60 protein-coding genes and 1 tRNA gene (1 of these 61 running past the window's edge) are annotated in these 57,485 nt (G+C 40.6%); 24 read left to right on the forward strand and 37 right to left on the reverse strand.

Features of this window, described 5'->3' with window-relative positions; translation table 11 throughout:
- Positions 1-428: 428 nt before the first annotated feature.
- Complete coding sequence (locus tag WC222_06840; GenBank protein MFA6916095.1) at positions 429-767, forward strand: hypothetical protein; 339 nt, start codon at positions 429-431, stop codon at positions 765-767.
- Here WC222_06840 and WC222_06845 read toward each other — a convergent pair.
- Both WC222_06845 and WC222_06850 read right to left on the reverse strand, forming a co-directional pair.
- The gene (locus WC222_06845) at positions 757-3,066 is read right to left on the reverse strand and encodes a hypothetical protein (GenBank protein MFA6916096.1); all 2,310 of its coding nucleotides are present in this window, start codon (positions 3,064-3,066) and stop codon (positions 757-759) included. The genes WC222_06840 and WC222_06845 overlap by 11 nt on opposite strands.
- A 109-nt stretch (positions 3,067-3,175) precedes the next feature.
- Positions 3,176-4,114 (reverse strand): hypothetical protein, encoded by a 939-nt coding sequence (locus tag WC222_06850; GenBank protein MFA6916097.1) that lies wholly within the window; start codon positions 4,112-4,114, stop codon positions 3,176-3,178.
- Between the two features lie 184 nt (positions 4,115-4,298).
- On the opposite strand from WC222_06850, the gene WC222_06855 reads away from it, so the two are divergent.
- Both WC222_06855 and WC222_06860 read left to right on the forward strand, forming a co-directional pair.
- A complete protein-coding gene (locus WC222_06855; protein ID MFA6916098.1) occupies positions 4,299-5,792 on the forward strand; it encodes a serine hydrolase in 1,494 nt (497 codons plus the stop codon).
- Positions 5,793-5,797: 5 nt separating this feature from the next.
- A complete protein-coding gene (locus WC222_06860; GenBank protein ID MFA6916099.1) occupies positions 5,798-6,139 on the forward strand; it encodes a hypothetical protein in 342 nt (113 codons plus the stop codon).
- 221 nt (positions 6,140-6,360) lie between these two features.
- On the opposite strand, the gene WC222_06865 is transcribed toward WC222_06860, so the two are convergent.
- The 9 genes from WC222_06865 to WC222_06905 form a co-directional block, all read right to left on the reverse strand.
- Positions 6,361-6,963 carry a hypothetical protein gene (locus tag WC222_06865; protein ID MFA6916100.1) on the reverse strand — a complete coding sequence of 201 codons (603 nt, stop codon included), beginning with the start codon at positions 6,961-6,963 and terminating at the stop codon, positions 6,361-6,363.
- A 28-nt stretch (positions 6,964-6,991) separates the two neighbouring features.
- Positions 6,992-7,621, reverse strand: a complete 630-nt coding sequence (locus tag WC222_06870; protein MFA6916101.1) for a hypothetical protein — start codon at positions 7,619-7,621, stop codon at positions 6,992-6,994.
- 69 nt (positions 7,622-7,690) lie between these two features.
- Positions 7,691-8,548: a heme o synthase gene (cyoE, locus tag WC222_06875; GenBank protein MFA6916102.1), complete on the reverse strand. Its 858-nt coding sequence runs from the start codon at positions 8,546-8,548 to the stop codon at positions 7,691-7,693.
- Between the two features lies 1 nt (position 8,549).
- Positions 8,550-8,918 carry a cytochrome o ubiquinol oxidase subunit IV gene (gene cyoD / locus WC222_06880; GenBank protein MFA6916103.1) on the reverse strand — a complete coding sequence of 123 codons (369 nt, stop codon included), beginning with the start codon at positions 8,916-8,918 and terminating at the stop codon, positions 8,550-8,552.
- A gap of 2 nt (positions 8,919-8,920) precedes the next feature.
- Positions 8,921-9,526 carry a cytochrome o ubiquinol oxidase subunit III gene (cyoC, locus tag WC222_06885; GenBank protein ID MFA6916104.1) on the reverse strand — a complete coding sequence of 202 codons (606 nt, stop codon included), beginning with the start codon at positions 9,524-9,526 and terminating at the stop codon, positions 8,921-8,923.
- Positions 9,523-11,493, reverse strand: a complete 1,971-nt coding sequence (gene cyoB, locus WC222_06890) for a cytochrome o ubiquinol oxidase subunit I (protein MFA6916105.1) — start codon at positions 11,491-11,493, stop codon at positions 9,523-9,525. The genes cyoC and cyoB overlap by 4 nt, the downstream gene beginning before the upstream one ends.
- Before the next feature lie 4 nt (positions 11,494-11,497).
- On the reverse strand, positions 11,498-12,403 hold the full coding sequence (cyoA, locus tag WC222_06895) for a ubiquinol oxidase subunit II (protein MFA6916106.1): 906 nt from the start codon (positions 12,401-12,403) through the stop codon (positions 11,498-11,500).
- Positions 12,404-12,512: 109 nt separating this feature from the next.
- Positions 12,513-13,001: an SgcJ/EcaC family oxidoreductase gene (locus WC222_06900; GenBank protein ID MFA6916107.1), complete on the reverse strand. Its 489-nt coding sequence runs from the start codon at positions 12,999-13,001 to the stop codon at positions 12,513-12,515.
- A 4-nt stretch (positions 13,002-13,005) separates the two neighbouring features.
- Positions 13,006-13,917: an alpha/beta hydrolase gene (locus tag WC222_06905; protein MFA6916108.1), complete on the reverse strand. Its 912-nt coding sequence runs from the start codon at positions 13,915-13,917 to the stop codon at positions 13,006-13,008.
- Between the two features lie 68 nt (positions 13,918-13,985).
- Between WC222_06905 and WC222_06910 the strand changes: the two genes are divergently transcribed.
- Positions 13,986-14,447, forward strand: a complete 462-nt coding sequence (locus tag WC222_06910) for a nuclear transport factor 2 family protein (protein ID MFA6916109.1) — start codon at positions 13,986-13,988, stop codon at positions 14,445-14,447.
- Positions 14,448-14,486: 39 nt separating this feature from the next.
- Here WC222_06910 and WC222_06915 read toward each other — a convergent pair whose 3' ends face one another.
- Positions 14,487-16,139, reverse strand: coding sequence for a sulfatase-like hydrolase/transferase (locus WC222_06915; GenBank protein MFA6916110.1), 1,653 nt, complete (start codon positions 16,137-16,139; stop codon positions 14,487-14,489).
- A gap of 125 nt (positions 16,140-16,264) precedes the next feature.
- Between WC222_06915 and WC222_06920 the strand changes: the two genes are divergently transcribed.
- From WC222_06920 to WC222_06930, 3 genes are all read left to right on the forward strand, one after another.
- Positions 16,265-17,074 (forward strand): hypothetical protein, encoded by an 810-nt coding sequence (locus WC222_06920; protein MFA6916111.1) that lies wholly within the window; start codon positions 16,265-16,267, stop codon positions 17,072-17,074.
- A 24-nt stretch (positions 17,075-17,098) separates the two neighbouring features.
- The gene (locus WC222_06925) at positions 17,099-18,061 is read left to right on the forward strand and encodes an amidohydrolase family protein (GenBank protein MFA6916112.1); all 963 of its coding nucleotides are present in this window, start codon (positions 17,099-17,101) and stop codon (positions 18,059-18,061) included.
- Positions 18,062-18,230: 169 nt separating this feature from the next.
- Entirely contained in the window at positions 18,231-19,841 is a 1,611-nt protein-coding gene (locus tag WC222_06930) for an amidohydrolase family protein (GenBank protein ID MFA6916113.1), read from the forward strand.
- On the opposite strand, the gene WC222_06935 is transcribed toward WC222_06930, so the two are convergent.
- A complete protein-coding gene (locus WC222_06935; protein MFA6916114.1) occupies positions 19,831-20,922 on the reverse strand; it encodes a linear amide C-N hydrolase in 1,092 nt (363 codons plus the stop codon). The two genes, WC222_06930 and WC222_06935, sit on opposite strands and share 11 nt — an antisense overlap.
- Positions 20,923-20,981: 59 nt before the next feature.
- On the reverse strand, positions 20,982-21,353 hold the full coding sequence (locus tag WC222_06940) for an ArsC/Spx/MgsR family protein (protein ID MFA6916115.1): 372 nt from the start codon (positions 21,351-21,353) through the stop codon (positions 20,982-20,984).
- 68 nt (positions 21,354-21,421) lie between these two features.
- Here WC222_06940 and WC222_06945 point away from each other — a divergent pair, with 68 nt between their 5' ends.
- The 4 genes from WC222_06945 (at position 21,422) to WC222_06960 (ending at position 24,029) form a co-directional block, all read left to right on the forward strand.
- Positions 21,422-21,568, forward strand: a complete 147-nt coding sequence (locus tag WC222_06945; GenBank protein MFA6916116.1) for an SDR family oxidoreductase — start codon at positions 21,422-21,424, stop codon at positions 21,566-21,568.
- 330 nt (positions 21,569-21,898) lie between these two features.
- Positions 21,899-22,660: a transporter substrate-binding domain-containing protein gene (locus WC222_06950; protein ID MFA6916117.1), complete on the forward strand. Its 762-nt coding sequence runs from the start codon at positions 21,899-21,901 to the stop codon at positions 22,658-22,660.
- Positions 22,661-22,663: 3 nt separating this feature from the next.
- Positions 22,664-23,341, forward strand: a complete 678-nt coding sequence (locus WC222_06955) for an amino acid ABC transporter permease (protein ID MFA6916118.1) — start codon at positions 22,664-22,666, stop codon at positions 23,339-23,341.
- On the forward strand, positions 23,328-24,029 hold the full coding sequence (locus WC222_06960; GenBank protein MFA6916119.1) for an ATP-binding cassette domain-containing protein: 702 nt from the start codon (positions 23,328-23,330) through the stop codon (positions 24,027-24,029). Before WC222_06955 ends, WC222_06960 begins: the two co-directional genes overlap by 14 nt.
- On the opposite strand, the gene WC222_06965 is transcribed toward WC222_06960, so the two are convergent.
- The 9 genes from WC222_06965 to WC222_07005 all read right to left on the reverse strand — a co-directional run bounded on the left by WC222_06965 (position 24,026) and on the right by WC222_07005 (position 34,257).
- On the reverse strand, positions 24,026-24,790 hold the full coding sequence (locus WC222_06965) for a PhnD/SsuA/transferrin family substrate-binding protein (protein MFA6916120.1): 765 nt from the start codon (positions 24,788-24,790) through the stop codon (positions 24,026-24,028). The genes WC222_06960 and WC222_06965 overlap by 4 nt on opposite strands.
- Before the next feature lie 139 nt (positions 24,791-24,929).
- Positions 24,930-25,691: a hypothetical protein gene (locus tag WC222_06970; protein MFA6916121.1), complete on the reverse strand. Its 762-nt coding sequence runs from the start codon at positions 25,689-25,691 to the stop codon at positions 24,930-24,932.
- Positions 25,692-25,775: 84 nt separating this feature from the next.
- Positions 25,776-26,159, reverse strand: coding sequence for a hypothetical protein (locus WC222_06975; GenBank protein MFA6916122.1), 384 nt, complete (start codon positions 26,157-26,159; stop codon positions 25,776-25,778).
- Between the two features lie 117 nt (positions 26,160-26,276).
- Complete coding sequence (gene dacB, locus WC222_06980; protein ID MFA6916123.1) at positions 26,277-27,836, reverse strand: D-alanyl-D-alanine carboxypeptidase/D-alanyl-D-alanine-endopeptidase; 1,560 nt, start codon at positions 27,834-27,836, stop codon at positions 26,277-26,279.
- Between the two features lie 98 nt (positions 27,837-27,934).
- Positions 27,935-28,939 carry a cupin domain-containing protein gene (locus WC222_06985; GenBank protein MFA6916124.1) on the reverse strand — a complete coding sequence of 335 codons (1,005 nt, stop codon included), beginning with the start codon at positions 28,937-28,939 and terminating at the stop codon, positions 27,935-27,937.
- A 111-nt stretch (positions 28,940-29,050) separates the two neighbouring features.
- Positions 29,051-30,484 (reverse strand): mercuric reductase, encoded by a 1,434-nt coding sequence (locus WC222_06990; GenBank protein ID MFA6916125.1) that lies wholly within the window; start codon positions 30,482-30,484, stop codon positions 29,051-29,053.
- A gap of 153 nt (positions 30,485-30,637) precedes the next feature.
- Positions 30,638-30,973 (reverse strand): ASCH domain-containing protein, encoded by a 336-nt coding sequence (locus WC222_06995; GenBank protein ID MFA6916126.1) that lies wholly within the window; start codon positions 30,971-30,973, stop codon positions 30,638-30,640.
- Between the two features lie 127 nt (positions 30,974-31,100).
- Complete coding sequence (locus WC222_07000) at positions 31,101-33,269, reverse strand: autotransporter domain-containing protein (GenBank protein MFA6916127.1); 2,169 nt, start codon at positions 33,267-33,269, stop codon at positions 31,101-31,103.
- A gap of 238 nt (positions 33,270-33,507) precedes the next feature.
- Complete coding sequence (locus WC222_07005) at positions 33,508-34,257, reverse strand: SDR family oxidoreductase (GenBank protein MFA6916128.1); 750 nt, start codon at positions 34,255-34,257, stop codon at positions 33,508-33,510.
- Positions 34,258-34,521: 264 nt separating this feature from the next.
- On the opposite strand from WC222_07005, the gene WC222_07010 reads away from it, so the two are divergent.
- From WC222_07010 to WC222_07020, 3 genes are read left to right on the forward strand one after another with little or no spacing between them, the layout of a single operon-like run.
- Positions 34,522-35,169, forward strand: coding sequence for an SAP domain-containing protein (locus WC222_07010; protein ID MFA6916129.1), 648 nt, complete (start codon positions 34,522-34,524; stop codon positions 35,167-35,169).
- A 3-nt stretch (positions 35,170-35,172) separates the two neighbouring features.
- Positions 35,173-35,721, forward strand: coding sequence for a non-canonical purine NTP pyrophosphatase (locus WC222_07015; protein MFA6916130.1), 549 nt, complete (start codon positions 35,173-35,175; stop codon positions 35,719-35,721).
- A 45-nt stretch (positions 35,722-35,766) separates the two neighbouring features.
- Positions 35,767-36,645 carry a glycosyltransferase family 25 protein gene (locus tag WC222_07020; GenBank protein ID MFA6916131.1) on the forward strand — a complete coding sequence of 293 codons (879 nt, stop codon included), beginning with the start codon at positions 35,767-35,769 and terminating at the stop codon, positions 36,643-36,645.
- Between the two features lie 35 nt (positions 36,646-36,680).
- On the opposite strand, the gene WC222_07025 is transcribed toward WC222_07020, so the two are convergent.
- The 6 genes from WC222_07025 to WC222_07050 all read right to left on the reverse strand — a co-directional run bounded on the left by WC222_07025 (position 36,681) and on the right by WC222_07050 (position 40,245).
- The gene (locus WC222_07025; protein ID MFA6916132.1) at positions 36,681-37,043 is read right to left on the reverse strand and encodes a hypothetical protein; all 363 of its coding nucleotides are present in this window, start codon (positions 37,041-37,043) and stop codon (positions 36,681-36,683) included.
- A gap of 113 nt (positions 37,044-37,156) precedes the next feature.
- A complete protein-coding gene (locus WC222_07030; GenBank protein MFA6916133.1) occupies positions 37,157-37,366 on the reverse strand; it encodes an alkylphosphonate utilization protein in 210 nt (69 codons plus the stop codon).
- A 68-nt stretch (positions 37,367-37,434) separates the two neighbouring features.
- Positions 37,435-38,319, reverse strand: coding sequence for a hypothetical protein (locus WC222_07035; protein MFA6916134.1), 885 nt, complete (start codon positions 38,317-38,319; stop codon positions 37,435-37,437).
- A 162-nt stretch (positions 38,320-38,481) separates the two neighbouring features.
- Entirely contained in the window at positions 38,482-38,883 is a 402-nt protein-coding gene (locus tag WC222_07040) for a hypothetical protein (protein ID MFA6916135.1), read from the reverse strand.
- Between the two features lie 107 nt (positions 38,884-38,990).
- The gene (locus WC222_07045) at positions 38,991-39,290 is read right to left on the reverse strand and encodes a hypothetical protein (protein ID MFA6916136.1); all 300 of its coding nucleotides are present in this window, start codon (positions 39,288-39,290) and stop codon (positions 38,991-38,993) included.
- A 478-nt stretch (positions 39,291-39,768) separates the two neighbouring features.
- A complete protein-coding gene (locus tag WC222_07050) occupies positions 39,769-40,245 on the reverse strand; it encodes a DUF6790 family protein (protein ID MFA6916137.1) in 477 nt (158 codons plus the stop codon).
- Positions 40,246-40,363: 118 nt separating this feature from the next.
- Here WC222_07050 and WC222_07055 point away from each other — a divergent pair, with 118 nt between their 5' ends.
- From WC222_07055 to WC222_07070, 4 genes are all read left to right on the forward strand, one after another.
- Entirely contained in the window at positions 40,364-41,047 is a 684-nt protein-coding gene (locus tag WC222_07055) for a potassium channel family protein (protein MFA6916138.1), read from the forward strand.
- A gap of 312 nt (positions 41,048-41,359) precedes the next feature.
- Positions 41,360-43,387, forward strand: a complete 2,028-nt coding sequence (locus WC222_07060) for a cellulase family glycosylhydrolase (GenBank protein MFA6916139.1) — start codon at positions 41,360-41,362, stop codon at positions 43,385-43,387.
- 383 nt (positions 43,388-43,770) lie between these two features.
- Positions 43,771-45,012: a hypothetical protein gene (locus tag WC222_07065; GenBank protein MFA6916140.1), complete on the forward strand. Its 1,242-nt coding sequence runs from the start codon at positions 43,771-43,773 to the stop codon at positions 45,010-45,012.
- A 186-nt stretch (positions 45,013-45,198) separates the two neighbouring features.
- Positions 45,199-45,996 (forward strand): outer membrane beta-barrel protein, encoded by a 798-nt coding sequence (locus tag WC222_07070; GenBank protein MFA6916141.1) that lies wholly within the window; start codon positions 45,199-45,201, stop codon positions 45,994-45,996.
- Positions 45,997-46,147: 151 nt separating this feature from the next.
- Here WC222_07070 and WC222_07075 read toward each other — a convergent pair whose 3' ends face one another.
- The 3 genes from WC222_07075 to WC222_07085 form a co-directional block, all read right to left on the reverse strand.
- Positions 46,148-46,606 carry a rhodanese-like domain-containing protein gene (locus tag WC222_07075; protein MFA6916142.1) on the reverse strand — a complete coding sequence of 153 codons (459 nt, stop codon included), beginning with the start codon at positions 46,604-46,606 and terminating at the stop codon, positions 46,148-46,150.
- 14 nt (positions 46,607-46,620) lie between these two features.
- Positions 46,621-47,571 (reverse strand): hypothetical protein, encoded by a 951-nt coding sequence (locus WC222_07080; GenBank protein MFA6916143.1) that lies wholly within the window; start codon positions 47,569-47,571, stop codon positions 46,621-46,623.
- Positions 47,572-48,377: 806 nt separating this feature from the next.
- The gene (locus tag WC222_07085; protein MFA6916144.1) at positions 48,378-48,893 is read right to left on the reverse strand and encodes an NUDIX hydrolase; all 516 of its coding nucleotides are present in this window, start codon (positions 48,891-48,893) and stop codon (positions 48,378-48,380) included.
- Positions 48,894-48,999: 106 nt separating this feature from the next.
- On the opposite strand from WC222_07085, the gene WC222_07090 reads away from it, so the two are divergent.
- The 5 genes from WC222_07090 to WC222_07110 all read left to right on the forward strand — a co-directional run bounded on the left by WC222_07090 (position 49,000) and on the right by WC222_07110 (position 53,067).
- Positions 49,000-50,268 carry an AAA family ATPase gene (locus WC222_07090; protein MFA6916145.1) on the forward strand — a complete coding sequence of 423 codons (1,269 nt, stop codon included), beginning with the start codon at positions 49,000-49,002 and terminating at the stop codon, positions 50,266-50,268.
- Entirely contained in the window at positions 50,265-50,888 is a 624-nt protein-coding gene (locus tag WC222_07095; GenBank protein ID MFA6916146.1) for an RloB family protein, read from the forward strand. The genes WC222_07090 and WC222_07095 overlap by 4 nt, the downstream gene beginning before the upstream one ends.
- Before the next feature lie 2 nt (positions 50,889-50,890).
- Complete coding sequence (locus WC222_07100) at positions 50,891-51,331, forward strand: hypothetical protein (GenBank protein MFA6916147.1); 441 nt, start codon at positions 50,891-50,893, stop codon at positions 51,329-51,331.
- Between the two features lie 118 nt (positions 51,332-51,449).
- Positions 51,450-52,646 (forward strand): acetamidase/formamidase family protein, encoded by a 1,197-nt coding sequence (locus WC222_07105; protein ID MFA6916148.1) that lies wholly within the window; start codon positions 51,450-51,452, stop codon positions 52,644-52,646.
- 13 nt (positions 52,647-52,659) lie between these two features.
- Positions 52,660-53,067 (forward strand): hypothetical protein, encoded by a 408-nt coding sequence (locus tag WC222_07110; GenBank protein ID MFA6916149.1) that lies wholly within the window; start codon positions 52,660-52,662, stop codon positions 53,065-53,067.
- A 463-nt stretch (positions 53,068-53,530) separates the two neighbouring features.
- Here the strand turns inward: WC222_07110 and WC222_07115 are convergent.
- Together WC222_07115 and WC222_07120 are read right to left on the reverse strand one after the other, a co-directional pair.
- A tRNA-Leu gene (locus WC222_07115) sits at positions 53,531-53,613 on the reverse strand.
- Between the two features lie 57 nt (positions 53,614-53,670).
- Entirely contained in the window at positions 53,671-54,474 is an 804-nt protein-coding gene (locus WC222_07120; protein ID MFA6916150.1) for a D-Ala-D-Ala carboxypeptidase family metallohydrolase, read from the reverse strand.
- 110 nt (positions 54,475-54,584) lie between these two features.
- Here WC222_07120 and WC222_07125 point away from each other — a divergent pair, with 110 nt between their 5' ends.
- On the forward strand, positions 54,585-55,256 hold the full coding sequence (locus WC222_07125; protein ID MFA6916151.1) for an HAD family phosphatase: 672 nt from the start codon (positions 54,585-54,587) through the stop codon (positions 55,254-55,256).
- 9 nt (positions 55,257-55,265) lie between these two features.
- Here WC222_07125 and truA read toward each other — a convergent pair whose 3' ends face one another.
- The 3 genes in view from truA to lpxG are tightly spaced (each overlapping or abutting the next) and all read right to left on the reverse strand, a layout consistent with a single transcriptional unit that may run on beyond the window.
- On the reverse strand, positions 55,266-56,024 hold the full coding sequence (gene truA, locus WC222_07130; GenBank protein MFA6916152.1) for a tRNA pseudouridine(38-40) synthase TruA: 759 nt from the start codon (positions 56,022-56,024) through the stop codon (positions 55,266-55,268).
- Positions 56,021-56,683: a 2-C-methyl-D-erythritol 4-phosphate cytidylyltransferase gene (ispD, locus tag WC222_07135; GenBank protein ID MFA6916153.1), complete on the reverse strand. Its 663-nt coding sequence runs from the start codon at positions 56,681-56,683 to the stop codon at positions 56,021-56,023. The genes truA and ispD overlap by 4 nt, the downstream gene beginning before the upstream one ends.
- Positions 56,680-57,485, reverse strand: partial view of a UDP-2,3-diacylglucosamine diphosphatase LpxG gene (gene lpxG / locus WC222_07140; protein MFA6916154.1) — the 3' portion only. It continues 166 nt past the right edge of the window; only the last 806 of its 972 coding nucleotides appear in the window; its start codon lies off the right edge, out of view — the gene reads right to left on this strand; its stop codon occupies positions 56,680-56,682. The genes ispD and lpxG overlap by 4 nt, the downstream gene beginning before the upstream one ends.

The following is a 57,485-nucleotide window of genomic DNA, read 5'->3' on the forward strand; positions in this document are numbered from 1 at the left end:
CTGAGGCAGTTAGATGTTGCCCAAGACTATTAGCTATTCATCAAGAAAACGTTTTCCAAACAATCGCTGTGTAAGTCTCTTCATTCAGATGCCCGACGAAGGAGGGGTATCTGAACTGTTACATTTTTTGTAAGTCTGCTGGAAGGGACAGAAGAAGGGATTGAAGATCCTACCCAAAAAGGGAAAGGACGCTTTTTCTCAAAATTGTCTGAAGAGGAGATGGAGTGCTTATTTTCATCTGAATTCATTAAAGTGGAAAAAGAAAAAATTCTTAGTTCAAAACTGAATCAGTCATTTGTACTGATGGTTTTAAAGAATCAAGCATAAGATACTCCCATCCTTCCTTCACCCCATCATTGGTTTTAAACTTTATCCAATAAATAGAATCGAATAGAATATTACTAAAGATCACCGAGGGGTAATGTGTTATGAGAACAGTGACAGTTTACGTGAAGCATTATCTAACGGATCAAGGCAGGGACTTTTTTAAGCAGGTATGGTATCCTAAAGTCCTTTCAAGTGTGCAAAATCAGGACGGCTTCATTTCGTTGTCTTATGAAGAGAATATTGAAAGCCCGGATTGTATGGATCTGACACTCAAGTTCAAAGACGAAAATACTTTGAATGCTTGGATTGATGTGCCGGATCACGATGACTTAATTAAGGAACTGGATGAGTATCGTAGCAGGGGCTACTGGAAAGCGGTGTATACTACCGACGATGCTGCAGACCCTGCTAAACTAAACTGGGAACTTATCACTGTTTAACTTGCTTATCAACGAAAGGAGAGACGTAATTGTAAAGGCCTTCTCCTTTTAACAACTCGATGTATTCCGGTTTGAAATCTCTGCAGTTTACGATAAGCGCCTGTTCGGCCAGTGTATAATTAGATCTTTGAGAGGCATTTTCGTTGTATTCATACGCATTATCAGGAGTAGGATCGGGAACTTTTGCAAATCTTCGCAGCCATCTTGTAAAAACTTCAAAATCTAGAATAAAAGTACTGGTTACCGTGTCATCGGGGTTTTTAACTTTATGTAGTGACCATTCCATGAAATCTTTTGTTTTCAGTAAAGAGCCTTCAGGGTCGCTTGAAATGATAAATTCAATAGCTTTAGAGACTCTAGGATCATTGATAGGAATTTCCAAATCTTTTTTTTGCTGCTTGTAGAATTTTAAGAGTTTCAAAATAACAGCCCCTACCTCAATATGAGGATCTTTTCTTTCAGAAAGGATGAGAAGGATCTCTGCTAGAAGGATAGTCGAAAAGTTCTCAAAGTACTTTTTTGGTTTAATTTTTGTCAGGTTATCGCAAAAATTGATTAAGCTTTTATTTAAGACATACTTAAAGGCATCTTTTAATAAAATTCCCATATTTTCGTTTGAAAAATCTGTTCCTTCCGGAAAGATCTGCGAAAGATAAATGATTGCCGGATCATTATAGTCAGGAGGTGGTGAATCTGCGACTATTTTATTTAAGAGGGTTTTCTTTGAATTTTCTCCGATACTTGCAGGATCTTTCTTATAGGATTCCCACTCATTTACAGATTTTAGGGATGTTTGTCTGCTCAATTTAGCTAAAATGGCATTTACTTTTGGTACCGGCTTTGGTTTCTCTACAGGTTGCGTGACCTGTTCGGGAAGGGGTTGTTGCATAGGAGTCTGTCTAGGAGTATCTTTGGGAGATAATAGGTACAATATTTTTCTCGCATCTTCGCTCTGATCCTCTCTAAGCTTATTTTTCCATTTATTGTTTTTGCAGGCATTTGTCAGCTCATCATAGATCTTATTTACAGAGTGGGGAGGAAGGGGGCTTGCTATAAAAGGGAGCATCAGCATTTTAAAAGTGTGATAATTAAACTTATCTTCTGCATGTAAGGGGACAGGTTCAAAGTTCTCTATGAGCTGCCCATTTTGAATGACTTTTTTCACAAAACCGGCGATGGCTTGGTATTTTGTGGCATTTCTGTCGATCTTAAGAATGATCAGTATGGTGTCTATGATAGTTTGAGAATTATATGGAAGAGGCGCTTTTTGATAGTCTCTTTCAGGTACGTACCATCTTTTATTTTCATGGAGGGCTAATAATTTCAGTATGTTGGCATAATCTGCTTGTTCAAGCTCATTCTGCGTCTCCTTACGCAAATAGTTATTGAGGATAGAAATATATAAGGGGGTATTGAAGGAGTCTTCCTTTTCTAACCAATCAATTAGTTCGCTTTGAATAAGATGATTAACATTGTTAAATATATCTAGAATGACCTTTTCGTAGAGGATATTGTTTAAATCGATGTTTTTCCAGCCAATAGTATACTGTAAGAGGCGAACAACGGTATTGACTTTACCACATTCAGGTTCCCTTAAGGAACCCAATTTGATTTCAGCAAAAATCAGTCTGGTTTGGATGCGATTACATTTCTCCCCATTCTTATAGCGAGTCAAGGCTAACAGTTTATCTTTAGGTTCTTCTAACTCCATTGTAAAAGGAATCCTATTTACTAATGAAGGAGCGGAGCTAGGTGTTGAGCTGACTGTTTCACTTATACTCAGATTTGACTGCTCCTCTTTAGAATGTGCATCACTCGTAACAGGTGGAGTAAGACTTCTGGAAATAATAGGGCTATCTGCTTGTGTATGAATTACAGGAGGTGCTTTTAAATGGCTTGAGATTTCATGGATTATTTCTGAGGTCGTTTTGAAAATGTTAAAATGGATGAGATTATGGAGGCGGTCATTAAGGGCACAGACTGCCTTTAGAAAGAACCAATTAAGGGCACTTTTTACTTCCTTCCTATCTCCCATTACCTTAAGAGTGTTCGAAGGTGTATCGTCATTTTTTCTCAATTCCTTGAGGTCTATCTTGAACTGATTTCCGAGATAGGTGATTTGACGTAAGATCAGCGGGGAATACTCCGGATGAAGTTGGGGGGATTTCACTATTTCATGGAATACAACACATTCACCTGTACTGTTATTTACATAAATATAGCCTTTCTTCTCAGATATTTGTGAGAGTAAAGAAGCAAATTGTTCAGCGGAGCATCGAATTCCTGAGACCAAACTCATGGTATACCTTAGATTGGAGTATGTTATATGAAAAAGGGTGACAATTTATTTTTAAATTGTCACCCTCACTTTAGAAAGGCATTCTTAATTCTATGTCTTTTTTAAGCCACTATTTTTTTAACGAACCAATCTTTTTTATGAGGAGCGATGAGTCTATTGCTTCATCTTTGCTTTCCACTTCAAAGGTCACGGAGACGTCTGAGAGATTGACCAGTTTAATACTGTCATTAGCGTTCAAGGCATAAATCATGCTGCCTCTGTATTGTACGCGGTTATTATCTTCTAGGGGATAAGAACCTTTTGTGATGCTACCGGGAAGTGATTTTTCGCCATTTAATAATAGTCCGAAACTATATTCCTGTCCTCCAAGTGGGCTTACGAAATAGCTGATTTCGTAAATTCCGTCCTCTTCGATGAATATTGCACCGCTAGAAGCATCGTAGCTTAATTTTTCTTCAACTGTCGAGCTGCCAAAAATGAAAGTAGCTTTTGACGATAGCTCTTCAGAGGATGTGCTATAGTAGTAGCCGTAAGCAGATTCTACAGATTTTCCGGCTTCGCCTTGTGGGCCTTGAGGACCTTGCGTGCCAGATTCACCTTGAGAACCTTGAGGACCGGCTTCGCCTTGTGGGCCGGTTTCACCTTGTGGCCCTTGAGGACCAGCTTCACCTTGCGGGCCTTGAGGACCGGCTTCGCCTTGTGGGCCAGCTTCACCCTGTGGTCCTTGAGGACCGGCTTCGCCTTGTGGACCTTGAGGACCTTGTTCGCCAGGATTACCTTGCGGGCCTTGCGGTCCAGCTAGGGTTCCTAACTGATTGGAGATGCCGCTAGAATCTTCTGAACTGTTTGAACCAGGTGCCGGAGGGCCTTCAGGTCCGCGGGGTCCTCTTGGTCCTTGTGGACCTGGAGGGCCTGGACGCTTAATGGATCGTTTCATCACTTGTACTAGAGGGATGTCGTTGAGGATGGAATCATCAGTTGGACCGGCCGCGGAGACGAGGCTATAGGATCCAATGAGGACAGTCATGAGATACAGTGTTTTGTTCATAGGTACTCTTGTGTTGTGAAGCATTTCTAAAGCAATTTAAACTATGTATGAGTAAAGAATTAATATTCACTAGAAAAATAGATCACTATAGAGAACCTATCGGAGGATTTAAATTAAATATATTAATAAAGTGAACTTGTTGTGTATACAACAGAAATATTTAAATTTATAAGGGATCATTCCAATGGGACTAACAAGATTTTGTTTACTAGCTATCTCACTTTCACTCTTTGGCGCCACTTTGTTGCACGGCGATGAACTCTCCGATTTAGATCACTACATAGAAAAAGTGCGTATGGAGAAACAAGTTCCGGGGATTGCCGTAGCTATTGTGAAAGGAGATAAAGTAATTTTTGCAAAAGGTTACGGAATAAGGAAACTTGGTTTTGAAGGTAATGTAGATGAGGACACGATTTTTCAATTAGCATCTGTATCAAAAACTTTTACCGCTGCAGGGATTGGAGTTCAGGTAGATAAGGGTAAGTTAACGTGGGATGAAGAGGTAATACGGCATCTTTCCCCATTTGCTTTAAAGGAAGCCTATGCCTCTCGGTATGCTAATGCGCGTGATCTATTATCCCACCGTACCGGGTTGCCTGCTTTTGGAGGGGACCTATTGGGAAAATTAGGTTATTCGTCAGAAGAAATCTTGTATAGGGTACGATTTATTGAACCTGCGACAAGCTTTAGAAACATATCTTTTTATTCCAACGTGGGTTTCTTTATTGCGGGGGAGTTATTAGCTAAATTAGCTGAAAAACCTTATCAAGAAGCGATTAAAAGTACACTGTTGGTACCTCTTAAGTTAGAAAGAACGGGATTTGCAGATCGATTGCAAGATTCCAATACAGCCTATTCCCATGCAATCATCCATGATAAGGTGCAGGTTGTACCTTGGGATAACATTAGAGGATTTGATGCAGCAGGGGGGATAACTTCTACTGCGCGTGATATGGGAAGATGGATTGCAGTGCATTTGAATGGGGGTAAAGTGGGTGAAAGTCGGATTTTGAAGGCCGATACCGTAAAAGAGATCTTATCTCCTTCTATGGTAACAGAAGTGTCTTTTACCGATCTCCCCCCCATTAATGATGATTCCGGTTTGACCTATGGCTTAGGGTGGAACAACTATCACTATAAGGGCAAAATGATTGTTGAGAAGGGGGGTGCTTTAGATGGTGTCAGGACAGTCGTCACGTTAATTCCGGAGGAGAAGTTAGGTATTGTAGTTTTAGCCAATCTAAACCTTACTGTCGCTCCTGAAGCTATTAGAGGTAAGTTTTTAGAAACTTATTTAGGCAAAAGCAGTCAAGACCTTGAAAAGGAGATGAAGGCTAGGGAGGAAATGATCCAGCAGCTAGTAAGCGGCCCCGCCAAAAAAGGAAAACAGTTACCCATCGGTCATTCACTGGATTTGTACACGGGCCAATACTCCAATGAACTATATGGAAATTTCACCGTAGTAAATCAGGATGGAAAACTTTCCATAGATGCCGGTCCGGCAAAATGGAAGGGAAAATTGACTTCCTGGAGCAATGATACTTTTGTAATTACTTGGCCCTTGATCAATTCAGGTCATGAGCAGCTAACATTTACATTTGGTCCTGAAGGTTATGCTACACAAATTTATTTTGAGAATTTGGGTACATTTCAACGTGTAGAAAGTAATAAAGATTAGAGTATATGTCTAGGATTACAGAAAGAATTATAGCTTCATGCGAACATACAGCCAACCGGTTACTTGAGGGGGAATATGTTCCTTTGCTCACAGAACTTGCTGGAGTTTACAATATCTCGACAGGAGTTGTTTACTATACTGATGCCACTATAGAAAGGGTAGGGTTGCTTTGGAATTACTATAAGAGTAGTTCTGACGATGAAATGTATTACAGGCGTCATTTTAGATTTAATGAAATAGATATATCCGACAATGGCAGAAAGATTGTAAGGGGGATAAAACAGGTTTTACCTTCCTGTACTATGATTGCATTAACTTATTTGTATAAAACACATCTTAAGGATTAAAGAAAGTGGGCATGAACATTAGACTTCTTTCGAAATTCGCTTTGATTGAGAAAGTTGACGATTTTTGAGCAGATTTTTCGTCAAATTTTGAGAGAATATGTAATCATATGGTCGAAAAATTTGCCGATAAAGATGCTAAAAATGGCAATTTTAACATTCAAATGGAGTTTCGAAAGAAGTCTATTACGCATAATAAATCCAACTAGCCTTTAAAGTTGTTCTTACTCAGCTATAAGAGAAACGTTTACAGGGGTAAATAGATACCGATTCTCGTATACTCTATCGTTAGGCCTGCTCAAACACCATTTATCTGAACTTTTTGTAAGTGATACGAGGATACGATCCCCTATAACAAAAGGAATCCTGCTCGTTGTTTTCCAAATAGAATTATCTGAGAGGTAAACGTAGTATTCTTTTTCCCAGAACCAAGAATTTTCTAGAGGTACTTTTTCAATGTTGATCACTTGGGGATATACTGCCGGAGAATTTATGTTCAGATAGAATGTTAACATATCAAATTTTGTCTTAAAATCTGGTGTGTACAAAATGAGTTTTCTACCTGAAAAGTAGGTGAATAGCTCATTTCCGATAGCAAGCATTTTTTCAATTTCACCATAATTGCACCATTGATAATTCAAACGTGCAGTTGCCTGCGTATCATCGCTCAAAGTGAGATGGACGACGATACCTTTCATTTCATAGGAGTAATCCACAGACTTTACATAGCGACGGTACTGGTTTCCATCCACGGAAATGGTATCTGCACAAAGGTTCAAAGCGAAAGTAATGAGTAGCACAAGTAATAAAGTTATTTTGTTCAACATGATGCTTCTTTATATTTAAAGTGAATTTTTATTCTTTCGGCGTTAATACAACATTTATAGGGGTAAATAAAAACGGGCCCTCATATACACTTTTTCTGCTCAAACACCATTCATCATTATTTTTTGTAAGTGAAACTAGGATATGGTCTCCAATATTAAATGGAATTTTGCTGGTTGTTTTCCAAATGGAGTTATCGGAGAGAAAAAGGTAATATTCTTTTTTATAGAACCAAGATCCTTCAAGCCGTCTTTCTTCAATCTTGATCACTTGCGGAAATGAGTGGGATGTATAGATCTTCTGATAGAAAGATAATAGATCATAGGGTGAGTCACAAAGTTGAGAGTCTACTAATATTCTTCTTCCAAAGTTGGAGCGTAGGAAGATTTCAGTTCCTATAGCAAGCAACTTTTCCACCTTATCCAAATCATCAGACCTTTCATAATAAAAGCGAGCTATCCATTGGGTATCATCGCTCAAAGTGAGATGGACTACGATACCTTTCATTTCATAGGAGTAATCCACAGACTTTACATAACGACGGTACTGGTTTCCATCGATAGTGATGCCGTCAGATTGTATGTTTGTGCGGTTTTCAGCATGTATATTTGCTGTGAGTGTAAAAAGAAAAGCCAATAATAAAAGTAATTTATTCAACATAACTAACCATTAATTTTTTAATAAATATAATGGTTAGTTTGTATGATGGCAAGTTAATCGTTGGAGTTTTTAACTATACGTATCAAAAGGCATAGTAATAAATAGTCCCATAATCACCACTAAGGAATAGACAAACATATTGTATGCCCAGCGGGTATTTTGGTTATCCTTATTATCAAATCCTGTAATACATAGACCCATCCAACTTAATCCTAGCAACGATGCAAAAATTCCGTAAACATACCCGGTATATCCTGCAAGAGATAGGGAAACGGCAGAAACGATAAATGCTATGATATAGATGAGCATCTGCACTTTGGTCGCATACATTCCTTTCACTAGGGGTAAAACAGGAATTTGGGCTGCGGAGTAATCTTTTAATCGATAAATAGATATCGCAAAAAAGTGGGGCATTTGCCATAGCAACATGATCGTAAACAAAATTAAGGCACCTAAATCCAGTGTATTGCTTGCTGCTGCATAGCCAACGACAGGGGGGACTGCACCGGCAATACTGCCGACAATAGTTCCGTAGAAAGAACGGTATTTCAAAATGGCATACAACACCAAGTACACTATAAAGCCGGTAAGCGTGACTAAAACAGTTAACACATTGGTATAGTAACCTAATACAAAGATACCGATAATCCCTAATATAGCACCGAAGATAAGGGCATTTAGATTGGGGATGGCTCCTGTTGCTAAAGGGCGATTTTTTGTGCGGGCCATCTTTGCATCCATGGCCCGGTCTATGTAGTTATTGAAAACCCCGGCAGAGGCTATGACCAGGCCCAGTCCGATAAGGGTATACATAAACAATAGATAGTCTAAATGACCTTTGGAGGCTAGAGCAAATCCACCTGCAGTCGTCACAATATTGCCAAGGATGATGCCCGGTTTTGTCAGCATATAATAAGTTTTAAGCATTCTACTTTCCTTCTTGGGTCGGCATTTTCATATTTTCATCCATGTTGTAGTTTAAGTGATACATGATCCAGAACGTGCCGATGACAAGTATGAACATGATTAGAAGCATGAAGAGGAAAGAATATAGGTTCCATTGCGGAGAGGCTTCTTTTCCGATATGGAAGAAAAAGATCATCTGAACAATGAATTGAACGACAGCTAACCCTATGATCGCAAGGACAAGGTTCCAGCCTTCAAAAACATGCTCTGAAGCAAGATAAAATGCGGTCAATGTCAATAGTAGGGATAGGACAAATCCGAAGATATAGTCTTTTAATGTACCGTGGGGTCCAATTTTATTGAGGTCAATAGTTTCTGGGGGATGTCTCACTGCTATTTTACTCCCATTAAATACACAAAAGTAAAGATGAATATCCAAATAAGATCTAAGAAGTGCCAAAACAAGCTTAAGCAAGTCATTCGTCTAAAGGTAGGGTACGTTAGCCCTTTTCTCAGGACTTGATAGATCATGACCAAGATCCATAGCAACCCAAAGGTAATATGCAGTCCGTGGGTGCTGACCAGAGTAAAGAATGAGGATAGAAACGCGCTTTGCTGCCAGCTATGTCCTTCCTCTATCATATGGGTAAATTCCGTTAGTTCCATCGCTAAGAAGGAAGCCCCAAGGATAAAGGTCACAGCGAGCCAAATGACAACATGGTTGGCGTTTTTCTTATAGAGGGAAAGCATGGCCAAGCCGCAAGTAAGGCTGCTCGTTAAGAGGATCAAGGTTTCTACTAAGGCATAAGGTAGGCTAAAGATCTCTTTTGCTGTAGGGCCATCTGCAACACCTGTATGCAGTACGCCGTAAGTGGCAAAAAGCATCGAAAATAAAATACAGTCTGTCATTAGGTAAAGCCAGAAACCTAATTCGACTTTACGGTAGGTCTCAAGCTGCAGTTCAGTAGTGTTATGTGCATCTGCTTTTCTGACGGTCATGCGGGTCTATTCCTTTTAGAAAATTCGATCTTCTTAATTTTCTCTACGGGGATGAATGTGTCGGTGTGGTCGTCTGTAAGACGGATTATTGCGCAGATAAGGATGGCTAAGAAGCTTACAATCACTAGCCACCAGATATGCCAAATAAATGCGAAACCGAAAAATAATGCTCCTACCCCCATGTACATACCTATAGCCGTGCTTTTAGGCATATGGATTTCATGTATTTCCTGATGCTCAGCAGGATAGTTGCCGCTCTGTTTCATTTGCCAAAAAGCATCACGTTCGTGCACTTCGGGGATCACAGCGAAGTTATAAAAGGCAGGAGGGGAAGGTATAGACCATTCCAATGTTCTGCCATTCCAGGGGTCACCCGTAAAATCTCTATTCGTTTTACGTTGAACAATACTTACAATAAGCTGCAAGTTCTGCAAGATGACACCGATAATAATCAATACGACGCCTAGTGTAACGACAAGGTAGAATGGCTGCCATCCCGGATTGTCGTAGTGATCTATACGGCGGGTGGCGCCCATCATCCCCAAGATATATAGAGGCATGAAAGCTACCAGGAAGCCAATAAACCAAAACCAAAAGGCGTAAACACCTATTCTTTCATTCAGCTTGAACCCGAGTAATTTAGGGAACCAGTAGGAGTAGCCTGCAAAAAAGCCGAATAAGACTCCTCCGATGACCATAGAATGGAAGTGGGCGATCAAAAATAGGCTGTTATGAACTTGGAAATCTGCTGGAGGAATGGACATCAGGACGCCGGTCATGCCCCCGGTAGAGAAAACAAAGATGAAAGCTAAAAACCAAAGCATAGGTGTTCTGAAATGTATGCGCCCCCGATACATGGTAAAGAGCCAGTTGAAGATTTTAACACCTGTAGGGATGGCGATCAGCATTGTCATGATGCCGAAGAATGCATTGACATTGGCGCCCGCACCCATCGTAAAAAAGTGGTGCAGCCAAACGATAAAGGAAAGGAATGTGATGGCTATCAAAGCCCATACCATAGAGACATAGCCAAAAAGGCTTTTCTCTGAAAATGTGGAGACTACTTCTGAAAATATGCCAAAGGCGGGAAGCATAAGGATATAGACCTCCGGATGTCCCCAAGCCCAAATCAAATTGACGTACAGCATCGGATTGCCGCCTGCCTCTGAAGTAAAGAAATGCATGCCAAAAGTCCGATCTAACGCTAACATAGCTAAGGTAACAGTTAGAATAGGAAATGCGAAGATAACGAGGACCATGCTGTTTAAAGCACTCCAGGTGAACATAGGCATTTTCATTAACGTCATTCCGGGGGCGCGCATCTTTAGAATGGTCACAATAAAATTGATGCCTGACATCAAGCTACCTATGCCTGCAATTTGGACACTCCAAATCCAATAATCTACTCCCACATCGGGACTGTACTTCAAGCCTGACAAAGGGGGATAGCTCAGCCAACCACTGCCGGTGAAATTTCCTATCATCAAAGAAACATTCACTAAGATAGCTCCCACACAAAATAGCCAGAAGCTTAGGGCATTCAAAAAGGGAAAAGCAACGTCCCGGGCTCCTATCTGAAGAGGGATTATGATATTGAGCAACCCAAAGACTACACCCATTCCCACAAAAAATATCATTGTAGTGCCGTGGGCGCTAAAGATCTGCTGAAAGTGCGATGAAGATAAAAAGCCATATGAATCACCCACGGACAGTGCGAGTTGGGCACGCATCATTATCGCATCGACAACACCCTTAAATAGCATCAGAAGGGATACAATAAGATACATCCTTCCGATTCTTTTGGGATCTAAGGAAGTAAGCCATTTAAACCATAGTCCTCGCCATCCGTTGTAATAAAACAACATGGCGGTAATGATGATAGCGGCAATAATTATTCCCACACTGACGCTAGCTTCAATTCCATCGTGCTGGAATGCTTGAAGAGATAATTTTCCGAAGGGTTCCATTTAGTTACTCTGCATCTTTGGCTTGTTTAGACGCTGTGGTTTGGGGTTGATCCCCTGAGTGCATGGGAAGCATGACAATCCATTCAAAGAGGTCTGGTTTGTCTAACACAAAAGAAGCGACCGGATTGTTTTTGGAAGGTTCTGCAAGATTCTTGTAGGAATCGACATTAAGTTTTTCGGTAGATTTTTTCACGTCTGCAACCCATTTGTTGAAGTCTTCCTCAGAGCTTGCTTGAGCTTTGAAAGTCATTCCTGCAAAGCCCACACCGCTGATGTTTGCTGAATAGCCGCTGAAGAGGCCTTGTTCATCTGCAATCAGATGTAGCTTGGTTGTCATCCCAGGCATAGCATAGACCTGCCCTCCCAGCTGCGGAATCCAAAAAGAGTTCATGGGGGCATCAGCGGAAATCTCAAAATTGATAGGGGTTTTTTCAGGAAACTGAATGAAATTTACAGTGGCAACATTTTGTTCGGGATAGATAAAAAGCCATTTCCATTGCAAGGCGACGACTTGGATACGCAGCGGTTTTGTCTCGCTTTGTAGCGGGCGGTAGGGATCTAGTTCATGGCTGCTTTCATAGGCATAGACTGAAAGAATGGCAATGATGATAAAGGGAAAGCCCCACCAAACTGTTTCAGCAAGAATGCTATGATTCCAATTAGGATCATATTCAGCTTTGGTATTTCCGGCGCGATACTTCCAGGCTACATATACAGTTAAGATGAATACCGGGATAACGACGATAAGCATGAGGGCTGTTGCTATAAGCATCAGCTTTTTTTCTTTGAGTGCGATGATACCTTTGGGGTTCAACATCGCTATATAATCGCTAAAGATAAAAGGAAGGACGCAAAAGGCTATTGCTATCAAAAATAGAGCGAGAAGGAAGAAGAAATATTTTTTGCTCATCTTTAATTAGTCTTTGCTTACAGTTTAAAATATTTTCTTGTTTTTACCTCACTCGATTTTAGCTGTCTACTCTAAAGTGATTAGGATTAAATAGTCTTTGCTTAGGGGATTAGTTAAAGGGGAGTAACGTGTTTTGGGAGGAAGTGATTTCCCATTTACCGTTGTTATTGACAAATACATGGGAGAAGATTCCTTCCCGTTTTTGCCCCGGTGCGTGAGGGGTATTACGACTACGGAAACCTTCTACTCTCCAGTGAACGATTGCGATAACAAAGCCGGGTTTGACTTCACGCAATTGAGTAGAAAGGACTTCAAAGACAGACCCTTTTAAAAATGTTTGCAGTATACGTTGGTGTCTTTCCTCAATTTCCGCTTTGCCAATAAAATGCATGCCGTAGATGTTTACAAAGTCTGCTTCCTCGGTATAGTTATCGGCGAATCCTACTCCTTCATGATGATTCCACGCATCGACGTAACTGTTGATCACATCGTGTATGGCATGGCTTTGCGTTTCTTCCAAACCGGTTAAGGATTGGACAAGGACTAATAGAAGTAGGGAAAGTTTATAAATAGTACGCATAGGAATGTTTTGTTTCATTGGTTTATATTCTATTGGCTTCTAAAAATAGTATGACTAGTTCTGCAAAGTGTTTGTAGTCCTGTGAAAGGAAATCATGTCCTGCACCGGGAAAAAATGCTGCCCAAGCAAAGGGAATTCTATTAGCTACTGTCTGGACGTTTTCCGGACTATCCAAGACGTCCATGAGTCCGCCTGCGACAAGAGTGGGGGATTTAATGGTAGGCAATTTATCATAATATTCTTCGCTCTCATCCCAAAGCTGCAATGCACGTACCTGTCGTATGATAGTTTCAGCTTTAACATTGATATCTTCCGGTACCCTTCCGTCAATGACGGCTTTGGTGATACGCTCCACGAAGGATTTAGATGCCTGTTCACCTTCCATTGTTTTGGGGAAGATCAGCGATAACCCTTCTTCTTGTGAAAGTGTTTCGGCTGTTAGTACCTTATAGTCGTTGTCAGTACGTTTGGATTGGTGCTGTCCTCCCGGATTGGGGGAGCAGAGGATGAGCCCATTGACAAGCTCAGGATAACGAATGCTTAGGTCTATAGCAATTCTGGATCCCATAGACCAACCTAGTACGTGGACTTTGGAGTAGCCGAGTGCTTTGATAAGCCCTGCAGTATCGTCGGCCATTTGGTCGATAGTGGTCATATCTTGTTCTGTATCAGAAGAAAGGCCTACACCTCTGTTGTCAAAGAGAATCAAGGTATATTTTTTTTCTAGAAGTTCAAGCAAAGCTGGATCCCAGTAGGACATGGTGCCTCTGAAGCCCATGATCATAAGAAGGGGGTCGCCGCTTCCTCTTGTGTAATAAGCGAGTTCAACTTCACCCACATCTGCATTATGCACACTCAGTTTGCGGTCGCATCCTGAAATGAAAACTACGCAGGCAAGGAGGGCCAGCAGTGGAGAAATAGTTTTATAGTACATAGAGCCTTTTTTATATAATTTCCTTATATATAAACAAAAAAAATAAATTAGCAAAGTAAGAGAAAAGAATGTCTAACCCCACTGCTAAGTCAGTTTTTTATTTCGCTGTTTGTTTTATTTCATTCTTGTCGCAGCTTTTGGCCGATCCTCAAATAGAGATAGTTGAGAGATTAAACAAGTGGCCAAAAGCATTTAATCAGAGGAACATCCGAGATGTATGCGGTTTGTTTGCTTCAGATCTAGTAGCGGTATATCCTGGTACCGCTGACCGCAATTATGCTGAGATGTGCAGCCATCTTTCTAAAATTTTAAATGATCCTAGCAAGGATTTTCAGTATCAAGAACCTGAAATTGAACAAGTTATTCTGAGTGAGGATGTTGCAATCGTAAGGTTGATATGGACATTGAACATTTCTGAGAAGGGTAAAGTGGGGGCTATTCAGATAAAGGAGAAAGGTCTGGATGTTTTTAAAAAGCAGCCCGACGGAAGCTGGAAAATCTCCATCTCCTATGCATACCCATTAGAATAGGCTGAGGAGGAAGGTTTTTCTTCCTCCTCATTATCTCTGCTATCCAAAAGGAGCTTTCGGCCAGGCAAAGTCTTTGGGGAGTGCTTCTGCGTGGTCGATTTTTTCTTTTAGTTTTACATGCAGCCTACGGGCTTCAGCGGCATTTTCCGGTTTGACAGTTCCGTGTAAAAGGTTCTTTAACTGACCTGGATCATCTTTGATATTGTACATCTCATATTCAAAGTTGGTAGCATTCTCTGAATAGTAGACAGCATAGGTCCAATCACCTTCGCGCAGAGCACGGATATGTCCTCCCGGAACATCATCCGGTAAGAAGAATACGTCGTCGTAAGTGAACAGAATAGAATCCTGCACTGAAGCAGCAGGGTTTTCCAATACGGGAACGACGCTTGTCCCTTTGCCAAATTTCTTAAAATCTGGAACCTGGGCTAGTTCTGCAATCGTGGGTAATAGATCTAAATGGCAATAGAAGGCATCCGTCGTTTTTGCGGAGGGATATAGTTTTGGATTAGATACGATGAAGGGGATATGTGTCACTTCCTCATAGACTGTGTAGGCTTTTTCCCTCATTCCATGGGAAAGGCCTAATTCTCCGTGGTCTGCCGTCCTAATAATGATTGTATCTTCACGGAGGCCAGCAGCATCTAACGCATCTAAGACGGAGTTAACTTTACTATCCGCCAGTTTAGTGAGATAAGCATAAAAGTTAATATATTCTTTCTCTTCGTTCTGATTTTTAAGTGGAGATTCTTTGTTGAAGGCATTGCGTGCCTTAAGCTGTACTGAAGGCTTGGTTGTTAAGTCGTCATTGTAGTTTGGAGGTAGCGTAATACCTAAATCTGCAAATTCACTTTTATCATAGCCTGCATCTTTCCAGTGCTTGGGGTAGACCCAGACGTCATGGGGATTAACAAAAGAAATGAACATGCAGAAGGGTTTACGTTCTTCAGGAGGCGTTTTAGCTATACTATCAATATATTCTAAGATACTTCCTCCAAAGCCAGGCGTTTGCTTGTCATCCCCTGGGGTCATCCCTTCTAAGTAACGGCCATCATTATTGGCCCATCCGCCGCCAAGCGTTTTCAGACCATTGTATGTAGTTCCATCACTCTGTTTGATGTTTTCTGTAATAGCAGTACCTGCATCAGGCGGATTCCATTTGTAGAGGTCGTACCGTGTTTGGATATTGGCTATGTCCTTTTCGGTCCATGCATGGCCGCCTTCTAATGGGGAGCTTAGATGCCATTTGCCTTTCCATACAACATCATACCCGGCATGGTTTTTCAGCACGGAACCGATATCTGTAAGTTCGTTATCTGAAGGCAGTCCTTTCCCTTCCGGTGGCGTACGGGGGACTTTGTTAATAGGGTAATGCTCGCCTGAGTAGATGACTGCACGGCTAGGGGTGCATTCACAGGCGGCTGTATAGGCCCTTTTAAATGAGAGTCCATGCTGCCTAAGGCGAGCATTGGCTTTAAGATTTTTCTCGGCCCAATCAGCCGGCCAATGTGTGGGATAACGTTCCTGATCTGACAAGATCACGATAATGTTAGGTTTCTTATTCTTGAAAGTCGCATTTTGTTCGTTCTTTTCATTTGTTTCAGATTTTTCATCGACTGAGCTGCAGCCTAGCAATGCGAACAGGCAGCAGTAACTTAGCCATTTTAAGCCTTTTCCAGGGACGCGAAACATTTTTACCCCATTTATTGTGAAGTGGAATTTTTTTCAAAACTTCTTTCTTTCTAACAAATTCTAGAAAAAAAATGTAAAGTAATATATTCAAAATCGAATAAACCTAGTCATAGAATGAGGTAAAAATGCGTCATCTTTTATTATTCTTATGCGGATCTTTGGCGCTAAGTAACCTTTATGCAGAAGAATATGCGGCTAATACGACTGTTGCAGCCCCCCAGCAAAGCAACGTCTATTATCCAAACGCAAACACGTATCCACAACAATCCCAAGTTGTAACTCCTATCCGCCGAAGCAGCAGTTCCAATAATATGGAACAGAAGTGGAGAGACTATCAAAATTATAACGTACAGCCTAACTCAGTCAACTCAGACTATTACCCTGTTTCAAATTACAACTATTATCAGAATTACGGCGTACCTCCTCCTGGGCAGGGAGCTCCACCGGCTTACAATACGTACGCTCCTAATTCCTACCAAACCAACACCTATGTTAATCCCAATTACCCTAATGCCAACACTTACCCCGCCGCAAACCCCAATTACACCAATCCTCCTAATACCTACCAGGTGAACCCTAACTATACAACGCCTCCTCCTCCTAATACCTATCCAAACACGACATACCCAAGCTACAATTCTCCTAACAATGCTTATCCCAACAGCAATGTTAATGTTCCTCCGAATCAAAGCGGTTATTACAGTCCTTCCTATGCCCCTCCGCCTGGCGGGTACGGTATTGGCCCTAGCCAGCAGCAAGGAGCTATTTTGCGTAATTTTGATCAATTAAGAAATAAGACGCTCAATAGCGATCAAGGTTCTTACCAGCCGCGGGGGCAGATGACTCAAACTGACAAGGTCAAATTTCGCGCTATCCAGCAGCAAGAAGAGCTGATGAAACGTCAATTAAAGCAACAAGAAGGGCTTAGCCGCTAACTACATTTTTAACTAAGGTTATATATGAAAAAAATAGCCCTTGAAGAGCATTTCGTGAATGATGATTTTCTCCCTTATACTAGCAAGGCTGATTTCAAAGTCATGGATGCAAAAGACGTTGAGGATTTTAAGACACGCTTGCTAGATATAGGAGAGATACGTATCCAAGAAATGGACAAAGCTGGCATCGATATCGCGGTTCTATCCCTTACAGATCCCGGCTTGCAAGGTGAACTTGACACTCCGACCGCCCTCAAACTAGCTCCAAAAGTTAATGATTATTTAGCAGAGAAAATCGCCGCTAATCCCAAACGTTTTAGGGGATTTGCACAACTGCCGATGCAAGACCCCAAAGCAGCTGTAAAGGAGTTAGAGCGCTGTATTAGAGAGCTGAAGTTTGTGGGAGTGCTGGTCAATGGCCAGACACAGGATAGGTATCTGGACGAAGAAATCTATCACCCTTTTTGGGAAAAGATTCAAGAGCTGGATGTCCCTGTGTATATTCACCCAGGTAGCCCGCTTATTTCTCCCCATAGTTACAAAGATCGTCCTGAACTTAATGGCGCTTTTTGGGGGTGGATGGTTGAAACGGCAACACATGCCCTCAGGTTGATTGTCAGTGGAACTTTTGATCGTTTTCCAGCTGCAAAAATTATTTTAGGGCATATGGGTGAAACTCTCCCTTTTCTTATTTGGCGCTTTGACAGCCGTTGGAAAATCCTAAAACATGACAAACCGTTAAAAAAACTCCCTTCTCAGTATATCAGAGAAAATATTTACATTACCACCTCCGGAGTATGCTCTAATAACTCCTTGATTTGCTCTATTAATGAAATGGGTGAAAATAACGTGATGTTCTCTGTGGATTATCCATACGAGTCATCTGAAATCGCTGCTCAATTTATTGAAAAAGCTACTATTTCCGAATCTGTACGTGAAAAAGTTGCTTATAAAAATGCTGCACGACTCCTGAAAATCACTGAGTAGTAATAATGAGAATGCTTATTGCAGGGGGATGGGAAGCAACTCAACTACGCGGCGCCGCAAACGCTAAAGCTAAACAACTTTTGAAGTTCTGTCTCTGTCCCTTCGAATGGCTATCTACTTAATCTAAAATTCTTGTTAACATTCAATTTATTTGTTGCAGGAGTGTTAGATGTCTTCAGAAAATACCAGTTCAGACATCCTTCTCTATAACGGCACTTTCATAACGCAAGATGATACGCTACCGATAGCAACGGCTTTAGCAATCAAAGGCCAAAGAATCTTATGGGTGGGCGAACAGAGCGAAAGCCGTGCATGGATAGGACCGGGAACACGCGTTATTGATATCAAAAGAGCTTATGGCTATCCAGGTTTTATAGACTCCCATGCTCATATTTTGCATCGAGGCAAAACGCTAAAATTCCTTAACCTGCAGGCGATGAATAAAGCCACACTTTTGCAGAAAATCTCATCACATGCTCGTACCTGCGCTCCGGGTGAATGGATAGCAGGAACAGGCTGGGATGAAGCGGAGTGGCCCCATCCTAGAAGACCGCATGCTGCTGATTTAGATGCAATAGCTCCGCACAACCCTGTGGTTCTGATACGTAAAGATACTCATCTAATCTGGGCCAATTCAAGCGCACTAAAGGATTGCGGGATAGATGCAGAAACTCCCGATCCGGTAGGGGGGATTATAGAAAGAGACCGCGACGGAAATCCAACCGGTATATTGCTGGGAAAGGCCATTCACCTTCTTTACTCGCGGCTTCCCCCCTTAAGTTTGGAACAGTCGGAAGAATTGATCTTAGAAGTATTAAAAGAATGCCTGCAAAAAGGCATCACGATGGTGCATGATGCTTCAGTCTCGGATAAAGAGGCGGAAGTATATAAGTTTTTGGCTTCCCAAAACGCCCTGAAAGTGCGTATTTATATGATGGGTGCTATCAGATCATTAGATGACCTTTCACATTTCCTACAGCCGCAGACCTATTCGCCTTTTCTAGAGATGCGCTGCCTAAAGCTATGGATGGACGGTGCGTTAGGATCTAGAGGAGCCGCACTTAAGAAAGCTTACCAAGATGACGCCAGCACAAATGGTCTCCTCTATTGGAACGAAGCGGATGTTTTTTCAGTCATGGAGGCGGCCAAATCGCGTGGTTTTCAAATGGCTGTCCATGCTATAGGAGATCTTGCCAACCACCAAACTTTGAATCTTTATGAGAAGTTAGGCGTGGAAGCTTTGCGCTGGCGCATTGAACATGCACAGCTATTACAGCCAGAAGACGTTTCTCGCTTTGGCCAAGAAGGTGTAATTGCATCTATGCAGCCATTGCATGCCATCGATGATATGCCTTGGATTGAAGAGCGGATTGGAAATCAAAGATGCGCAGACCAGGCTTTTATGTGGCGGGACCTTTTAGACACGGGTGCAATAATAGCAAGCGGCTCGGACGCGCCTGTCGCTGATTTTAATCCCCTTTGGGGAATCCACGCCGCTATTACCCGCCAGGACCATCAAGGCTTGCCTGCAGATGGGTGGTATCCCAAGCAGAAAATGACCCGAAACGAAGCTATCAAAAGCTATACACTCAATGCAGCTTACGCCTGCTTTAGAGAAAATGAATTAGGTTCGCTGACGAAGGGAAAGTTGGCGGATATAGTCATACTTCCTGAAAACTTGATGACTTGCGATCCAAAAAAACTATTGGACATGCAAGTTATAGGTACTTTCGTTAACGGCATCCTTGCCTATTCTTCAGGCCTAAATCTTAGGGAGTAGCCGGAAGGAACTCGAAAGGTTTAGCCTCTACCAAATTACCGCTGGCATTGCCTGAATAATAATGCCCTCCGGCAATCTTCAGTTTTAGGACGGAAGCGCCTTTGCTAAAGTTTAGCTCTGCTAAAGGAATCCAAAACACATTGGGAGAAGTCGATGAATCAAAATAGTAGATTAAGCCCTTATGATCGGTAATCGTCCTCCACAGGGTTGAGGCAATATTAGGTTGATTGGGTGTAGTGATTCCTAATGGAACGCTGACACTGCGCATGATACTTAACACGCTAGCAACAGCTTGGAATTCGAATTTTTTTTCTGGGACAGCATTAATGAAGTTTGGATCGATCTTTTTAGGGACTGCATTGAGGAAGAAAGATGCTCTAGCAAAACGGTCTGCAGCTCTGTTAGTTCCTGGTAGAAATACTGTCCCGCCAATATTTTCCCAGTATGAATTGAGTGCGAGCTGCTGATTATAGTAAGGCGAGTTAGTCATCACAGTATACTCTTTGCCATGGTGAACAACAAGTTTACCTTCAACATACTCAAAGATTGCCGAGTCGCCAGTAGGATCTGAAAGGGATAGATGCAGTTGTGCCGGTTCGCCGTTAGGTATGGTCGGTGCTACAATTTGGAATGAGTTTTTTTCTAACTCTGTGACTGCTTCGGCAACGCTATCGAAATTATCTAGCACATACTGTGCCCACAAACTAATCGAAAGTATCGGTTTGGAATTGTCAGGTTTGCCGTAATCCGATTCCGCTAAATAGAGGAGATTAGCTGCTAAACCTTTTTCGTTCACACCATCGGCGGAGGCTACGTTATAGCCTGCTGTAATCACACTGCCATATTTGGAAGTCCAGGAAAATGAACGGGAATGCCCTCCGCTGCTGCGGTCCATTCCGCGTGGGAAGACCCAAATATCAGAATACATATCTTCAGTCCAGTCCATAGAACGGCCTGTGATGACAGTATTTTCATCTCCGGTATAAAGTACGCGGGTACATGCATCAGCTGGCGTAATGGCAAGGAAAGACAAAGCAGCAAATAAAAATATCTTTTTTTTGAAACTGTCTATGCAACGCATTGTACTTTCCTTGTTGAAATATTAACTTTACTGTTTTGTATTCGATAAGATAAATAAAATCAATTCATTAGGGCTTTTCCCCATACAGATTCATTGAAGCCTAGAAGCCCAAAATCCTTGCCCAGCAAAAAGGGGCGTTTTACTAACATTCCATTATGTGAAAGCATTTTCAATGCGGAATCCAACGGCATGGAATCTAATTTAAGGTTCAGCTGCATTTCCCTGTAAAGCTGCCCTGAAGTGTTGAAAAGTTTTTTTAAGTTTCCGTTTTGGAATTGCAACATCTTCTGCAAGTCTTTTACATTCGGGGGAGTAAGTGTAATTTCTTTTTGTATATAGGCACTCTTTCCTAGTTTCTGATCTAAAAAACGCAGCGCTTTCTGACAGGTGGAACATTTGCTATAAACATAAATTGTAATTTTATTTTCCATTTTATTTCCCGGATTTTACGTTAAGGTAACTAAGAGTATATTATTGGGGTTTCCTATGTCAAAAAATCTTGAAGGTAAAGTTACTAGAAGTCCCTTTAGGGTGTGTAGGTATCCCCGAAGAAATAGCAAAAGCGGCATTATTTCTAGCATCAAGCGACAATAGTTACGTGAATGGAATAGAGCATTTTGTCGATGGCGGCCTCGCACAAATTTAATCCCACAGCTGTGCAAACACGGGATTAATAGTATTAATATTGAGCTTTATTATTAAGGCAGTTATGATGAAGTTGTATTTTTCCATAACGGAGAAGAGAGATGAATAGAAAATATTTTGCAAATTATAACCTAGATGTTTCCTCAGCATGGTCCCTTTCTACATGGTCCATCGTTTCTACTTCTCTTCATTTCCATCATCATTCTCATTAATTCAATCCTAAATAATTTTTTGCCCTTTGATTTTTAGGGAGCTAGTCCTCACCTAAATAGCATCACTAGGCAGTATTTTTTTTTTGCTTATTTAAAATTACATTTTTTGGAGAACTTTTATGTTCAAATCATTTGCGTATATACTCGCATGCTTGACATGTGTATTTAGCGGCTTGCAAGCCGAAAATCTTGTGGTGGGTACCACGACAGCTTATGCCCCTTTTGTCAGCTTAGATGAAAAAGGAGAAATGGTGGGCTTTGATATCGATATTGCAAAAGCATTAGCGGCCAAACTCAACAGGAGACTTGTATTTAAAGACTTGGGAAGTATGCCCTCGTTGATGCTTTCACTAAAACAAGGGAAGGTGGATTTATTGATTTGGGCAATTTCTATCACAGAAGAACGGCAAAAACAAATGGAGATGGTTTTCTACCAAGGGGAAACCATAACAACCATGCCGCTTATTTTTTGGAACAAAATCCCCGATGGCGTTTCTAGTATTCAAGATTTAGCCAATGATCCTAAAAACATCGTGTGTGTAGAAGCCGGTTCTTTTCAAGAGAGCTTCGCGCAAAATGTAAAAGGGCTGCGCCTTAAACAGGTAGACAAGGTGTTGGATGCTATGATGGAAATCCGGTATGGCAAGTCTACTGCTATCCTTGTAGATAGCTCGCTAGTGGCGACTCTGCAGAAGCAATTTCCGCAGATGAAAGTGATGGAGATACCGTTACCGCAGTCCGAGCAATCCTTAGGAAATGGAATTTGCATCCAAAAGAAGAATCCCCAATTAGCTGTGCAGGTGCGTGCTGCTATTGACGAGTTACGTCGAGAAGGGGTGATTGCAGAGCTTGAGAAAAAATGGAATCTAGAGGGGAAGTGAAAAATGGAAATATTCTCCTTTGATTTGATCCTGCGTTCCATGCCCCTTTTAGCAAAAGGGGCATGGCTTACCCTGCAGATACTTTTAGCTGCAGGTGTGCTGAGCCTTGTATTAGGCAGTTGTATGGGGATTATGACTTGTGAACGTTTAAGACAGCGTTTTCGGGTGTTACCGTGGATTCTAGAAACATTCACTTTTATCCTAAGGGCCGTACCATTTTATGTTCAGCTATTGATTGTCTATTTTGTCCTGCCGGATATCTTGCAAATTGATTTGGACGCTATGACAGCTTCTATTTTCGCTTTGGGGGTATGCTCATCCGGCTATATGACCCAAGTTATTCGCTGCGGTATTAATTCAATTCCTATAGAGCAATGGGAACTAGCGTCTACTTTGGGATATACTACAAAAGAGTGTGTGCGCTTTGTTATTTTACCTCAAACTCTACGCAACATCCTTCCTGCTATGACGAATGAGCTGGAAGCCTTGCTTAAGAGTACCGCTATCCTCTCCTCCATCGGATTACTAGAATTGACCCGTGTGGGAATGAATATCGTTTCCAGAGAGATGGAACCGTTAACGATCTATTTGACGCTTGCCGTATTTTATATCGCATTGTCAGGGGGAATAACACTTGCAGCCAGACTGCTTGAAAGGAAGATGAATTATGTTAACGCTTAAGAATATTTCACTGTTCAAGGGAAGAAACCGCGAGCAAATTTTAGACAGCATCACAGTGGAGATGAAGAGAGGGAGCATTACCCTTCTATTAGGAAAAAGCGGATCCGGGAAAACATCCCTACTACGCTGTATTGCACAACTGGAAAACAGCTATGAAGGGGAAATATCCTATGATGGGCAGGCGCTTAACAGCTTAGATTCTAAATCGCGGGCACGTATCGTGAATTATATAGCACAATCCTACCCACTTTTTCCGCACATGACAGCACTCCAAAACTGCGTAAAACCTTTAGAATTGATAAAAGGCTTCAGCAGAAGGGACGCAGAAGAAAAAGCGATGCAAGTTTTAGATTCATTAGGAATGGGAAATTATGCAAATTCTTACCCGCATAACCTATCCGGAGGACAAAAGCAACGCATAGCGATATCCTGCGCTCTAGCCTTAGATTCGGATATCTTTTTATTTGATGAGCCTACCTCTGCCTTGGATCCGCAGAATACGGAGCTCCTTAGCCATCTGATCCAGAACTTACGTAAAGAAGGAAAATGCATCGTCATATCTACGCAGGATATGTCATTTGCTTCACAACTTTTGGACAAAGCCTATCTTTTAGAGAACGGAAGAATGGTCGATAGCTATCCTTCCACCGAAGTAAGCTCACAGATTTTACATTTTATTAAAAACTAATGCAAAGAAGCTGATTTAATTTTAAATGCCTTCTCGGAGTTGTCGAAGAAGGCGTGCACAAGTTCTCCATGGTAAGGTATGAACCCGTTAAATAATGCCTCTGGAGATGCTTTAGGAGTGTAGTGAAATAGTAAAGCTGTTAATTCGTCTTTTATTTTTTGATCTAATTGTTTAGAGCAAATGAGCAGAGGGGAAGGAAGATTATCCACTTTACCTAAGATTTCTGTCTTTTCAGCATTTTCAGGTAATTTATGCCAAATATCTTCCTGAACCATTGTAGCGTCGATTTCTCCTGCTATTACCGCATCCACCTGTCGCTGCCAAGCGCCTACTTCTTGTAATTTTGAAAAGAAATTATCGATGGAGTAATGATTTTGCCATAATAGAATAGCCGGTGCGAAATAGCTGGAGGTGCAAAATAAATTTATATAACCCAACCTTTTATCTTTAAGCTCATCCAAGGAGTTGATATTACTTTTCTTTGAAACCACCAGCACGCTACTAATATGACTGGTTTGGTTGGCAGTGAACAAAGCATTCGCTACAGGAGTATAGGATTCGTTGTTCCTTAAATAATAGTAGTTCGCAGTAGGAAGATAGGATAATCCGATGGGATTTTGCTGCAGGTCAGCAGTCATTTTCTTCATATCGAGGTAGTGATTCAGAACAATATTATGTTTGTTGAAAAACGCTTGCCATTTTGGATCTTCAATAGGGAAACCAAGATTTTTATCCAAAGCGAAAATGATTTGTTCACGCATCAAAGACTCCTAAGAATATTTCATCGCACTACGGGTAATGCGATAACCCGAATTCAATTGGAGATAAATTATCTATCAATTATTTGAAAGAACAACTCGATATAGAAAATTTTAATTTCTTATTTCTAGGAAAGGATAGCTAGAATGAAGAGGAATGAGCCATAGCAGCAGATGCAGGAAGAGTTAAGGTAAACTTAGTACCCAAGGGCAAGACCTCGTCATCAAACTTAGTTTTCTCTATCGTGGTTTTGCCCGCGTGAATGGAGAAGAAATAGCGTCCTGCCGTATTGTAAGACTCTACAATCGTGAGGCCTGAAGCATTCAATCCAATGTACTCAAGATTTTTGATTTTCGCAAAAATCTCTTCAGAACATTCGAACAGAAGTTCTTTTGTTTGTAGGTGATCTTTTGCAATAGCTTTTTCTACCAATTTGACCGTCCCTACGGGCGTGCCGTTAAGCAGCCATTTATGGGGGTTTTTGGAAAGCATCCCAATACTTACTCTGTCACCGCTGGATATCTGGGTAAGAGTGGAATTTGAATAATCAATTTTGCATACTCTAGCAGTGATTGTGTAGTATTCTGAGTTATCAGGGGCGGAATCGGAATAAAGGATTTCAGCATACACACCATCAAGGGATAAAGCTGAGGATTTGAACTTCTCTTTACGTTTCTCAATTTTTTTACGGAAATGGATTGGCAGACAAAGAGTGATTTGGACGGTATCTTCTTCCACAAAGACATCTACTACCTCATAACACCCTTTAGTAAAACTGGAAAAACTGCAGATTTTCTCTTCAGCTACAACCAGCGTGTAGGAAGAAAAAAGAGCAAAAGTAAGAAGTAAAAGGAGAAGGGAAGAAGAAGGACCGGCGTGGAAGCTAAACTGAATATTTTTCATAATATGTAATTAATCGCGTCTAGGTTTATACTAACTCACTCGGTAAATAAACTCGACAATAATAAAGTGGATATTCCCCTTTATTTAATCGTCGCCTGCTCGAATTTTGATAGTCGTGCCGTCTGCGTTTCTAATAACTTTTGATCCATCCACATTTATTTGCACAGAAGTTCCGTCAGGTTTGGAGATAATCTTCTTGCCATCAGGAAATTTTTGGATGGAAGCACCGTCTGTTCCTTGAATGAATTTTGTGCCATCAGGCTTTATTCTAATGACTGTGTGATCTGGAGTTTTGATAATCTTAGTGCCATCCGGCTCTATTTGCACAGTGGAACCATCAGGATTGGTAACGACGGTCGTGTTATTTGCATACGTCTGGACAGAAGAATCCCAATAGTCGGAATGTAATGATCCGCTGAGTGCTATACTAGCTGCCAAGAGAGAGAGAGTAATGTTTTTATTCTGCATAATATTAAACTCCGCATGGATAATGTGCCTAAACTTCACATTTGAGTTTTTATGAAAGATTGTCAAGGTTTGAATGGAATAGACCTATCCAAACTTTCTTATTACCTAGCAAATAGCTCACTTCTTTGAATCTGTATGCTCATAAATCAAATTGGAAAGCTGGCTATCATCTTCAAACATGGCAAAAACATCTTCAATTGTCGACATATCGGCATTATTAGTGACAACAATGTACGCATACAAATGTCCATTTTTCCCTTCGACATACCCTGCTAATGCTTGCGTTATGAGGAATAAACGCTGTGTAGCAAGATTAATAGAAACACCTGTGCCCGGTTTTGCACGCACTTTACCCACTGCAGGAGTATTCTTTCCAAAATCCTCTAAAGATCCATCCACACCTAGAATAGGCAATGCATCAAAGAACCGCTCAAATTTTTCTTTAGGTAGATTATGACTGTATTCTAAAAGTTTAATCTCAGCTTGAGGTGTGAAGCGATTCTCATTACCTCCAGCCGCATCAACCAAAACAAAAGCATTGGGCGAAATCTTAACCTGCCCTATGACAAAATTCCCTATCAACTGCATGCCTTCATTAAATGTTTTTTTGCCGTCGTGGGAAGCAAGCAACAAGGGAACCAAGTTAGCTCCTAAATTGTGACTCACTTTTAGAATAAGTTTGGCATATTGAGATAAGGGGGGAGAAGTCCATAAAGCGACTTGTTGAGGATCCTTAAAAGACTTTAAGGTGAGGTCTTCTGAAGGCTTCTTATCGGCAGAAGCCACTTTAACACCATTTTGTTGCAAGGCTTGAATGAATGCCGTACGAGCGAAGGCTTTAGGATCTTTGATGGAGGACGTGCGTACAATATTATGCTGTCCTTGAGGGATAGTACCTTTCAAAACGATATTTTGGCCTGAATCATCCGAAGTTATCGTGATATCGAGCTTCTGATCTTTTGAAACGGTTTTGACCTGATTATCGATTTTGTATCCTGGAACTTGGGGACGCCATTTCAAATTGGCAATTTCACCTACCTCTGTAGGATTTAGGACTAGGTCGATTAAGTTCTCGTTGATCATGATGGGAGTGATAATCATATCCCGTTTCTCTACTATTTCAAAAAGGCTATCATCAATGACCACATCTCCTGTAACTTCTCTAATGCCGCTTTTTGACACCTGTTTGGCAAGATCATTAAAGCCTTGCAGGGGGTCTTCTTTAGTTAAAATTGCTCCAGGTACCTGATTGGCAACGATATGGTCCATTTTTGTGAACGCAATCGTATCGGCATTAGGCTGCCGTCCGCCCATCGTAAGGTCGCCCTGGCCCACTAAAATAAGGCTGCCCTCTAATTTTCCATTACTGACCTTGCCGGAGGCAAAAACGGGAGTCTTGAAGCGGTAGTCGTCGCCAAATGCATTCAAGAGAGCTGATACAGAGAATAATTTAGTGGTAGAAGCCGGTGAGAATAATTTGTCCGAGTTTAAATCATACAGGATCTCACCGGTCTGCAAGTCCTTTACATATACACCCCAAAAGGAATGATCGTATTTTTCCTGATGCATAATTTTTTGCATATCCTCCGGAATAGCATCTTCGGAAGCATTCAAAGAGGAAACACTTAGCGTTGCGGCAATCAGGGAATAAGCTACCCATGGGAGATAATGTCTCATTAGTGACCTGGTTGTTAATAAAAAGTAAAATATCTCTTTCACAGCTATTCTTTTTAATTTGCTGAGCTATGAAAAAATTGAGAAAACTCCTAACTTGTTTAAATAGGGACGATGACCAAAGGTTTTTCAGTTTTTACAAAGGTGTCCCAATAGGTAGCAGGCGTATTAAAAACTGAGGTGAGCAGCTCATTAGAGTAAGAGCCCACGACTTCACCTATGCCAATATAATCCGGGTCCTCATGGCTGAAGAAGGCGATCACTTCTACTTCATCTGGACCTATGTTCTCAATATTGTGAAAATGTGACGCAGGCGCAAAGGCTCCTTGGCCGCCTTTAACTTCTAAAACATCTACATTGCCATCAGGGGAAAGCACTGTGATACGTGTATGTCCTTTGACAATATATACCAGCTCACCGGCATTGGTATGCCAATGTGGTTCTACGGAACCTTTTGGATTTAATCCGAAGCCTAATATGCCTAAACCTTGAAGCTTAGGGAGGCTTGTTTTAGTCCCTAATTGAACATACCCGCCCTTAGTAAGGATAGCTTTCTTGCTATCTTCAATGTCAAATTTATAGGCGCTTGCAATAGGGCTTGGAGTCTTTTTAAGCGGTGGGAGTGTTTTGATTAGATCTTCGTTATTAGTCTTTTTAAGTCCATCCACAAAGCCTGTTTTAGTATTAAAGGTGCTATTAAAGACTGTATCCGAAATGGAGGCGACTGCTTTAGAAAAAAACATCGTTTCGGGAACGGAGTGATTTAGGGCAAAACTGACGACACTTTCGTTATCATGGATATTTTCGATATGGTGAACATATCCCTGCGGAATGAAAAATATTTCCCCTTTTTTAACAGTAAAAGTTTCGATCTTGCCGGGGGTGCGAATGGAGACTAAAATATTGCCCTCTACACAATATCCGATTTTATTGGCATTTGGGTGCCAAATGGGCGCTAAGGACCCTCTTTGCTTCAGCTTTAAATTAGCAAAGGAGATATTGACCAGTCCCGGTGTCTCTTTGGAGGTGACGGACGTGAGGCTGCCTGCAGAGGTGTTTGTTTGGGGTTTTACTGTATCCAAACTGAAAAAAAGTTTACTAGCCATATAACCTCGAAAATAATTTTTTAAATAGAGAAGGTAGTTTCTAATTTTTTTAAGGACATTGAGTGAAGCCTTATTTTAGAAATATGTAAAAAAATAATTTACGTATACCTCTTATTTTGCGACGGCAGAGCGCAGCGTTAAGTTTTGACCTTCTTTCTCCTCCAGAGATTGGATAGATGAAAATAATGTGACGAGCCCTTCCTGTAAAGTGGGGTGGGTGAAAATAGCATCTCTCAATGCTGTAAAAGGTAGTCCTGCGATCATCGCTACCTGGACAGTAGCTATGATCTCTCCGCCGCCTTCTCCCAGTACTGTCAATCCGAGAATACGATCAGTCTCTGTGTCAATTAAAGCTTTCATGAAACCATGCGTTTCGGAAAGGGTTCTTGTACGCAGCACTGAAGACATAGGTATCTTAACAAGCCTGTAGGGAATGCCTTTCGCTTTTGCTTCTGTTTCGCTAAGTCCTACCCGGGCGAATTCAGGGTCGGTAAACATACAAAAAGGGACAATACGTCCTGTTGTCACACGTCGGCCTCCCTTAATATTATCCAACACAATACGGTAATCATCATAGGCTATATGTGTGAAGTGGGGACTGCCCGCACAATCTCCGACAGCCCAGATGTCGGGCGCTGTTGTTTCCAACCGCTCATTGACTTTAATAAATCCCCGCTCAGTTGTTTTAACACCGGTCAGCTCAAGGCCTAAATTGCCGGTGTTTGGAGTGCGTCCCGTCGCAATGAGAAGATCTGTTCCCTCTAATGTGAGGGGCGCTCCATCCCGTTCACCATAAAGCTTCAAGCGCCCTGTTTGTCCTTCAACACGGCTTATGCGTGTGTTCGTCAGCACGTCTATCCCTTCTTCCTGCAATAGCTGGCGAAGTCCTTCTGAAATGTCTTCATCTTCGCGATGGGCTAAACGACTATTCCTATCAATGATAGTCACGCGGCTTCCAAAACGCCGCATTGCCTGGGCAAACTCCAAGCCTATATATCCGCCTCCTAAGATGAGCAAATGTTCCGGAATGTGATCTAATTCCAGAGCTGTGATGTGGGTCAGTGGATTTGCTTCAGAAAGGCCCGGAATAAGATCAATGGTAGCATGTGAGCCTGTACTGATGATGATTTTTTCTCCAAACAGCGTTTGAGTTTCGCCGTTAGGCAGTTTGACTTCAATGGTTTTGGGGCCGACAAAATGCCCTGAACCAATAATAAGTTCAGCGCCGCTGTTCTTGAAGTGCTCTAAATGTAAATTAACAAGATCGTTTACCATTTTACGTTTGCGATCGCGAACGGACAGCATATTAATTTTACAGTTGTCTTTGGATATGCCGAACTCTTCGCTTCTCCAGAATAACGAGGCTACCTTAGCGCTATGAATGATATTTTTACTGGGAAGGCAAGCGATATTAGGGCAGGAGCCCCCCACATATTCTCTTTCGATGACAGCTACATGCTCACCTTGTTTGGCGAGGTTCCATGCAATGAATTTTCCAGCTTCACCACTGCCTAGCACTAGGACATCGTAATTTTTTGAGGCCATAGTATTTATCCTCAGATAAAGGGATTTATAGGATCCGTCGCTCAAAATGCGAGACTGTTAAAGCGGAAGCTTGATAAACCAGGTATAAATGAGGTAGATGAAAACTTAAAGCACGTTTTTTTCCGAGTGCTTTAAGTTAAATAGGTGGGATTACTAGACAGGTGTAATAAATATTCCTAAGAAACCGTACTGCTTGATTTTCTCTTCAGTACTCCATTGATAGTAAATATTTAAACCTTCTTCAATTGTCTCCACACCCGGAAGAGCTTTTTCTAAAGTGACATCTTCAAGATATTTTTCTAGAGAGCTATATTCTCTAATCTCTGTCACATTAGCGATAAAGCTATCAGTACCATTGATGAACTTAATTTGATCGCCTACCTTGATTTTTCTGTAACTATGGGTGTTTTTTCTCCCTTCAACAGGTTTAATTCCCTGACGAATATAGGAAAACCAAGGATCTTCACAATGGATGGTAAATAGAGCCATATACTTCACTTAAATAATAATTATTAAAAGACATGTTTGCGCCGCTATGCGAATGGAAACATTATCGCACGAGAAGAAAGATTTAGTAAATTGTCGAATGGTATCGGGAAAATACCATTCGTCATTATTAAAAATTTTGCCCTATCATCAATGTTAGCATATGGGATTGAAAAGAGGACCCAAACCCACCCTGGTAGTCAAAAGAACTATAAATATTTTCTATGCATGAAGGAAGGTATTCCACATGCAGTTGGACATTCCCTTGATTTTGTGAGGAAAAATTCAGTGTTTCAACACCAAATGAGGATGCAGCCCCTATAAATGAAGCCCTGCCTTTCCCTTTATGGATAGGCGTTTTATTCACATAGCTGATTTTCTCCTCAAGAAGCAAGCGGCCGCACCGACAATGGAAAGTTTCAAAGAAACGCAAACCTAGCTCGCTTCTAAAAATAGAGGCATGCAGATCGTTTAGCTTAATATTAAAGCCTGAAGAGCCATGTTCTCGGTAATGGGACTGCCAGTTGTTTGCCCAATCCAAAGTAATAAAAGGGTCCACAATAATCTCGTGAGCTGAAGGAAAAATAAAAGGAGAGCTTATTTCAAAGTGCGGAGTTAAATTCCAGCCACAAGGTTTTGCCTTGGAAGTGATGAAGCCTAAGCTGCGGCGATGATGGGATGTGTGAAAATGGCCTCCCCATAATGCTGCGTTCATATAGAAGCAAGGATTATTCCAGCTTGCATAGAGTACTGCAGATTCTTGGTTGATGGAAGCGCTGCCATAGTCCTCAAAATAACGTACAGAGTTATAAGCATAAGCTAAGCCGCCTCCAAGTACTACATCTTGAATTCCCTTGTAGTCAAGGCCAAGAAGGGCTCCCGCAATATTATTTGAATAGCCATGAAAAGAATGCTTACCTTTTTCATGTACATAATTACCAAAAGCTGACAGCCACAAGGAAGAAGTGCCTGCATCCAGTTCAAAATCAAGCAGGGGAAGACGATGGGAACAGGCATTTCTCCTATTGCCTTGGTGCATGATGCAATGCTGTGTCAAAGCATCAGACAAAGCAAACTGTGTATTCGCCCAGCTATCAAATGGACCTATATGTTTAGGCACAAGGTTATCAAGAGTAGCGATAGAGATGCTATTAATCTGACCATCTAAGGGGAGGCCGCTAAGATAGGTTAAAGTTCCATTGGGAGCAGCAAGCGCTGCAAAAGGTACGTTATTAAGGGATCCTCCCACGATGCCGACCCCCGCTGAATGGAGTGCGACGCCGTCAAGAAAACCATCTCCCGTTGGGAGGCCTACAAGTGGAGTAAGGGTACCGTTAGGTGCCACAAAGCTCCCATAAGGACCCGATGTTGTGAATCCAACGAAAAGGCCTGTCCCGGCGTCATTGAGGGTCACAGTATATATTTTACCCGGTGCCGTCGGCAAGCCATTGAGATTTTTTACAGCTCCATTTTGTGCCACAAGTGCAGCATAGGGTAGGTTCAAGGATGTTCCGCCCATGATTGCATTTCCCTTAGCGTTAATGGCAACGCTATAATTAAGCCCTAAGGGTAGACCCGAAACCGGTATCAAAGATCCCTGCTTATCAATAAACGCAGCGTAAACGGATGCGTTATTTTGTCCGCCAATAAATCTTCTTTTGGCATCGTTGATAGCAACCCAATAAATAGCGCCTGTCGTCGGCAAGCCTGCCAAGGGCGTCACATTTCCACCTGGCGAGACTAAGCTGGCATAGGCAGAGTTCAAAGGGCCTATCCCGCCCACTATTCCTTCACCTGAATTATTTATGGCAACGCTGTAAACGAGCCCGCTTAAGGGGACGTTAAGATGTGTTGCGTTCCCTTTCTTAGAGATGAGGGCTGCATAAGGTACATTAGTGAGGAGGCGGCCTCCGCCGATGATTCCATTTCCGGATTCATTAATCGCGACAGTGTATATCTCACCAGGGGACATCAGCCCGGGAATAGCTTTTACGGTTCCCTTAGGGGAAACTAGCGCAGCATAAGCATTGATGCCGGTTGTCCCGCCGATAATCCCATATCCGGACGAATTAATAGCGACGCGATAAGTCAATCCCGTCGGAGGAAGGCCATTCAACTTTGTGAGGGTCCCATCGTGATTTAGAAAAGCAGCATAAGGGGCGCTTCCCTGTCCACCGAGGATTGCCAAAGGGCCGGAGTCTGCAACAACGTTGTTTCCGCATAGAATACTTAGTAGGGAGAAAGAAAGAAGAATAGACTTTTTAATGGTCCTGCTAAAAGTATATCCTCTCCATCGCATGCGTTTCACATTTACCCCCTAAAATAATTCTTTTAAAAGCGCTTTGTTGCAATCGGAGGTTATAATCCATGGATAGATCAAATACAATATTTTATATTGTTTACGTTGGATCATTATCGAAATAGCATTATAAAGAGTGAATTTATGGAAATGATTTGTAAAATATATTTTTTATCAATGGCGAATGCTTTCCATAATAATTACAAAATTATGAAATAGGAAAAAATAGCGTTTGCATTTACTTTCTTTGACTTTCAAACCAGGTCTTAAAATTAGTAGAACCAAGGCGTGAATCTTTCAGGGGAGTGAGCTCGTTCTCGGTTATCTTCATACCAAAATATCCTGCATTCACATCTTGGATGACATCACGCGGATCATTTGTTGCTTTAAGATATTGTCCCACGATATCTGAAAAAAGAAAACGCTCAGGGCCTGCGATATCAATAATGCCGTTAATAGGCTTTTCCATGACAACTTGGAGCAAGGCTGTAGCAACATCTTCAGAGGCGATAGGTTGCAGAAATGCAGGGGGGAGGTGAACTGTTTGTCCTATAGTGCTGAACTCTGCGATACTGTCTAGAAATTCAAAAAATTGAGTCGCACGGACGATTGTATATGGAATTTTAGAAGATTTGATTAACTTTTCTTGGGCAAGCTTTGCGCGGAAATATCCGCTTTCGGTGAGAAGGTCGGTGCCTACAACCGAAAGAGTGATGTGATGTCTTACTCCCGCGGCTTCTTCCGCAGCAACGAGATTGCGTCCTGAAGTCTCAAAAAAATCTAACACAGCCTTATCCTCGAATGAAGGAGAGTTAGCTACATCGACGACGACATCGGTATTTTTAAGTGCTTCTGCAAGGCCTTCGCCGGTGAGAGCATTAATGCCTGTAGAACGAGAGGCGGCTATAACTTCATGTCCTAGACTTTTAAGTTTATTGACTAGTTTTGTTCCAATGAGTCCGGTTCCACCTATGACAACGATTTTCATAAAGACCCTCCTGTGTATTTGGCATTAGACCAAAGCTATATTTTCAAATTAACAGTATTCTAATTATTTTGCGTTCAGCTTGATTGAAAATCTTGAAAATACTCGTTATTAAGAGGTTAAAATCCATTATTTTAGAGTTAAAGATTCTTGAAATACCTGATTTATTGACCATTTTTGATGTGGACAGGTATCGTAAGAAGCTGAAAATAAGAGAAATCTGAAAACAAAAGCATTCACCTTAAGAAAGCAAGGTAGTTATTCCTTATGAAAAACGAGAAAGAACATCTCTACGAATATGATTTTGGGGCTGCTCCCCCTATTTTATCTCTAGAATTATCTCCTGAAGTCTTTAAGAAACACTACTATGATAAAAAAACGTTGATGCAATTTTGTCGCAAACACAAAATTTCTACCACAGGTCTTAAGAAAGAATTAAGTGATCGCATAGAACATTTTCTTCGAACTGGCCAAATTCCTGTAGGAGATCATCCCAAGAAGCTAAGCTCTTTGCGGGATAGCCTTTTAGGACTGACATTAGAGAGGAGAGTTGTAAATTACAAAAGTGATCTAGTGACAAGAGAGTTTTTCATTAAGCATATACCTGCGTTTACAGGGTTTAGTGCCTATGTTCAAAAATGGCTAAAAGAGCGCTTGGCAAACTGTGAAGTGTTTACCTACGGAGACGTAATAGAAGAACATAAGCGATTTCAAAAAGAACAATTAGAATCGAAACTCCTTGGAAAGCCCAGAAAGGTAGTCCACGCTTCTTGTGAATACAATCAATTCCTAATAGATTATTCCCAAGATAACGAACTAAAGCCCCACAGTTCTATTAAGGCATGGAAATTAGTGAGGAACTCTGCCGGAGCAAAGACTTATACACGTTACAAGGCTATGTGGAGGAAAAACTAATAAATGGAATCCTCATCTTGGAAATTAAACACAAGTAATCCCGGTAAATTTGAAGAATTCAAACGTCTCTTTGCTAAATATGGAAGTGTTCTTGAAACATCACATATTGATTTGAAGGAAATTGAAGCAGATCTCATCGAGGTAGTTGCCCATAAGGCGAGTCAGCTTGGTGAAAATGTCATAGTAGAAGATACTTCTCTTGATGTTGAGGATGCCTCTATTGGGATCAATGTTCGATGGCTATTAGACCATTTAAGTGAATATGCAGGTCGTAAAGCTAAGTGGACAGCATTATTGGGATATCGTCAGGGGGATCAGATTTATATCTATAGAGGAATTGTTTCAGGCACGATTGTTCTCCCTAAAGGAGTTGCAGGCTTTGGATTTGATCCGGTTTTCTTACCTGAGGGGGCTACATATACATTAGCAGAGTCTAAACCTGATCAGGTGAATGCAAGGGCAAAAGCAGTGGAAGCACTGATGAAAAGCGACGTTTGGTCTATCCATCCCATCATTGAAAACTGGGAAGGCCCCTGGCAAGTAGGTGAATGAATATTATGAGAGAGATGTGCCATAGTCTAATTGAGGGCCAAGTTAATGGGTATGGTTAGTTGTACGGAAAAGGAATTAAATCCAAAATTAGGAAATGTACTTTCTGCTGTAGGCTGTGGAGTATTTATCATTAACTTGGATCGTAGGAACGATCGATGGGATCAGATCACTAAACATTTATACGAGTTGAGTTTATTAAGCTTCCAGCGTGTATCTGCTGTGGATGGTTTAACAGAATCGAAAAAGTTAGCAAAAAGAGTGTTACGGCAAGAAAATGAAAACTCCCCTAGCGATGTACCGACAAGGCGTCAAAGGGGAGTGCTAGGCTGCCTTAAAAGCCATTTAAAAGCATTGAAGCTGGCGTCTAAATTTTTTGACGAAATCAATATGGCATTGATTTTAGAAGATGATTGTTTCTTTATTGAAGGTGCTTCAAGAGTTTTAGAAAAGAGTTTAGATGAGTTGCCTTCTAAATGGCAGTTTCTAATGTTGGGAGCTGTGTATGGATCAGCTCCGGGCTTTATTCCAAATAGAAATTATTTAATGCGTGTCTATAATGCAACCGCGGCGCATGCCTATATGGTAAATAAGGAATCTTGCCAATTACTCATACAGCGTATTGAAGCTTTGTTAGATTCAAAAACGATCCTCCCTATAGATGAGTGCTTTATCGAGTATCAACCCCTAGAAAATTGGTATGCGACTCATCCCCTGATTGCAGGACAACGTTCAGATAATTTTAGTGATATCGATGGCATTGTCAGATTTCATACTGATGCTTGCTTTAAGTTAGGAGTGACCATTAACAGGAAAATTTGGTTATGGATGAAAATCCGACCTCTTCTACCCATAGAAATACTTGGAATAGTTGCGAAGAGTATTTCATCTATTTGGAGATGGACCTTTGGTGAAGGCTTAAGATAGGGAATACTACCTACAAGATAACTGGCAATGTTATGCTAAGCTTGTCGCAGCATTCCAATATTAATAATAAAGGAAGTCTCATGTTCGAAACATACTTGAGCAACAGAGGCTCCTTCCATTTCTACCGCTAATGTTTCATGAACCTCTTGGATAAGGGTTAGTCTTTTTGTGGTATCTGATACGAATTGATCACCACTCGCAACTATACCTAGGTGTATCTGAGGGGATTTAATGGAAAACGTTTTCAGAGGATCTTTGTTGAATATTTTATTAAAGCTGTCTTGAAAGAATGTATAGGCAAAGTTTTTTGCTAGTTTTAATAATGCTTTATCTTCCTTCAAAAAGGTAGTGAATAAAAACTGTATCTCATGTTTTGCAAAAAGTGGGCTAGCATTCATATCTACGAGGCAACATTCAAGATAACTAAAGAATGCGACATAATATTTTGAGGGAGTCCAGAGGGCCTGTGGCCTTCTGGTGGGGGATTATTAAGGGGGCAAGGCCCCCTTAATTAAGCTTTTTTTAGGAAGCAGGTTTTTAGTACTAGGGTATTTCTGCCTTTGCCGCATTCGATCTCTTCTTCGTCATCCGTTAGGCGAATATCCTTGTAGAGGGTACCTCTTTTGATTGTCATGGAGGCGCCTTTAACCTTCAGGTCTTTAATTACGGTGACACTGTCGCCGTTACTAAGTTCTGCGCCATTACTATCTTTAACACCCATAATTTGTTTCCTTTATCTAGTTTTTGGTAAGAATGCAATGCTCTAAAATATAAATAAAGGGAAAATAATTAGTATTTATCGCGCCATGAGCGTAAACGGCTACAAAACGCAGCGAGATCTTGGCGCAACCCTAGTGTCTTCTGAGCATACTGTTGCTGAAGCTGTTGGTATTCCTTTCGACCCTCTTCTGTTTCAATACAAATGGGGGAGTAGCCTTGTTCTCGTAAGTCGTATGGGCTTGCACGCATATCTAGTTCTCGCCCTTGCATAGCAAGTAAGAAGGTTTTCGCGATAAAGTCAGAACCTATCCAAGGCCACAATTTAGTCGCCCATTTGTAAAGGTCCATGTTTGCGTGCAGGCATCCTGCTTGCTCATTCTGAATGCGACTTTGCAGGGTAGGTTTAAACAAGTTGAGAGGTTCTGCTTGGGGAGTAAAAAAGCGGTAGGCGTCGTAGTGGGTGCAGCAAAGGTTTTGACTTTCAACAAAGCGTGCTAATTCATCGGAAGATAAACGTAGGTGATAGCCGGTATGGCGGAGTTCATCGGGTGATAAGCGGTAGACCATGGCCCACTCATGCAATCCAAAACATCCAAAACGGGGAGTTCGTTTTAATATCGCGTTGCATAATTCTTCAATAAATGAGACTAAGGCGAAGGCTTGACCTTGCAAACGTTGTGGATTTAATCGTAAAGTTGCGTTTTGAAGTTCAAACCAATATTCGCTAAAACCAGGCAATTCTCCGTTTTCCTCAATGGTCAAAGACTCTTCAAAGGAAGGAACCCAGTGCTTCAACTTAGAGGGTGAAAAGCTGTAGTATGTGAAAAGAAAGTCATAGACAGGGTGTTTTTGTTGCAGCCCGCGGCGTTGTAAAAACGCATCAGCCATCGGACTGACAAGTGCTGTGTGCGTCTTTGCTCGCTTCGTCCACTCTTCTAATGATAAAATTTTCATAAAACCGTAAATATTAATATAAAGATTACGCTATACCGTACCGAGGTAAAAATTCTTTAGAAGAAACACTATATTTTGATTGACTCATTATTTTTGAAAATAGACTTAATTTTTCATGACTTACAAGGGATTATTAAAGAGTTATTGCGCGGGGCTATAATTCTAGGGAACATTCATCCTGTAAAGATACATTCCTTCAACATAAATATTATTAAGTAGAGTGTTAGAAAATGTGATGTCAACAATTTCAGTACCTGTTTGAATTAATGGCCCGATATTTTTAATAATAGGATGATCCAATGAAATCAAAACAATATCGCTGGGATTAATCTGGTATAGGTTCGGGATAGAACGCATAATTTCGGTCAAAATTCTATATGAATCCAAGATATCTTTTTCCGGATTTAATTTTTCAGAGGAAGAAGCTATATATAGTTTCCAAGACGAGTCATTTTCATCATATAACCAAAAAGCGGCCCTAATTCCTAAATTTGCTTTATCAAGTTCGGATACAAATAGTTTTCCCTCTTGGATTTGCTTTTCTACCAGTGTTGTTTTATCCATGAGAGAATTCCATCTTGTTGATTGTCTATCGCCTCAATTATGCTTGAAGCGTCTTGTTGGCTTTTTATCTCATAACGGCTATTTTCGTTCCATTTAGTAACGACCGTTCAAAAAGTCTCTAATTGAGGATTAATTTTTTTGGCTTTTTCGAATTCTATTTTTAAACCCGAGAGGTTCATTAGATCAACTAAATTGTGAGAATGAAGGCTAACTACGAATTTTTTGTCGGGGATAGTTTCAGATTTAAATGCTTTGCAAATTACTGATTTTAGTCCCAACTCTATTGAATAACCTGCTAAATAGTAAGCACCAGAAAATCTATTTTCGTTCAGTAATATTTTAGCTTCTTCAAGTCTAGAATTAGACAAATATTTTGCCTTATCTCTATCTAATTCCAAAGAATTCATATAATATCTTAGCAAACGAGGTGTTATAAAAAACCGAATGGTTCTTGAGAACAATTCGGTTGGGAATGCCTATGATCGTACCATTATCGAGCCATTTTGTCGAGGAGAGTTATCACAAAAGGCTATTATCATTTCTTTAGATTTGCTGAAACGTCAACAAAAGATTCCTTTGTATCGATGGACATGGATTTCATCTCCTTGGCATTGAGATCGAGATCTTTTAAATCAACAAATCGGATCGTGCGGCTGTCAGCGGTGTGATAGTAATAGCGTGTGTTGGCTAAATCTGACGCACTTGTCCCCTGGGTTTCTTCATAAGATGTTTTTCCATCCTTTTCCTCCTTTACGGCTCCTGATTCAAAAATGATGCGCGGATAAATCTTGCAGGTGGGGTGAAATTCCCCAGGGGTTCTATTGCCCCGGATCCCTGACCTCTAAAAATAGGTTAGAATTATTCAGGGCCAGACAATCATTGCGATCATCGTTTGGCAAATCTTATTCTGTAAAGTAATGCGATAACAAGTATCGGCAGTATTAAGTCATAGAACCATATATAGGGGCCGATATTGTAAGGCGCAGTGTTGTTTTTAGTGTAATATTCCATTACATGACCTACAAAGCATCCTACGAATAAAACGCTCCACCCAATAATAGTTGCATCCCAGAAACGTCCTCGAATCCAGTAAGAAAGAATTCCCAAAACACCAAATGCTAGGTTGGCCATTGCCATCTCAAATTGAAAAGGACTTCCGGGGGCCCATCCGATAGATCTTGCAATTTCGTCAGCTAAAAATACGTGGGCATAAGCCCCTAAAACGCCCATCAGTCCCACATTGAAAAATAGGAGGTAGGAGAGAAAGGTCTCTTCCGATTTTGGCGAGTACCACTCCTTCTTTAAGGTTAGGCGGCAAATGGTAAAAGCAACTGCAAGGATGAACAATATCACGTTGACCATAAACATTTTCCCTTAGTGTTATCTCTAAGTTTATATGTACTGGATAAACAAAAAAAATGTTATAGAAATTTTCCGAAACATATGAATCAATAACTAAAGTTAGGAAAGTTATTACTAAATGATGAAAGAAGAATTTTACTATCTCTGGACAACAGGGCGCGGCCTTTACGTTCTCTCCGGCCTACTCTTCCTTGGAATTTTTGTTTCGCCTTTGATGATATCGGAAGGGTTAATCTCGGATGTGTTAATTGAATGTGTATTTGCAATGATACTGATTACTGGAGTATTTACAACTCCTTGCAGTATGACCATTAAGCTCGGCATGCTGCTAATAGCTTTTCTGTCCGTTTTTACTAGAATATTACATAAATTTAACCATTCAAATTTCACATTAGCAGTTGCTGATAATATTCTTGCAGTCATCACGCTGGTTGCATTTTCTGTTTTGATTATTAAACATTTTCTTATCGACAAAACAATATTAAGATACCGTATCGCTGCAGCAGTCGCAGTGTACTTGATTTTTGGCGTTCTCTGGGCAAGACTTTATGAAATTGTCTATTTATTCAATCCGGCCGCTTTTCCGTTGAGTGAGAGCATTAATCCTTTTTCCCTCATTTACTTTAGCTTTGTTACGCTGATGACTATTGGTTATGGAGATATTGTACCTGTCAGCATGGCAGCTAGAAGTCTAGCAATGCTTGAAGGGGTTGTTGGACAGCTTTATATGGTGATTCTAATATCTTCCCTTGTCTCTGAATTTTCTGCTTTAGCCATAAAATCTTCTAAAGAACAAAATTGATTCGGACTTGAAAACCTTATTTTTATCCGCCCCTCTATTCTGAAATATCCTAAAGCAAGGTATCACTAGATTTTAGTAGATGAAAAATTCAGAGGGCGTTAGTGCTAGGACCGATTTCTCAAAAAGATCAAATCTTGATGATTGAAATTGCGAAGACCAGTGAAGAAATATTAAATTCCATAAAGTAGAAAGAAAAAATAAATTTTACAAATAAGCTAGCCTTTTCTAAACTTTATTTTTAGACTCTCTTGCAGCATTTTCATAATGAATCCTTTCACATGAATGTAGCAACCAATTAAAGAAAGGGGATTTATGACAAGAATTTCAATATTATTTTTTTCTTTTTTTGTTGCTTTTTCCAATCTTTTGATAGGAAACACACCCGGGCAACAACTTGCCAACTATTTAGGGACTGGAAGTAATCCAAGGCTTCAGCTTCAATTATCAGCGAATGGACCGAACTGGGGAGCCTTCACAATTGATTATCAACAAATTGGAAATGTCCCTTGGAGTTCGGATAGCTCCAGCAATTGGAGCTCATGGAATGTGTATGACACTGCGAGCCCCGCAAATTATTATGGAACAATTACCTTATCAAGCGATGGCAGCTCTGTACAGTGGAACAACTATACTGCAGGAACTAACGGTTATTATTTAGATGGAGTCAATCTCTCTTATAATAATGGAATTTCCGCTTATCAATTGACTGTCAATACCATTTATACGCCAGGAGGCGGAGGTGGCGGTGCAGGACCCTTTCCAAATGCCCCTTTAGCAACACCAGCGGTGTATCCAGGAACTTCCCAACCTATCATCCTCCAAGTTGTGGGCGATCAGATAGTAGATAACAATGGCACACCTATTTTGCTCAAAGGGATCGTCCGGCCATCTTTAGAGTGGAGTGCGACAGGTCAATACCTTTCAACGCAAGATTTATCAAACATTGCTAATTGGAGTTCCGGAGGAACAACCGCACATTCGAATGTTATACGTCTAGATTTATATCAGGGATATTGGCTGAGCTCAGGACCTGTAACACAAAGTGGTTCATATAAACAAATTATCAATGCAATTGTTTACTATTCTACCCAGCTTGGTATGACTGTCATTTTAGATTTGCACTGGGTACAATCAGGGCAACAAAGTCCAATGGCAAATCAAGACTCTCTTACATTCTGGCAGCAAGTTGCTACCGATTATGCCAGTTTTGGGACGGTCTTATTTGAGCTCTTCAACGAACCTTATGGGATAACAACGGATGTTTGGTTGAATGGAGATAGCACATATGTAGGATACCAACAGTTATATGATGCTGTCAGAGGCACAGGAGCTCAAAATATTTGCATAGTGGGTGGATTGGATTATGCTTATGATCTCAGTTTTGTGAATCCAAACTTTTGTGTGAATGGAACGAATATTGTCTATTGTTCCCATCCATATAATTCCAAAGGGCAGCCTGGCTATACAGGGGAAGGGGGAACCTTTCAACAGAATTACCAAGGTGTTTTAGGAAATTACCCTCTTATATTCACCGAATTCGGATGCAATAGTGGTTCCTATTATCCCAACGGTTATAACCAAATTTATTCAAACATACTTGCTTTTGCAAATGCCAACAATGTTCACTATTCTGCCTTTGCGTGGTGGGTGCAAAGCGGTGATCCGCAATTCCCTTGTTTGATTCAAGACTGGACAGGCACGGCCCTTTATGGCGGAGTCAATATTCAGAGCGATCTTGTTCAAAATCCAGGGACTTTAATTGGCACACCTAACGCCTTACAATCTTTTAAGGCACTCCCTGAGATAGCTGGAGTAGTAAATTTTAGTTCTTTGAGGCAAGGGCCAGGGACTTATATATGGAATTTTGGCGATGCATCCAGTCAGACATCACAAAACCCCTTTACTGCTCACAAATATTCCAGAAATGGTACTTATGTAGCGACTTTAACAGTACTTGAAGATGGGCAACCTCCCTTTACTACAAGTAGAACGATACAAGTCACTTCGGTCTCAAATCAAAATGCACGGATGCTAGGAATATCCCCTCCAAATAATGTTAAGGGTAAGCAAGTTATTGATAGCCACCATAAGACTATAAATGTGATTACATGGGAAGCAACGAAATCACAAGATTTTTTCCAAGAACCTGTTTACTACCTTGTTTTTAGAAATGATGATTTGACTCAACTAGTAGGAAAAGTCAACAGTCTAAATAAATATGGAGTGTATCAGGTAAAAGATAGGGCAAAGAACGAAAGCATAACAGTTTATACAGTGGTAGGAGTTGACCCAAATGGTAACTGGTCTATTCCTGTCAGTGTACATGTCCATAAAATATAGGGCTTCTGATGTAGTCATCAGTCATTCACAAAAACGAGCTGAGGTCAATACAATCCATACCTAGAAAAATAAGCAGTCCTGTATTGTCCGTATGAGTAGCTTCCATTTTTTGTTTGTTTGCACTTCAAGAAATAAGTTGGATGGCTACCCTTTGTATAGAGTTACTTTTACCAGCTGAATATTTTTACAGTTTATATTTTACTTCTTTGAGTTCTTCGTAACTGCTTCGTGAACTGGGAGAGCCTACTCTACTTAGAGGTAAGTCTTTGACTATTATCACAAAAAAATTAAAGCTTAAAACTTCCTATACCTTTTTATTGGAATAGCGACATCTACTGAATAATTATGGGTTTATTTAAACATATGAATTTTTTTAAAAAGCCATGAACTGTTCCATTAATTGGGCAATAAAGCTCATTTTTGTTCTAAATTTGTTGGGCAGTCCCGTCTATGGAATGGTGGCTGGAGGACGCCCGAATTCCATTTCAGGCGGTCATAATGCATTTGCAGGCGTTGTTAACCCTGCAAATGCGGTTTGGATTAAAGACCGTTTTGATATTGGGTTATTTTTGGTTCATCAAAAATCATCACTTAATAACCAAGATGACAATCCCCGTTTTAATCCAGGAAAAATCGACCAGACTTACAAAGCTAAGTATTTATTTACAGGGGATGCCGCCATTCATAGGCGAGGAAAAATAAAAGGATATGAATGTTCGATAAGTTTAGCCACTTACACGACACCGGGTTATATAAAGGCACGAACAAAAAAGCCTATTCCTATTTTAGGGAATACACCTATTCATATAGAAGATAAAACTCAGGTCGTTTCCTCTATATTTTCATTAATGCTTAATGAGGATCACTCAATAGGCTTTTCATTAGACTATTTCTATTTATCCCATCTTCGAGACGGCTTTCAAAATTCCGATAATCCGCTCAGATCGGTTTCTCCCGGACACGTCACAAACAATGGAATGGACCATTCACACGGGCTTGGATTAACTTTAGGATGGAGATGGAATATCAATAAGTCCCTTACTTTTGGATTAGCCTTTATAAAAAAAAGTTATGTTGGTCAATACAGGAAATATCGGGGATTTGAGCCTCATTATGCAAAAAATTACATCCCTGAAACGATAGGAGGAGGGTTTACCTATCAATTTACCCAGAAAATTGCAGGGCGTCTTGAAGTTCTTTGGACTGATCTTGGAAATCTTCCAAACTCAAACAACAGTATTTTGCCAAATGGAAAGTTGAATACCAGTAAGCGAGGCTCTACTAAGTCTCCGGGAAGTGGGTTGCAAGATGCGACTTTAATTAACCTCGGACTAGGGTATAAAGTAAATACTATGTTGTCGCTGGGCGCCGGCTTTTCTCATAGGATCAAATTACCAAGAAAGTCCCCATACATTATATCCCATAGTTATATGCGACAAATAACTTATAATCTTATTTCTTGCGGAGTTAATTACAATTATCACCAGCATGATTTTTTCTTAACATTTTCACATGGTTTTGATAATACTCAGTCGGGTTACATGCCAGAACAACTTGGAGGAGGAAAATTCAACTCAATGAAAAATTACAATTCTCTTTCGCTTGCTTGGGGGTACCTGTATTAAGAAAATTATACCTACTTGCATCTCATTCATTGCTTAGAATAAAAGTGGATATAAAAAAGGTAAACTGGTTTAAAGAATTATATTGCACTTTTATTTATACGATACAAAAAATGGAGAAAAATGATGTTTGGCCCATTTAGCAAAAGTCGCCTATTAGCCTTATTAGCGCTTTTATCATTAAATATAATGAATTCTTCTTTAATGGCTTGGGATTGTTGTGATTCCTCCGAATGTTTTGATTCCTGTGAATCTAATAGGATGTATATAGGAGCATTTGGTGGGGGAATATACTCCAACTCTACAAAAATTTCTCAAATGGGAACCGCTTATTTCACAGAGGCTGTAGGTGGTCCTTTGGCTGTATATGCGCAAGGACCCACAAAGAAAACTTCATCAGGATTTGGTGGCGCACAAATTGGATATGAATGGTCTAGATCCCCTCTAAATATCGGGTGCTCAGATTGGTCTATAGCCTCTGCAGTAGAGCTGGAAGGTTATTGGTATAGCTATACCAAAAGAGGACACCTCATTAACCCCACAGACAGATTGCCTGAACACGACTTTTTGGATTCTTTTCAGATGGATGCGGGCGTGTACCTAGCCAACGCTGTATTTTCGCTGAACAATTCCTGCTTTAGGGCGTTTTCTCCGTACGTAGGTGGGGGGATTGGTGCGACACGCATATCCATTAGAAATGCCACATCTTTACAAACTTCACCCGAGGAAGCAGGCATAAACCATTTCAATTCTAAACGAAGCGACTCGTCATGGGCTTTTGCGGCTCAAGCAAAGGCAGGGCTTCGGTATAATGTTTGTGAATCGTTCCACATTTTTGGTGAATATCGCTATTTGTTTGTGGACTCCAGTAATTATATTTTTGGATCGACTGTATACCCTACTCACGCGCCTACCTCGCCTTGGAATGTTAAAGTGCAAAACAGCCAATATAATGCTTTTGTTTTTGGCCTTCAGTACGACTTATAACAAAATTAAGGGTATAAGCACGGCCTAGATGCTGTGAGAAAGCATAAAAAAACCGAATGGTTTGTTATTACCATTCGGTTGTCTTAATAGTCCTGGTGGGGGATTATTAAGGGGGCAAAGCCCCCTTAATTCTACTAAGTGCAGTCTTCAATTATTCTTCTATAGGCACTACTGGATACTCAGCCACCTCACGCCATTCTTTTAAGCCGCCTGGATATTCAAGCACATTGTTATAACCGAGCTCTACCAGCTTATCGGTTAAATATCTTGAAAGGGGGCACGTAAAAGTGTAGCAATAAACTATTATTAGATCATTTTGATTTGGGATGATTTGCTCTAATTCTTCAGGAGAGAACTCATAGGAGGCAAGTCTGGCTCCAGGAATCATCGTCCCATCATTCCATTTATTACCGCGGGCATCCAATAAAAAGAATGAAGTATTTGCATCCATGAGTGCTTTCAGACCACGTGCATCAATATGGCCATAAGGTGTACGTTTAACAGCTTCTTCAGACTGAACACAGCGCGTTCCTTCTCCACTAAGAGCATAACTTGTTGAAGAGGTAACTAAAAATGTAGCTATCATTAAAATTTGCATTATTTTTTTCATATATTCTCCTTTCCTTAGGTTAAATCTTGGTATGTAAGCGAAAAAATTCTAGTAAAAAAGCTTGAAGCTAAGAGCAAGAAAGGCATTGAACTTAGTGATCCCAAGCAAAATAAACATAGAGCTGAAATGATCAAGGTATTAGCAAAAATACCAAGTCCTTCGATAATGTATTTCTTTTTTAGTTTAGCTTGAATATCATCCAGTATTTGAGAAATCTCACTAATTTGTGGATCAGTAAATGTTTCAGTTCTGTCTTTAGTAATTAAGTCATAAAGTTTGTGAAGTTGGAGTTCAATTTCTCCAGGAATTGCTTTCAAAGTTTTTTCTGTAAGCGGCGCCGCTATTTTGGCTTGTATTTCATTGACACCTAATTTTTTTTCTAAAAATGCCTCAAACATTTCTATCCGGACATCGCTGACACTTCCAGAGACTTGATAAGTTTTCGCTATTTGAATGATGCGGGATATGGTGCCTAGGCCAGACATGGCAAGACCAAAAGGGAGTCCTAGAGCGGATAAACTTGCTATAGGCGAGCGCGCGGATAGATCTAAGACTGTATTAACAAAAGTAGTGATCGAATCAAATATATCTATAGTTATAATAGTAAAAGATAATGAACCTAATACAACATCTTCTTTATTATTAATTAGGTAATTTTTGAAAATTTTTTCGGAGATTGATTTTAAAGAAATCAAGCTAAAGGGTATGCTTACGATCGAGAATAATTTTAGGCGTGTTGTCGTTTTCTTAATCCTTTCCGGCAAGTCCTTTCCTAACAAACAGATTAACTGGCAGCTTTTGCTAGCAGCATTTAACAGGTGTCGCGTTAAGATTATAATTTTTCCAAGATAGCTCCAAACCTGATCCGCTTTGCCATAAATTCTTTTTATTTCTGTGCTTATCTGGTTTTGAAAGAAAAATTCATTCCTATCTAAATTTGTCTGATGAACTGTTAATGAGTGCATAGCTAATCCTTAAATAATTAATATCATTTGAGCTTGTCGCTTTAACGACTAATTTACTACATCTGTAGTATTTTTAAATAAAATAAACAAACGCAAATGTCATACAAAGATAATAGTTTAGAATTTGTGATTTCAATTTATCAAATGCTCTTTTTGTCATAAAATCTCTTCAAAGACAATACTACATTTGTAGTATTTTGTGCAACAAGTTCCATTTTCTTAGAAAAAATGGAATATTCTTGACTTTGGAAAACCATGCCACCGCCAGTATTTTTGGCAGTAAATTCCTTTGTCTATCTCGTGTATGAAGTAGCTGTCTAGAACTCATATAGGACTAAGCGTAAGCCTAGTGAGTAATCTGCTCTCGATGATATCCATAAAAGATGTAGGTATCGCAACTGGGTGTTAGAAAATGAAAAAACCGGACGGATCCTCTTTGGGGGAGAGTTTATCCGGTGAAATGCTGATGGCAGGTCAATAATTTGTGTGGTTGCAGAATTAAAGTATTTGAGGGAGTCCGAGGGCCTGTTGCCTTCTGGTGGGGGATTATTAAGGGGGTAAAGCCCCCTTAATTGCCGATGAACGGACAATTATCGAACCAATTTGTCGAAGGAATGCGCAAAATCTATGAGCTCGAACCATTTATAAAAATGGAATCTTCGCTAGCTAGTACCAGTAATAAGGGATCAAAAATTTGCAAAAAGGCTGTTTAGTAGGATTTTAGAAGCTTTTTCACCTTTTTCTTTACCCCCTTCATATCAATAGAACAACAAAGTCAACGACGGAGGGGGTTCTAGGGGGAGATTTTAACCATTAAGCTTTGATGAATGATCGTGAAGAAAATAATCTTTCTTTATGCAGGCGTCTTCATCTTGCAATAGATCCATTTTTAATGCATCGATGGGCTTAACCCAAGTGAATCCTTTATGTTCATCAAAATTAATTCTCACTGCTCCGGGATCCCCTTGCAATTGAGTTCGAAATGCATGGTATACAAAGTGATTTTTTTCATTATATTCGACATAAACAGTCTTTAAAGTTTCAATTGTTTGGTTAGAAATATCCATACCTGTTTCTTCTTTAGTTTCTCTTATTACAGCTTGTAAAGGAGTTTCATTTTTTTCGACTTTACCTCCAGGGATACCCCATTTATTTCCTTCGGATTTATTGTTTTGACGATGAAGAATTAAAATTTGGCCTTTGTATTCAATATAAACTGTAGCAACTTCAACACAGGGCTTAAATTGGGGTGTTGGTTCTAAGTAGACAGTCGCAGAAAGCTTGGTGAGAAGTAATAGAGAGACGATTAAAATCTTTTTCATCCTTAAATGATCCTGTTTGATTGGTGTTTTTCGCTACACTTAACATAGTGAGATATCCCTAAAATAGCATAAAAGCAGAGGAATTTCTAGACATTTTGCAGAAAATATGCAAAAATTAAGTAAACACAAGATTTATATAGGAGAAAATCCCTTGCTATTGCAATTTTCAGTCAAAAACTTTCGTTCTTTCGAGAAAGAAGAAGTCTTGAATCTATCTGCAGGAAAAGGGTCCGAACTACGCGATTCAAACACATTTGAATCTTCTCAAAATCAGCGCCTTGTTCGTTCTGCTGTGATTTATGGGCCTAATGCTGGCGGTAAAAGCAATTTGATTCGAGCAATTTTTTTCCTACAGCAATTCGTTCTCGCATCTTCAACGGCATATCAAGAAAAACAAAAAATCCCACTGCAACCGTTTCGACTGAATGCAAAATCTCAAAATGAACCGAGTGAGTTTTCTATCGACTTCGTTTGCAATGATGTTCGTTTCACTTATCACCTAGCCCTCACTGAAGATCAGATCATAAGTGAAGAACTTTATGCATATCCTAAAAACTATCGTCAAACGTGGTTTACCAGAAAATGGAATCCATCTTCAAAAACATACGATTGGTATCAAGGTCCAAGCTTTAAGGGAGAACATAAAGTTTGGGAACAAATGACGCGAGCCAATGCTCTCTATCTTTCCACAGCCGTGCAATTCAATAGTGAACAGCTAAAACCAATCTTTCTTTGGTTTAGAGATCAACTTGTCATTTTGCTAAAAAATGGTCCTATACAAGAAATTTATTTTAATCCCGATCTTACCTTTCAATTTCTAAAAGATCCCAAAACTGCGCCATGGATTCACAAATTCATGGAATGTGCAGATATTGGGATCGAGAACTTTCATTTGATTGAAGAGGAAGTCCCTCCTTTAAAAAAAGTAGCAGTTAGAACTCAGCACAAAATGCTTGATTCTGATCAAAAAGTGTTTTTTGACTTATTTCTAGACGAGTCAGATGGCACTCAAAGACTCTTTTCACAAGCCGGAGGATGGTTAAAGGCCTTGCGTGAAGGTTTGGTGCTTTTTGTAGATGAACTGGATCTTCATCTCCATCCCAATATCGTTAGATATTTAATAGAGCTTTTTCATAGCCCAAAAACTAACCAAAAAAATGCTCAACTTATTTTCACCACTCATGACACCTCTTTGCTAGACAGTGATTTATTTAGAAGAGATCAAGTTTGGTTTATACAGAAAGATGAACAACAAGCATCTCGACTCTATTCCCTTTTAGATTTTAAACCCCGCAAGGGTGAAGCCATAGGCAAAGGTTATCTACAAGGTCGCTATGGGGCTCTTCCATTCATAGGGAAATTTCGTTTCTCATGACTAGAAGAATTTCCATACGTTCCTATCGGAAGCCTGATACTCTATATTCTCCGCTTGATCTAGTTGTTTGTGAAGGAGAAACGGAAGTAGATTATCTTTGTGAGCTCGCAAGAAGTCTGCGTATTCATGTCCACATATGCAAAGGGGATGGAACCGATCCAAAAAGCATCGTGAATACAGCGAAACGCAAATCTAAAGAGGATGGGGTAAAGTACGATAAGATATTTTGTGTGTTTGATCGAGACAATGACTTTTCAGCTTTTATAGAGGCGATTGAATTATGTAAATCCAAGAAAATTATTCCCATTATTTCTAATCCTTGTTTTGAACTATGGCCCTTTCTGCATTTTCAAATGCGAGAATCCGGATTTGGAAATCCTCAACAAATGTTAAAAGCCTTAAAAAAATTGCTACCTTTTTCCAATTACGAGAAGGATGGGGTTCAAATTTTTAATTCCACCTATTCTCACATTGAAGTAGCGTGTAAGCATGCTGCATTGCTGATTGCCAAGCAACGTAATGACCCAAAGGAAGATCCCTTTACAAATATCCACGTGTTGGTCAAAAGGTTTCAAACTCTCAAAGATGAGCAAAACTATTTTGGAAAAAAATCTCATTAATTTTGAAGAAGATTGAAGAACAATTTGATATTCCAGAATCACAGCAAAATACAAATGATTTGATCGCCGAATTATTTTCAATACGTAAACTACAGAGTGAAATCTTGTCATTTCAGACGCAAATTCCACAAATCAAGGTATTTTCCAGAAAAGAAGTTCGGGTTGAATTCATTGGGGCATTTTTCTCGACATTGCTCGATAAACCTCTACTTCAAAAGGACTCCTCAGCTCAAATTGAAAACATGTATTTCAAAGCAGTTGATTTGGATGAGAATGGTTCTATTCGTTTTGCTAGCAATAATCCATTAAACGTGATTTGGGTAATACAACTTCGCCAAAAAGATGTAAAAATTTATAGCAAGTTTTGTTTGGATTATAAAAGTCAAATCCCTTTAGAGTTCGATTGGTCTTCAATTGATCGGAGGTTGTTGGCGTTAGTATAATATCTGCTATTCACTTTACTGAAACTCAAAAACTTGTTATTCAATGCAAAATGACTGAATAAATTTTCTTACATCTTACGACAATGAATTTTATCTCTTGTCCAAAAGGAGAAAAATAATGAAAAGAATATTTTTTTTATTTCTCTTTATCTCATTACACGCTTCTTCCATTAGAGGAGAAACTTTTAGAGTTCCCGCTACATCAGATACCACAACGCTTGGACTTTTTACACTGAATAAGACACCAGTCGTAAAAATTCGTTCTGGAGATAGCGTTTCTCTTGAAACGTGGAATAGTTGTCTTCATGAAATGGTTTTCAATAAAACAACTCCGGCAGATGTAGCAAAATTTTATACAGAACACGACATTCAAACAAGACGTGGCATGCACACACTAACAGGACCTGTTTACATTGAAGGCGCCGAGCCAGGAGATGTGATAGAAATTCGAGTTATAGACATAAAGTTGAATGATTTTGGATATAATTTCTTAAGCCCTACTCAAGGAATCTTATCAGAGTTTACCAAACCAAGAATCAAATATTTCAAATACAACAAAGAAAAAACCGCTACTGAATTTGTGAAAGGCATATGCTTACAACTAAAACCTTTTCCAGGGATTATCGCAGTAGCCCCTCCTCTTGATTGGCCAAATGGATGGCCTGTCAATTTACAGACTCAAATGGGGCAACCAGTAGCTGGTGAATTTAATTCGGTTCCACCCGGACCTTTTGGCGGGAATTTAGATCAGCCCGAGCTACAAGCTGGTTCAATCATTTTCCTCCCAGTATTTCAAAATGGAGCTCTTGTCTGGACGGGGGATTCACATGCCATGCAAAGCAACGGCGAAATCGATATTACAGCTTTGGAAACCTCATATGAAGGCATTACTCTACAATTTATCGTCAGAAAAGATCTTAAAGCCGAAGGTGTATTTAACAAATCAAAACGAAAAGGAGGAGACGCTTTCAGCTGGCCGATCATTGAAAACTCTACCCACTGGATGATTGTAGGATTAAATGAGGATCTCTTTGAGGCCATGAAACTTGCCTCAAGAAATGCCATCGACTTTTTAGTGCGCACACAAGGCTTCACGTCAGAAGATAGCTACCAATTCTTGAGTATGATCGGTGATTTCGAAATTGCTGAAGCCGTTAATGTCATTAAAAATGTTACTGTACATATTCCGAAAGAGCCCTTCAAACGAATTGGTAAAACTTGCACTCTTTGTTCCGAGGGCTTTTTTCCACTAAAAGCTCCAAAAGTAAATGATGATGTTACATGCAGCCCTCAAGAAGGGATTACGCTTGAATAACAAAGGTGGCAAAATGAAGAAAATAATTACATTGCTATTTCTCAATCTATTGCTCTTGGCAACAACAGGATTTGCTCAAGATATTATTCTGGATAACCAAACATCCTATCCGAATAAAGATCAGAAAAAAAATATTGCCATTCAATGGGCAGATTCTGCAAAAGAGGTTGACGACAACAATAAAGCATTGATGTATGGCTTTAAATTAAACCCAAGCAGCATACAAAACATTGCTCAATCGGGAAAAGTCAACTTAAATATCCCTGAAAAAGCTAAGCATTTCAGAATACTCGCCTGGTCGAAAGAAGAGGGAGGTCCAGACTTTATAACCAATTGGGTCGACATCGAACCAAACAAAATCTACAGCCTTGAACAAGATCATTTGTCCCCCACTGTTCTCATGGTAGGCTCGGGATGTTGATGATAAAAAATGTGGTTTTTACTATCCAGTAAAGACTGGTGGAAGCGAGCAATTCTTGTTATTTGATTCGCAACGCGGAATAAAAAAGTAAGATTTCAAAGAATTTCATCCTTCTGGGGAATGATTAAGGGACAGCTGTCCCCTTAAGGTTTCATCGAGGGGTATTTTCCCTAACTTTTCATTTAACTTCATCTCATTATATAAGAGACGTAATGTGTAGAAAAATTTTTTAAATTACCTTTCTGATAGCTGCTTTAGCTCTGTAATTGTAGGCGGGGTTTTTGTGATTTCTTTGCGCATGAATTTCAGTTGATGTTGCTCCAAAAAACTTAGTGCTTTTTGACAAGTTGAACATTTAGAATATACGTAGAAATTTTGTCGAGGCGAAGCTTACGTATCAGGATTCCAAAGGATGTCATCCTTTGGCAGGGGGATTATTAAGGGGGACAGCGTCCCCCTTAATTGCCGAAGACCGGACTCGAACCAGCACCTAGTTTCCTAGAGTAGATTTTGAGTCTACCGCGTCTACCATTTCGCCACTCCGGCAGAGTAGGGATGAAGTTAGTTTAGGAGAAGGGAGGATTTTGGGGAAGAGAATTTTGATTAATTGCGGTAAAGGGGCTGAGGAGTGTAGGTGACCCGAGTATTTTTCGATTCGTCCCATCGAACTTGGATAGATAGGTAGGGGAAGTTGTGGGTATTGTCTTTGTTGCGGCCTTCATAGGAGAGGTAAGTTTTGATGAAGATTTCTTTGTTAGAGAGGGGTTTTGTTCTGAGGTCGCTTTTATCGGAGATTTGGAAGGCGGTGAAGTCTTTATCTGCACTTTTTGAGGGGTGTGAGGTGTAGTAATCCCTGATCCATTCGATAATCTTTTGAGGTTGCCGTTCGTAGTTTTGGACGTAGAAGGAGACTTCGGCCCCCATGATGTGTTTTGAGGAGTAGTTTTTTGGAGAGGGGTCTACGTAGGCATTATGTTCGGGGCAGCGGTGTCCGCTGGTGATGATGACAGGTTGTTGAGCTCGGTTTTGTATATAGTTCAAGATATCGATCAGAATAGGATAGACAAATTCCTTACCGTCGCGCACGGGGAGGCTATGTTGCATGTCGCCTTCGCAGTCGTAAATGCGATGTTTCTGTCCGTTTTTATCTAGGATAAGAGGGGGGTTGCATAAGCAGCCTTTGCAGCGGAAATGGTATTTGGTGATAGCATTTGGATCTTTTGAAGTCCAAGGGTAGGCAGGTGGAGGCTGTGAGTGGGCAGCCAAGGGGATGAAGCGGAATTCGTCCTGTTTGCGGGTGATGTATTCACCGGTTTGAATGTTCTGAGGAGTGGATACAGGGGTGTTTTCAGGGTTTCCGCAGGCAGTCAAGAGCAAAAGTAAAAATGATTTTTTTAAGATCTGCATCTATTTCACAGATATGTTTAGCTTATGTGAACTATATCCGAAAAAAGGAATTAGTGAACTAATATTCTATTTGAGATAATATGACTGCTTGTTTTTCAAAGGTGAGTGAAATGGAAGAATATCAGTTATTCATGTTTGATTTTGATGGTCTCTTAGTAGATACGGAAAGGGGGCATTATGAAGCTTACCGCCGCATGTGCAGAAATAGAGGAATCGATTTACCATGGGATTTTACGAAATATTGTAGTTTTGCTCACTACAGCCATGATGGATTGCAGCATGCATTGTATAAAGAGTTTCCTGAGTTATTAGAGCAGGAGCCGACGTGGTTAGTTCTATATAAAGAGAAAACTAAAGCCATTATTGAACTTTACCATGAAGGAGCCATTACGCTTATGCCGGGGGTGGAAAAGTTCTTAACATTGTTGGCAGACAAAGACTATAAGCGCTGTGTAGTCACACATTCTGCAAGCGAGCTTGTTCAGGTATTGCGTAAGCAACATCCGATCCTAAATACCATTCCGTATTGGATTACACGTGAACACTACAGTAAGGCTAAGCCGGATCCTGAATGTTATATCACTGCCCAGCGTCAGTTGATGGATCCTGATGGCAAGGCTGTCGGGTTTGAGGATACAGTCCGTGGGTTGCGTGCTGTGATGGGAAGTGGTGCGCAAGGGGTACTGGTCACTTCCATGGAGTATCCGGAAATTCCTCATGTGGTCGAACAAGGCGCCTTGCATTTCGCTTCAATGGATGAGGTTAAAGCCCAGTGCTTCTAGTTGTGAAGATTAATAGAGGACATCCACTAAAAACAGACCGTGAGCAGGCGCTGCTGAGCCTGTAGCGGTTCTATTTCTTGCAGATAGGAGGGCAGGGATGTCGTCAGCGCTGCGTTTCTTTTTGCCTACTTCGATCAGGCAGCCGGTAATATTACGGACCATTTTATACAAAAAGCCATTTCCTTCGAATTCTAAGGCTAAGCCGTCAGAAGTTGTAATAGCATCTAATCGGTAGATTGTGCGTGTGGTATCCGTTTCCGGTTTGCTGCTGTCCCGGATATTTGCAAAAGAACAGAAATCATGAGTACCTACAAAATAAGGTATGGCCTGATGCAAGGCTGCTAAATCGAGGGGTGCAGAGATATGCCAGCTATAGAGACGTGTAAAAGGGTTTGCTAAAGGGTTTAAAGTCAGATGGTAACGGTAAATTTTCTTAGTTGCGCTGTAACGGGCGTGAAAATCATTCGAAACAGGTACGATTTCTTTGATGCGAATTTGAGGAGGCAGGAGACCGTTTAAGCTTCCTAAGACTTTGAATAGGGGGATGGGTTTTGAAGTGTGAAAATGGGCTGTTTGGGCAAGGGCGTGAACACCTGCGTCGGTACGGCCGGATCCCACAACATAGGCGGGTTGGCGAAGTATTGTGGTAAGTGCTTCATTTACAAGTTGTTGTATTGAAGTAATTTGGGGTTGTATCTGCCAGCCGCCAAAGGGCGTTCCATCGTAAGCCAACACCATTTTATAGGTGTATTTTTCAGGATCATTCATATTAAGAATGACTCGGCTAGGGGGATATCCTCCGGCGTTGTCAATTTGATGTTGCTGTAACTACCCATTACAAGGGTGGGGCGATGTCCAATGCGTTCCACTAAAGCGGCGTCATCGGAGGCATCGAATTGGGTATTAATGGGGTCATGGAAGGCTTTCAAAAGAAGATCTAACGTGAAAATCTGGGGTGTCTGCGCTTCCCAAAGGAGATTGCGGTCGGGAGTTTGCTCGACATGACCGGAAGTGCTGGCGAATTTAATGGTAGACTTAACGGGTACGGCGGCTAAAGCGGCACTTGAGAGGGTTGCAGCGGCGATGATGCGTTCCAGTAGGGGTAAGTCGATGAGAGGGCGTGCGGCATCGTGAACGGCGATAAGTTGAGGTTTGGTCTTAAGGGCTTTTATTCCATTTAACACTGAATCTTGACGCCTTTTTCCAGGTAAAGCGAAAGTGACGTCATGTTGTACATAAGGGTGGTAAGCTTCTGCGCAGACAACAACAATTTCAGTGAGATGGGGAACTTGTTCAAAGAGATCAAGTGAATAGTTGATGACGGGCTTGCCTTTCAGTGAAATGAATGGTTTGGGAATAGATCCACCCATGCGTGTAGCAGAACCGCCTGCAAGAAGGATAAAGGCCACTGAAGCATTTTGCGTCATGCCTGTACCAAAGTTAGGCAGAGGATTTCAGGAGGAGCGAACCAGCGCAAAGGAATTAAGCTGCCGATACCTCTATTGACATAGAGCCATTTATTTGCGGTATGGATCATGCCTTTTTTAAGGGAGGGGTTTTCCATTGAGAGGAAGCGTTTTCCTATAATAGGGAAGTTGATTTGTCCGCCATGAGTATGTCCGGAAAGGATGACAGCGCCGGGAAAATGTACTAAGTGGGGTGCGCAGTCGGGGTTATGTGCAATAATGATGCCGGGGAAGCGTTCATCCCATAGTCTAAAGGCATTTTCAGGATCAAAACGTCCTAAGGAGTATTCTCCTAATCCGGCAATGTTGAGAGCGCTTCCGTTGATTGGAATCGTTGAAGACACGTTATGCAACAGGCGGAAGGGAGTTTTAGCTAAGAGTTGGAGTAGTTCATTGTGCAATGGTACATTGTGCACATCTATGCGCATTGCATTGGGGGCTTTTGAACGTGAAAATATCTTACTTAACCCTCTGGAAACAGCGGATTTATCGGTGGATGATATTGCATATTCACCTTCTTTATTTGTGGAGACAAATTCAGCGTAATCATGGTTTCCCAATACAGCAAATGATCCATAGCGAGCTTTAGGAAAAGAGTTAAGAAATTGACTTAGCTTTTCTTTTGACTGCGCGTCTAGCTGAGAACGACAAAGGAAATCGCCGGAAAAGATGTTAATATCTGCTGAGAATTTGGCGGCTTTCTTCTGGACTTTAGCGAGGAATTTATCAGAACTGTCAGAGCTAATATGTAGATCGCTAAATT

It is taken from the genome of Parachlamydiales bacterium (assembly GCA_041671045.1).
In the GTDB taxonomy this organism is placed as follows: Bacteria; Chlamydiota; Chlamydiia; order Chlamydiales; family JABDDJ01; genus JABDDJ01.

Bases quoted from the DNA above. Each gene is read 5' to 3' on its own strand.
- WC222_06840 (MFA6916095.1), top strand. From the start codon at position 429: ATGAGAACAGTGACAGTTTACGTGAAGCATTATCTAACGGATCAAGGC.
- WC222_06845 (MFA6916096.1), bottom strand. From the start codon at position 3,066: ATGAGTTTGGTCTCAGGAATTCGATGCTCCGCTGAACAATTTGCTTCT.
- WC222_06850 (MFA6916097.1), bottom strand. From the start codon at position 4,114: ATGAACAAAACACTGTATCTCATGACTGTCCTCATTGGATCCTATAGC.
- WC222_06855 (MFA6916098.1), top strand. From the start codon at position 4,299: ATGGGACTAACAAGATTTTGTTTACTAGCTATCTCACTTTCACTCTTT.
- WC222_06860 (MFA6916099.1), top strand. From the start codon at position 5,798: ATGTCTAGGATTACAGAAAGAATTATAGCTTCATGCGAACATACAGCC.
- WC222_06865 (MFA6916100.1), bottom strand. From the start codon at position 6,963: ATGTTGAACAAAATAACTTTATTACTTGTGCTACTCATTACTTTCGCT.
- WC222_06870 (MFA6916101.1), bottom strand. From the start codon at position 7,621: ATGTTGAATAAATTACTTTTATTATTGGCTTTTCTTTTTACACTCACA.
- cyoE (MFA6916102.1), bottom strand. From the start codon at position 8,548: ATGCTTAAAACTTATTATATGCTGACAAAACCGGGCATCATCCTTGGC.
- cyoC (MFA6916104.1), bottom strand. From the start codon at position 9,526: ATGACCGTCAGAAAAGCAGATGCACATAACACTACTGAACTGCAGCTT.
- cyoB (MFA6916105.1), bottom strand. From the start codon at position 11,493: ATGGAACCCTTCGGAAAATTATCTCTTCAAGCATTCCAGCACGATGGA.
- cyoA (MFA6916106.1), bottom strand. From the start codon at position 12,403: ATGAGCAAAAAATATTTCTTCTTCCTTCTCGCTCTATTTTTGATAGCA.
- WC222_06900 (MFA6916107.1), bottom strand. From the start codon at position 13,001: ATGAAACAAAACATTCCTATGCGTACTATTTATAAACTTTCCCTACTT.
- WC222_06905 (MFA6916108.1), bottom strand. From the start codon at position 13,917: ATGTACTATAAAACTATTTCTCCACTGCTGGCCCTCCTTGCCTGCGTA.
- WC222_06910 (MFA6916109.1), top strand. From the start codon at position 13,986: ATGTCTAACCCCACTGCTAAGTCAGTTTTTTATTTCGCTGTTTGTTTT.
- WC222_06915 (MFA6916110.1), bottom strand. From the start codon at position 16,139: ATGTTTCGCGTCCCTGGAAAAGGCTTAAAATGGCTAAGTTACTGCTGC.
- WC222_06920 (MFA6916111.1), top strand. From the start codon at position 16,265: ATGCGTCATCTTTTATTATTCTTATGCGGATCTTTGGCGCTAAGTAAC.
- WC222_06925 (MFA6916112.1), top strand. From the start codon at position 17,099: ATGAAAAAAATAGCCCTTGAAGAGCATTTCGTGAATGATGATTTTCTC.
- WC222_06930 (MFA6916113.1), top strand. From the start codon at position 18,231: ATGTCTTCAGAAAATACCAGTTCAGACATCCTTCTCTATAACGGCACT.
- WC222_06935 (MFA6916114.1), bottom strand. From the start codon at position 20,922: ATGCGTTGCATAGACAGTTTCAAAAAAAAGATATTTTTATTTGCTGCT.
- WC222_06940 (MFA6916115.1), bottom strand. From the start codon at position 21,353: ATGGAAAATAAAATTACAATTTATGTTTATAGCAAATGTTCCACCTGT.
- WC222_06950 (MFA6916117.1), top strand. From the start codon at position 21,899: ATGTTCAAATCATTTGCGTATATACTCGCATGCTTGACATGTGTATTT.
- WC222_06955 (MFA6916118.1), top strand. From the start codon at position 22,664: ATGGAAATATTCTCCTTTGATTTGATCCTGCGTTCCATGCCCCTTTTA.
- WC222_06960 (MFA6916119.1), top strand. From the start codon at position 23,328: ATGTTAACGCTTAAGAATATTTCACTGTTCAAGGGAAGAAACCGCGAG.
- WC222_06965 (MFA6916120.1), bottom strand. From the start codon at position 24,790: ATGCGTGAACAAATCATTTTCGCTTTGGATAAAAATCTTGGTTTCCCT.
- WC222_06970 (MFA6916121.1), bottom strand. From the start codon at position 25,691: ATGAAAAATATTCAGTTTAGCTTCCACGCCGGTCCTTCTTCTTCCCTT.
- WC222_06975 (MFA6916122.1), bottom strand. From the start codon at position 26,159: ATGCAGAATAAAAACATTACTCTCTCTCTCTTGGCAGCTAGTATAGCA.
- dacB (MFA6916123.1), bottom strand. From the start codon at position 27,836: ATGAGACATTATCTCCCATGGGTAGCTTATTCCCTGATTGCCGCAACG.
- WC222_06985 (MFA6916124.1), bottom strand. From the start codon at position 28,939: ATGGCTAGTAAACTTTTTTTCAGTTTGGATACAGTAAAACCCCAAACA.
- WC222_06990 (MFA6916125.1), bottom strand. From the start codon at position 30,484: ATGGCCTCAAAAAATTACGATGTCCTAGTGCTAGGCAGTGGTGAAGCT.
- WC222_06995 (MFA6916126.1), bottom strand. From the start codon at position 30,973: ATGGCTCTATTTACCATCCATTGTGAAGATCCTTGGTTTTCCTATATT.
- WC222_07000 (MFA6916127.1), bottom strand. From the start codon at position 33,269: ATGCGATGGAGAGGATATACTTTTAGCAGGACCATTAAAAAGTCTATT.
- WC222_07005 (MFA6916128.1), bottom strand. From the start codon at position 34,257: ATGAAAATCGTTGTCATAGGTGGAACCGGACTCATTGGAACAAAACTA.
- WC222_07010 (MFA6916129.1), top strand. From the start codon at position 34,522: ATGAAAAACGAGAAAGAACATCTCTACGAATATGATTTTGGGGCTGCT.
- WC222_07015 (MFA6916130.1), top strand. From the start codon at position 35,173: ATGGAATCCTCATCTTGGAAATTAAACACAAGTAATCCCGGTAAATTT.
- WC222_07020 (MFA6916131.1), top strand. From the start codon at position 35,767: ATGGGTATGGTTAGTTGTACGGAAAAGGAATTAAATCCAAAATTAGGA.
- WC222_07025 (MFA6916132.1), bottom strand. From the start codon at position 37,043: ATGAATGCTAGCCCACTTTTTGCAAAACATGAGATACAGTTTTTATTC.
- WC222_07030 (MFA6916133.1), bottom strand. From the start codon at position 37,366: ATGGGTGTTAAAGATAGTAATGGCGCAGAACTTAGTAACGGCGACAGT.
- WC222_07035 (MFA6916134.1), bottom strand. From the start codon at position 38,319: ATGAAAATTTTATCATTAGAAGAGTGGACGAAGCGAGCAAAGACGCAC.
- WC222_07040 (MFA6916135.1), bottom strand. From the start codon at position 38,883: ATGGATAAAACAACACTGGTAGAAAAGCAAATCCAAGAGGGAAAACTA.
- WC222_07045 (MFA6916136.1), bottom strand. From the start codon at position 39,290: ATGAATTCTTTGGAATTAGATAGAGATAAGGCAAAATATTTGTCTAAT.
- WC222_07050 (MFA6916137.1), bottom strand. From the start codon at position 40,245: ATGGTCAACGTGATATTGTTCATCCTTGCAGTTGCTTTTACCATTTGC.
- WC222_07055 (MFA6916138.1), top strand. From the start codon at position 40,364: ATGATGAAAGAAGAATTTTACTATCTCTGGACAACAGGGCGCGGCCTT.
- WC222_07060 (MFA6916139.1), top strand. From the start codon at position 41,360: ATGACAAGAATTTCAATATTATTTTTTTCTTTTTTTGTTGCTTTTTCC.
- WC222_07065 (MFA6916140.1), top strand. From the start codon at position 43,771: ATGAACTGTTCCATTAATTGGGCAATAAAGCTCATTTTTGTTCTAAAT.
- WC222_07070 (MFA6916141.1), top strand. From the start codon at position 45,199: ATGAATTCTTCTTTAATGGCTTGGGATTGTTGTGATTCCTCCGAATGT.
- WC222_07075 (MFA6916142.1), bottom strand. From the start codon at position 46,606: ATGAAAAAAATAATGCAAATTTTAATGATAGCTACATTTTTAGTTACC.
- WC222_07080 (MFA6916143.1), bottom strand. From the start codon at position 47,571: ATGCACTCATTAACAGTTCATCAGACAAATTTAGATAGGAATGAATTT.
- WC222_07085 (MFA6916144.1), bottom strand. From the start codon at position 48,893: ATGAAAAAGATTTTAATCGTCTCTCTATTACTTCTCACCAAGCTTTCT.
- WC222_07090 (MFA6916145.1), top strand. From the start codon at position 49,000: ATGCAAAAATTAAGTAAACACAAGATTTATATAGGAGAAAATCCCTTG.
- WC222_07095 (MFA6916146.1), top strand. From the start codon at position 50,265: ATGACTAGAAGAATTTCCATACGTTCCTATCGGAAGCCTGATACTCTA.
- WC222_07105 (MFA6916148.1), top strand. From the start codon at position 51,450: ATGAAAAGAATATTTTTTTTATTTCTCTTTATCTCATTACACGCTTCT.
- WC222_07110 (MFA6916149.1), top strand. From the start codon at position 52,660: ATGAAGAAAATAATTACATTGCTATTTCTCAATCTATTGCTCTTGGCA.
- WC222_07120 (MFA6916150.1), bottom strand. From the start codon at position 54,474: ATGCAGATCTTAAAAAAATCATTTTTACTTTTGCTCTTGACTGCCTGC.
- WC222_07125 (MFA6916151.1), top strand. From the start codon at position 54,585: ATGGAAGAATATCAGTTATTCATGTTTGATTTTGATGGTCTCTTAGTA.
- truA (MFA6916152.1), bottom strand. From the start codon at position 56,024: ATGAATGATCCTGAAAAATACACCTATAAAATGGTGTTGGCTTACGAT.
- ispD (MFA6916153.1), bottom strand. From the start codon at position 56,683: ATGACGCAAAATGCTTCAGTGGCCTTTATCCTTCTTGCAGGCGGTTCT.